A 57,671-nucleotide genomic window follows, 5' to 3' on the forward strand; every position below is an offset into this window, starting at 1 on the left:
AATGGTGATAATCCCTGAATTGGCAAATAGTTATGAGTAGTCTACATAATTCTTTTGCCAAAACAACACGAAAATAAGAGATAAGAATCTAAGAATACCGGTCACCACTACTGAAATTTATGCACTTTCCTCAAACAGAGACATCATTTTTTCTTTCACACCCATAGCCACTTTCATCCGGTCGTGATTATTTTTTAGTCGTTCGCCCAACACTTTTCCTGCGGCTGCTGCCGATGCCATGACATCGACTTGTTTTTTGACATTGGGAATCATTTCCGGCGTAAACTTTACCCCTTCGCCATGCAGCATGACAGGAATGCCTACCTGACAGGTTTCACCATGGCCGCAACTATAACAGGATGCTGCTCCCTGACCATCGACTTTGGCAACGGTTTCTATAAAATTGTACATGAAGAATTTTTCTATATCATCTGCAGGTGCCTGCCCTGCTGTTCCACCCACACCCACAGCCACTGCCAGTTTCCCCCAGAGCAGATCTGCTGTCTGGTGTCTGAATTGATAGAACCGTTCCATGAATGCATGGGTAAGGGCATTCATGCCCGAATAATAATTGGGTGCACCGAAAACATAGGCATCTGCCTCAAGAATATCCTGACGTAATGGCGCAAGATCATCATCAACTTTACAAATATTGTCCTTTACACATCCCAGACAAGCAATGCATCCGTTTACGGTTTTGCCTCTCAAGGACACCATTTTGTATTCAATGCCTGTATTTTCTAATACGGTTGTAACCAATGCATGGGTTCCTGATTTGTCTTCTTTTCTCGGGCTGCCTGAAATGCCTAAAATTTTCATTGCTCAATTCTCCTCTGGTTTTGGTTTTGCGGTTTTTAAAATCGCTTACTTAAGATGGTTCGGCGTCTGCTCTGACAACCTGGGCTGTTTGGGTGCGAAGGCCACCCTCGGCTTTGAGCCGAGGGTCGTGACCGATGAACTGGTGGATTACCTCGTCAACATCGAGCGCTACCACCCATCTCGGACACAGTTCGAAAGTTACTGCGAGCATACCCCGGTGATTTCCGCTTCGGGAAAGTACATCGTGTTCAAACGATGATGCGATAATCGATATTTTTGTAGGTAACTATAATACTGGACGCGTCCTCTTGGGGACGCCACTTTGAAAATTTTAGAGCAGCTTTGGCTGCTCTTTTTTTTGCCTGGTCGATTCCTCTCTTTTAGTATATCTCAAATTTTATTTTAAAATCAATCAGAATGACAAACTTAAATCTGTTCATTCTCTACCCAATATTTTCTAAAAGAGATTTTGTTATTTTCTGGGAATTTCTTCAAGAAAATGTTAACTGCTTTGCAGAAAAATAGGCTGGTGCTGTTTAATAAATCCAAACAACTCGATTCGTACGGGTGAACAAAACGCCACTCGGACAGGTTTGAAATTTGCAGTTTAATTAACAGACCGGGTAAGAATGTTCTTTTGGTATATGCTTTCTTGAGGCTTGGTCATAACGTCGGCTATTGTGTGATAATATTTTATATATGGTGAATATTCTACCATGACAATTAGATGTCTGTTTCTGGTGGTTCTGTTTGTGAATCTGGCTGTACCGATCGCGGCTCCGGCTGCTTCAACAACCATCCGGGTGGGGGTATATCAAAGTCCACCTAAACTTTTTGTGGACAAAAACGGTAAAGCCGGTGGTATCTGGGTTGGCATTTTTGATCATATTGCCCGTAAGGAGAATTGGAAGGTCGTTTATGTTCCCGGGGTGTGGCAGCAGTGTCTGGATTGGTTGGATAGTGGTGAAATTGATGTGATGATGGACGTTGCCTGGTCCTCGGACCGGGTGACTCATTTGGATTTTAATCAGGTATCTGTGCTTTCCAACTGGGTAGTGGTCTATGTCCACGAACACCAGGCTGTCACAGAGATTACAGATCTTGCAAACAAATCCATTGCAGCCATGCAGGGCGGCGTTGCCATGGAGGTTTTTAAACAGTTTGATATTCCCTGCACCATTGTGCCGGTGGATAGCTATAAAGATGCCTTTGACGCAGTGGATCAGGGCCGGGCAAGTGCCGCTCTAATCAGTCAGTTTTATGGCATGGCACACGAGAAAAAGCATAAGGTAAAAAGAACTTCCATTGTGTTCAGTCCTCTCAATTTTCATTTTGCTGTCCTAAAGGGCATGCAGCCAGACCTGCTTGCCGCCATCGATACCCACCTGAGTGCCCTTAAAGCTGATAAAGCCTCTATCTATTACCGGCATTTAAAAAAATTATTATGGTCCGGTCATGATCCCGAGATCCCGGCATGGGTTTTTTGCAGCCTGGTGTTGGGTGGTTTTCTTTTGGTGGTGGCTTTTGTTTTCATGGCTGTCTTGAAACACCAGGTGGCGCGGCGGACCCGGGATTTGAAGGCCAGTGAAGAGCGATATCGCATTCATTTTGAGAATGTTTCCGATATTCTTTATTGTCTGGATCGGGAGTTTCGAATCACCTATATCTCACCATCGGTTGAACGTCTTTTGGGCTACCGCGCGGATGTGCTTGTGGGCAGATCCTTTCTTGATCTTAATTTGCTGGTTTGGGAAGATGTTGAGCGGGCTGTTGCAGATGCTCAGGTCTGTTTCTCAGGAAAGGTGGTTCCACCCACAGTCTATTCTGTTATAGCAAAAAACGGACAGCGTATAGCCCTTGAGATCAGCAGTAATTTTTTTTTAAAAAACGGTGGAGTTGACTCCATTATTTCTGTTGCCAGGGATGTTACTTTCCGGGAAAATATGGTGGCCTTGACCCGCATTGAACGGGATCTTGCCCTTCGTCTGAGTACAGCATCCATACTGGATGACGGACTTAGGGCCTGTGTGAGTGCTGTTCTTGATGTATCAGGAATTAATGTTGCCGGAATCTATCTTCTGGATAAAGCCGGGATTGGATTTGATTTGGCTTGCCACGGGGGAGATACCGTGGCATGTGGAGATCTTTTATCCCGGTGGGAAAAAGGTACAAAGCTAAGCCGGATGATCATGGCAGGAGAGGCTGTGTATATGCCCTACAGGGATGTGCCGTCCAGCTTTAACCAAGATGAATGCTCGGAAAATCAAAGGTTTATGGAGGTGGCCATTTTACCCATTCATGATCATGGAAGGGTGATAGGATGTCTTTATGCCGGGGCATTTGTCCAGAATCCAATTGTTGAGTTTCGCCGAACCTGCCTTGAAGCCATTGTCCGCTTCATGGGTAATGCCATTGTCCGTTTTCAGATGGAGGAGGATGCCCATGCTCTGGGCAGACGATTGACCGAAACCATGGATTCCATGATGGAAGGGTGTCGTATCATTGACAGGGACTGGCGTTATCTCTATGTGAACCCTGAGGCTGAAAAGCAGCTTGGTAAGTCCAGGGAAAAGCTCATGGGCATGACATTGGAAACAGCCTGGCCCGATCTTCGGGGAACAACGCTTTTTGCAGCAATGAAGTGTTGCATGGAAGACCGGACCCCACGGCGAATAGAGGCACAATCTGATTATCTTGACGGTAAAATCAACTGGTTTGAGTTTTTTATTCAACCCATTTCCGAAGGACTTTTTGTGCTGTCCCAGGATATCACCCGTCGCAGGAAAGCAGAGGAAGAATTGCGCTTGAGCAATGCCAACCTGGAACGACGGGTGGAAGAACGTACCCGGGATCTGGAGTCCGCAAGACATCGAGCAGAAACCGCAGATCGGGCAAAAAGCGTATTCCTGGCCAATATGAGTCATGAGATTCGCACCCCCATGAATGCCATTCTGGGATTTGCCCAGCTACTGGAGCATGATTCCCAGCTCACCCCTGATCAGGCAGAACATATCCGAAGCATTCGTTGCAGTGGCGAACATCTGCTGAAACTTATTAATGATATCTTGGATATATCTAAAATTGAGGCAGGTAAGAGCGTTTTGTCTCCGGTTTCCTTTTGCCTGCACGATTTTCTGGAGGATTTAACCACAATGTTTCGTTCCCGGGCCCATGCCAAGGGATTGCAGCTCTATGTGGAGCGGGAGGAAAGCGTACCCCAATACGTGTCAGCAGATGAAAACAAGCTGCGTCAGATAATAATCAACCTCATGGGCAACGCCGTGAAATTTACAAAAGCAGGTGGGGTGGCCTTACGGGTGACGGCTGGGGCCGTTAAGGGAAAACATGCAGGAGAGGATGAGGATAGGAAACTTTGCCTGAAGATGGAAGTGGAAGATTCCGGGCCGGGCATCCCCGAGGAAGATCTGGGTAACATATTTGATCCCTTTCACCAGGCGGAAACCGGTAATATTGAGGGCGGTACGGGCCTTGGTCTACCCATCAGTCGTCGGTTCATTGAGATGATGGGCGGTACAATCACTGTGACAAGTCGGGTATCCAAGGGCAGTTGTTTTAGATTTGATGTGCCGGTTTCTTTGGTCAATGCACCTGAAATTCCCAGGGAACTGGCCCGTCGTCAGATTGTGGCTATTAAGCCGGATATGGCCCCGTGTCGCATCCTGGTTGTGGATGACATGGCGGATAACCGTACGCTTTTGCGTGGGCTGCTCCAGCCGGTGGGGTTTGAAATTGCAGAAGCAGTCAACGGGGCAGAGGCATTGAAGCATGTGGCAAAGTGGTCTCCCCATGCTGTTCTCATGGATATGCGTATGCCGGTTATGGATGGATACGAAGCCACCCGGCGGATCAAAGCGAAAGCCAACACCCGTCACATTCCTATAATTGCCGTTACTGCCAGTGCCTTTGAAGATTCCAGAAAACAGGTGATGAACAGTGGCGTTGATTTTTATCTTCGCAAACCTTTTCGCTCTGAAGAATTGTTTGGGGCTCTTGAGACAACCCTGGGGCTGGGATATATTTATGCAGATGAGATAACTGCTGTACCCGGTACCTTAAAATCGCATTCCCTGGACATGGGCTCCCTGGCAGCATTGCCCACAGAGATGATAAGGGAGATGGACGGGGCCGTGGCAGACGGCGATATCGCCAGCCTGACCGAGTTGATTGTCAAGGCGGAAGCCATTGACAGCATTGCGGCATCTGAGCTGCGGGTACTGGCCGCTGATTTTAACTATGAAAAACTTCGTATTTGGTTGAAGCGCGAAGGAGATAATAATGGATGAGACGTCTAATACAACAACTATCATGGTGGTGGATGATACCCCTGCCAATTTGAGACTGTTGCAAAATATGCTCCAGACCAAGGGCTATCGGGTGGTGGCATTTCCCAGCGGCAGGATGGCCTTGAAAGCCGCCGGTAGAAAGCCACCGGATCTAATCATGCTGGATATCATGATGCCGGATATGGATGGCTTTGAAGTGTGCCGGAATTTAAAGGCCGACAGGGTGCTGAAAGAAATTCCTGTACTTTTCATCAGTGCTTTGTCCGATTCAGCAGATAAGGTCAGGGCATTTTCCTCAGGCGGCGTTGACTATGTTACCAAGCCGTTTCAGCTTGAAGAGGTCCTCGCCCGTGTTGAAACCCATTTGCATCTTCGACGGCTACAGCTGGAATTAAAGCACCAAAACCTTTATCTGGAAAACCTGGTGCAGGAAAAAATTCAGGAAATTTCAATATCTCATCTTGCAACCATTCGTTCTTTGTCAAAATTGGTGGAATCCCGGGATGATGATACGGGGCATCACATAGAACGTACAATGGCTTTTAACAGAGTTCTGGCGAAAAAATTGAAGGAAATGCCCCTTTATAAAGACCGCATCACCGATGTCTATATTTATAATCTCTACCATGCATCCCCTTTGCACGACATCGGCAAGGTGGGCATACCGGATCATATCCTTTTAAAACCGGGCAGGTTGACCCTGGAGGAGTGTGAGGTGATGAAAACGCATACCGTCATAGGCGCTGAGACACTGGAGGCGGCACGCAGCAGATATCCAAATAATGATTTTGTTAATCTGGGAATTGATATTGCCCGTTCACATCATGAAAAATGGGATGGCAGCGGTTATCCGGATGGATTGGCCGGGGAAGATATTCCACTTTGTGCCCGGATCATGGCCATTTCAGATGTCTATGACGCTTTAAGATCCATACGCCCATATAAGCCGGGTTTTGATCATGGGAAAGCGTGCGGGATAATCCTGGAAGGCAGGGGGCAACACTTTGATCCTGATTTGGTCAAGGCATTCATGGAGGTCCATGAACAATTTTATATGATACATGATCGCATGGGCAATGATGGAGATTGATTCCAGAAGTTTAGCTTTTTCCCGGAGCGGCATCCATGGAATACAGCAAGCTAAGTTAATACTTTTTTTTCACCTTTGTGACTTAAAACGTAAGGTTTGGCAGTACCCTGGGGAAAAGTCAGATTAAAAACTCGCCAGATTTGTTTAACCACAGAATCTGTAGTTTTTAAAATGGAAATGTTATTTCGTGCTCATTCCTAAATTAATTATTGGACAAAAAACTCAAAGGATTTTATAGTCGATTTGATTATATTTGTGATTAAAAATGATACTGTAAATTCTAAGTAGAAAACAAAAAAGGGGTTTTGTCGTCATGATAACGGAGTTTAAAAATCAGAATACACCTGTGGATTTCGGTCTGGTCAAAGAAAAAATCAAAAATTCAGGCGTTCCTTCCATTGGCAATGGAACCATCCGGGAAATTGTTAAGATTGCCAATGAAATCCAGCAGGCATCCGGTGAAAAATTTGTTCGCATGGAGATGGGTGTTCCAGGGCTTGCCCCCCCTGAAGTCGGTATTCACGGTGAAATTGAGGCCCTGAAAAATGGGGTTGCAGCCAAATACCCCATGCTTGAAGGAATTTTACCCCTTAAAAAAGAAGCCTCCAGATTTATAAAAATGTTCATGGATGTGGATGTGCCCCGGGAATGTTGTATACCGACTGTGGGTTCCATGCAGGGGGGGTATGCAAGTTTTATGATCCTTGGCAACATGGACACGGTAAAGAACACCATTTTGTTTATGGACCCTGGATTTCCGGTTCAAAAACAGCAGCTCAATGTTTTAGGCCGGAAATATGAAGCTTTTGACGTTTACAATCACAGGGGAGACAAGCTTGAACAAAAGCTTGAATCCTATCTTTCCAAGGGAAATATCTCTGCCATTGTCTACTCCAACCCCAACAATCCGTCATGGATCTGCCTGAACGAAGATGAACTTCAAACAATTGCAAAGCTGGCAGATAAATATGATGTGATTGTGATTGAAGATCTGGCCTATTTTGCCATGGATTTCAGAAAGGATCTTTCCATGCCGGGCAGGCCACCTTTTCAACCCACTGTTGCAAAATATACCAATAATTATATTCTTCTTATCTCAAGTTCCAAAGCCTTTAGTTATGCCGGGCAGCGGGTGGGACTGCTTGTTATTTCCCCGGATCTTTATCACCGCCAAAATTTCCATTTAAAAGAACGCTTTGGCTCAGATAAATTTGGCTATACCTTGATTTATAAAATACTTTACTCTTTTTCATCCGGCACATCCCATTCTGCCCAGTATGGTCTTGCTGCCATGTTAAAGGCAGCCAATGACGGTGATTTTAATTTTGTGGAAAGTGTCAGGGTGTATGGAGAAAGGGCCGTTGCCATAAAAACCTTGTTTAAAAAAGCAGGATTTGACATTGTATACAGCATGGACCTGGAAGAGGTGCTGGGGGACGGGTTTTATTTTACCGTTTCTTTTCCCGGCATGACCGGGGCAGAACTTGTGGAAAGGCTGTTATATTACGGTATCAGTGCCATTGCCCTTTCCGGTACGGGAAGTGATCATGAAGGCATGCGGGTGTGTATGTCACAGATTGGTGAAGATGAGCTTGGAATCCTGGCTGAGAGGCTTGAACAATTTGGCAGGGATTATCAATGATTTTGATTGATGTGACCAATGATTAATACCTTCGCCAATTTTATGTTAGCTGGGAATTTAAAATATAGATTGTGATTCAGACACAAGTTTCAATACAATTGATAGTATTATGATTGCCAAATTTCACATCAATTTTCAGTTTGGTGAAGGTATTGATGATGAGTGCGCTTTTTCTTGATTTTTTCATTATTCGCTGTGCCTGCCGGGACATGACCGTTCCATAAGAAAACTCGTGTGAGGCACGGGTTTGTATGTTTTGTTGTGGGCAGAGCAAAATCAAAACAAAATTTGTCCGCGGCAATTATATCTGACAGGGAGGAAGTCGGCTTATCAAGTGAATGGAGCTATGGGCAGCATATGAATGAAAAAAAAATATTTACCTGCATTGGGCAGATTATCAGGGAAAAGAAGTGGCTTGACAGGGTTGATGATATTTCATTTCTGGCAGCAGGAGAGTACAATGAAAATTATCTTGTTACCGCCCATGGGCAAAAATATGTTTTTCGCATTAACCGCGGCACCCAGTTAAACCGGTCCGATCAGATACGGTATGAATATGATGTACTAAGGGCTGTTCAAGCTTCCTTTGTCACCCCAACCCCCCGGTATGTGGCCTCCCATTCGGCCCTGGGAGGGGTATTGCTCATGGATTTTATCCCCGGCCGCAGTTTTTTGTTTGATAAAGATCTTAACAAGGTTCCCCCCGTTTTTGCCGCCATTCATCAATTGCCCATATCCGATAAAATGGTATGCCAGAAAGATCCCATGGGGGACATTGCCCGGGAGAGTTATCAACTTTTGCATAGATTTTCTGATCATCCCCTGGTCAAAGAAAAAAACATGCTTCTTGCCTACCATGAGAAAATTTTAAAACTCAGACAAGATCACCGGAGCCTGTTTGCCCGGGAGCCCCTTTGCATTGTTAATACCGAGGTCAATTCCGGTAATTTTATCATCCAGGATAACAAAGGGTTTCTGGTGGACTGGGAAAAGGCGGTGGTCTCCTGCCGCTATCAGGATCTGGCCCATTTCATTATTCCCACCACCACTTTGTGGAAGAGCGATTTTAAATTCACTTCACAAGGACGCATTGAATTTTTGCAGCAGTACCACCGTTTAATTGCTCCGGAATTTTCATTTGATGAACTGGCATTTAAAACCGCCATACTGGAAAAAACCATTCTTTTAAGGGCCTTGAGCTGGTGTTTCATGGCCTATGCAGAGTATACCGGTGAAGAAAGGGTGTTAAAGGACAAGACCACCTTTAATAAAATTAACACCTACCTGGGGAATATGGAATGTTTTTTAAAGTAACTCAATTGAATAAATCCTTTGGGGATAAAAAATTACTTAAAAATATCAGTTTCACCGCCGACAGGGGGGATATAATTTCCTTTGTGGGGCCTTCCGGGGTGGGTAAAACCACCCTTCTTAAAATCATTGCAGGATTGGAACAACCCGATTCCGGTGATATCTCATTTGCAAGCGGGCACAATGATAAAAATCCGGCTGTCATGGTATTCCAAAATTTCATGTTGTTCCCCAATATGACGGTTTATGATAACATTGCCTTTGGGTTAAGGGCGGCTAAAACCGGTAAAAAACTCATTGACGAAAAGGTCTGTGAAATGCTGGACTGTTTCCAGATCCGGGACAAGAAAGAACAATACCCCAGGGCTCTGAGTGCGGGCCAGCAGCAACGGGTGGCCATTGCCAGGGCCATGGTTATTGCGCCTTCTGTTTTACTTTTGGATGAACCCTTTGCCAACCTTGATAAAAATCTTAAAGCGGAAACCGCTTCCTTTATTCATAATACCCAGAAAAAATTTGGTACCACCACCATTGCTGTCATGCATGACCAGGAGGAAGCCTTTCGCATGTCCGACAAAATCGGGGTGATGCTGGATGGAAAACTGGTTCAGTTTGATACCGTGGACCGGATTTACCACGCGCCCATATCCATTAAAGCTGCCTCGTTTCTGGGGCAGGTGAATATGCTTTGTCCCAAGGCTGTGGATAAAATTTTCATAAAAGAACCCCTTGACTTTACCACCCACCAATATTATTTCCGGGCCGAAGCCGCCACCATCTCCTGCAATCCCCGGGGAGAATGGAAAATTATGGAAATTATTTTCTTTGGTGCCAATATCAGCTATTATATAAAAAATGACAATTTAGGCTTTTACGTGAACAGTCTTGACAGTCATTTTAAAAAAGGCGATGTGGTGGATCTTGCCATCAATAAAATATTGAAAGAATCTTTACACTAATCGGATTTGGTCACAACATGGGCCATCCCAAAGATCATTAAGGAGAGGTATATGAAAAAAGTCGGTTTTGTTCTGCTTGCGGTTTTTTTACTTTTATCCTGTCAACAAAAGGCCCCGGAACAGCAGTCTTTATCCTATGATCAAGCCTTGGAAAAATCCCGGGGCACCACGGTGAATTTTTACATGTGGGGCGGTTCTGCCACCATAAATAAATGGATAAACAGTTATGTGACCAATCGTTTGAAAGAGGTGTATGATCTTACATTGAACATGGTTCCCATGGATGCCTCGGTGTTTGTAAATAAACTTCTTACGGAAAAACAGGCAGGGAAAAAAAACGGTACCGTTGATGTGATGTGGATCAATGGGGAGAATTTTAAAAATGCCCGGGAAGCAGGTTTGTTGTACGGGCCCGTTGCAGATAAGTTACCAAATTTTAACAAATATGTTGATCCTGCCACTGTGGCCTTTGATTTTGGCTTTCCTGTGGAAAATTATGAAATGCCCTATGGCCGGGCCCAGTTTGTTTTTATCCATGACAGCGCCAAAATCATTTCCCCCCCTGAAAGCTTTGCTGCGCTTAAGCAATGGATCATCAATCATCCGGGAAAATTTACCTATCCTCAACCGCCGGATTTCACAGGATCGGCTTTTATCCGCCAGCTTTTCTATGCCACCACAGGGGGGCATGAACAATATATGAAGGGATTTGATGAAAAACTTTATTTAGAAAAATCTCCACAGTTATGGGCCTATCTCACCGAAATAAAACCATATCTCTGGCAAAAAGGAGAAGTCTATCCCAAGGATATTGCGGCATTGGGGCTTTTATTTGAACGGGGTGAGGTGGATATGAACATGTCTTACCACCAGGCTTATGCCTCCGGTAAGATAATAGAAGGAAAATATCCCCACTCTGTGCGAACCTTTGTGATGAAAGAAGGGGCCATTTATAATACGCATTTCACGGCCATTGCCCACAATGCGCCCAACCTGGCCGGGGCCATGGTGCTTGCTGATTTCCTCATGTCCCCCGAGGCCCAACTTTCCAAAAATGCCCCTGAAAACTGGGGGGATTTTACGGTGCTGGACATGGAAAAACTGGAAGGGTCCATCCAGCAGGCCTTTGGGGCGCTTGATCTGGGCAAAGCCACCTTGCCCCTTGATGTGTTAAACCGGCACGGTGTGCCTGAAATTCCCGCAGCCTACCTCACACGGCTGGAAAATGACTGGGCTCGATTTGTACTGGAAAAAAAATAAATTACATCAGAACCCCTGGCAGGGCCGGGCTTGTTTGATGGAGGACTTTTCCATGGTTCACCGGCTTGCATGGCCCGGCCGTTATCATGTCAATAAGCCGGGCCTGGATTCATTTTTCTGGAAAAACAGTTCATGAAATCCTGTCTCAAATTACTTCCGGCACTGATTCCCTTTGTGCTGTTTTTTGTGGGCGGTATTGTTTTGACAATGATCCAATCCCTGGGAATGATGAATCCCCTGGTCCATTACGATTCCATATGGACGGCCTACAAAATCGTTTTCACCCATGGTCATTTTATGAAATCCATCTGGTTTTCATTTTATGTGGCCTTTGTGTCCGCCGGGCTCTCCATTTTTTGTGGCACCTTGTTATCCTATGGAATCTGGCATCTGCCCATAATCTTGCAGAATAAAACCGTGGTGTACAAGATCCCCATTGTGCTTCCCCACATTGCTGTGGCTTTTATCACCATGATTTTTCTCAGTCGTTCCGGCATCATTGCATCGCTGTGCTATCATCTGGGTCTTATTTCACACATGGAACAGTTTCCAAACTTGATTTTCAGCCGCTATGGAGTGGGGGAGATTGTTGCATATATGTTAAAAGAAACCTCCTTTGTCACCTTAATGGTTATGTCCGTGTTGATGAAATTTGATAAACGTTATGTTCAAACGGCCCGGCAGCTGGGGGCAGGGGAGATCCGAATTTTTTTAAGTGTGGTACTGCCCCATTTAAAAGAGATCCTCACCACCACTTTTTTGATTTTGTTCATTTATAGTTTCGGGGCCTTTGAAATTCCCTATATCCTGGGAAGCAGCACCCCGGGAATGCTAAGCCTTCAGGTGTATGACTACTATTTTCGGCACGATCTTTCCCAACGGCCTGTTGCCATGGCCCTGCTGGTGATTTTATTTTTGATTTCCTCTTTGTTTACTTATTTGTATTTTCAAATTTATAATAAACTGGGGCGTGGGGCTGGGTCTGATACGATTAATGGAGCGGATTCAGAATAAGGTCCGTCCGTGGTAGTTTTATATATAATGCTCCAGGTTTACCTTAGCAGAGCCGCCCCCTCGATGGGCAATAGGAACCGGACAATTGAGCTGTCTACAGTTCCGGTCCGGGCCCATTGCCCATCGGGGGGGCGGCGGTATTATACCATTTGGCTCCACGTCTACGACCCTATATTTGTTGTGTCCGTGAAGACATGAACGTTTTATATGAAACACTCCGCAAACCGGGGGTGTATTTCAAATTTTGTTGTGGGCAGACCGAGGCCAGGATACGCTCTGCCCGTGGCAGTTATAAGGAAATTATGTGAAAAACCATAAACTAAAGGTGATATTACTGTGGATGATATTTTTATTTCCTTTGTTGGTGCTGGTGCTGTACAGCTTTTCAGGGCAATGGGCCTTTCCCTCACTGCTTCCGGATACCATTAATTTCCGAACTTTTATCTATTTTAAAGAAAATGCAAGCCAGATTTTTATTCACATCAGCTCGTCTTTTCTCTATTCCATTGTTGCGGTGATCCTTTCTGTTGTCTATTCTTTATTACCCGCAGAATTTTTAAGCAGGCGTGAATTTGCAGGAAAAAAAATCATTGAAAGCCTGTTGCTGGCTCCGGCCGTACTTCCGGTGATGACCTTTTCCATTGGGGTTCATTTGATGTTTATCCGTCTGGGGCTTGCTGACAGCCATTTGGGTGTGGCCTTGATCCTTTCTGTTTACAGTTATCCTTACATGTTACGGGCCTTGATTTCCGGTTATAAAACCATTCACCCCGATGCCGTTGTGTGTGCCAGGAATCTGGGGGCAGGACCTTTACAGATTCTCTGGGAAATTGAAATTCCCATGCTGCTGCCGGCACTGACCGCCGGGTCTTCCATTGTTTTTCTGGTGGCATTTTCAGATTATTTTTTGGTGTTTCTCATTGGTGGCGGTTCTGTGCCCTCCTATTCCGGATATCTGTTTCCCTTTTTAAATTCAACGGACTGGTCCCTTGCATCTGGGTTGACACTTTTATTTATTATTGTCCCTGTTTTACTTTTTGCGGTTCTGGATGTCACTTTGATCCGGTTTTACCGTAAATGGCTTTAATAAAAAGGAAAGAACCATGTTCATATCCGTTATTATTCCAGTGCTGCATGAAACAAAAATTAATTGTTTTTTGTCCGACCTTTTGGAAAAAAAAGGAAAAGAGAACTTGGAAATCATTGTGGTGGATGGTGATCCCACGGGCTCCACCCTTAATTTAATATCAGATAAACGTGTGATAAAACTCACCTCACCCAAAGGCCGTGCCATCCAGCAGAACAAGGGGGCGGAAAAGGCCGTGGGTGACATCCTGCTGTTTCTCCATGCCGATACCTTGCTTCCCCATGGTTTTGTTCAGCTGATTGGACAAGCCGTTTTTTCCGGCAATTCAGGCGGTGCCTTTGATTTGTGCATTGACTCTTCCCACCCCTTTTTAAAATTTGTTTCCCGGGTGGCTTCCATCCGTTCCCGGGTGACCCGGATTCCCTATGGTGACCAGGCCATTTTTATCAACCGGGACCTGTTTTTACAGATCAATGGGTTTCCCGAAATTCCCCTTATGGAGGACATTGCATTGATGCGGAAGGTAAAAAAGACCCGGGTCGGTTTTAAAATTTTGCCTGTAAAGGTTGTGACCTCTGCCAGAAAATGGATAAAAGACGGGATGATCTATACCGGTCTTCGCAATCCGATTTTGGCCATGTTCTATTATTTGGGCGTTTCTCCCCGCACCCTGGTTAAATTTTATTATTGAGAATGGATGTGATGTGTAAAAAATTATTAATTCTTTTTCTTAAATATCCCGAAGCCGGAAAGGTAAAGACTCGGTTGGGTCAACAGATGGGGTATGCCCGGGCAGCCCGCATATATGAAGAAATGGTGACACATCAGATGGCAGATTTGACATCTGACTCATATGACCTGGCCCTTTATGTGGATGACCGCCATGATATTGCATCATATAAAGAAAAATTTGGTGAAAATAGACGTTATTTTTATCAAAGGGGAAGGAACCTGGGGGAACGAATGGCCCGGGCCATGGAACATGCCTTTTTGCTGGGATATGGCCGGGTGATGCTCATGGGAAGTGATGTGCCTTTGCTTGATGTTGTGGCGGTTAATTCTTTTTTTGAGCATTTGTTGACGGCAGACATGGTGATCGGTCCTGCAATGGACGGGGGATATTATATGATCGGTTTTCAAAATGGCATTGACATTTCGCCTGTGTTTAAAAACATCGCCTGGAGTACCGCCAACGTGTTTGAATCCACCATGGCCAGATCCGGGCATTTGAATGTTCGTGTGGAAAAAATATGGTTTGATGTTGATACACTTGGGGATTTTAAGATATATCAACAGCAGTTAAAAACCGGAAATACCTTTTCCACGATTGACCTCCCAGGTAAATGGGACAGAGGAAAAAATGATAAAAAACAGGAATGAAAAATGAATTTTATAAAAGGCATTGTATATAATTTCAGAGGACTTCTGATGGGCATGAGAACCCCCGGGCTTTTAATGCTGGGATTGTTGAGATTTGTCATGGTTATTATCATTTCCATGGCCCTGGCAGGCTCAATTATGGTGTGGCACCGGGAAATTCTCAACATGATCTGGACCATGCCGGAATCGGGGTGGCTGATCTATATCTGGACGGCTCTTTCCTGGCTTTTGTCCATTTTTCTGGTAATGCTCTCCAGCCTTATTGCCTATCTCATTGCCCAGGTGTTTTTCTGTGTGTTTATCATGGATCTCATGTCACGCATCACAGAAAAAATAATTAAGGGAGAGACCCATGGACCTGTTGAAAAGATGTCCCTGCTGAGAACTGTATTTCATCTGATTTGCCAGGAAATCCCCCGGGCTGTGATTCCCATGGTTTTAATGCTGGTTTTGATGGTGGTGGGATTGTTGACCCCGCTGGGGCCCGGGGTGGCAGTGGTGTCTGCCCTTGTTGCCGGGGCTTTTCTTGCCTGGGATAACACCGATCTGGTGCCTGCCCGGCGCATGAATACTTTTGCTGTTAGATTTCGGTATTTTAAAAAGAATATTCTCTTTCATCTGGGGTTTGGGATCTGTTTTCTTATCCCATGGCTGAATATACTTTTTCTTTCCTTTGCCCCTGTGGGTGCCACACTTTTTTTCATTGAAAATGAAGATGAGTAGCCCATGGTCAAAGCTGAAGTTTAGAATTTTATATCTTCAAGGATTGTGCTGTGGTTTTGTCCAGAAATAAACACGTTGAAGTTGAGAGAGAGTTATAAACCGCCATGGGCGGACCGTATTCTGACCCGGTTCTGCCCACAACAAAGTTTGAAATACCCCCCTGATTTGCGGAGTATTTCATATAACCGCCACGGGCGGACCGTATTCTGATTCGGTTCCGCCACAACAAAGTTAGAAATACTCCCCGGGGTTGCGGAGTATTTCATATAAAAAATAGATGACATTGAAATAGAGTCTTTGTTGTTGTGACTAATAAATATCTAAATCTGGATATAACGCTTTGGCACATTCAGGGCAGATACTGTGGCTAAAGGATGCTTCTGATTTTTTTTCAATGTATATTTCAAGCCGCTTCCAGTCTCCTTTATGATTTCTGATTTTTTTGCATTCTGAACATATTGGTAGTATTCCTTTTAATGTTTTAATTTCAGAAAAAGCCTGTTTAAGTTTTGCCGTTCGTTCCATCACCCGCTGTTCAAGTTCAGCATTAAGGATACGCACAGATTCTTCAGCTTTTTTGCGATCAATCAGTTCTTTTTGCAGTTTGTCATTGAGGCGTGCATTTCCAAGGGCAACAGATGCCAGCTCTGCAAAACGAGCCATCTGTTTAAGATCCTCAGGGCCAAAGGGCTTTGCCGGATCAAAGGAACCGAGTCCAACAACTCCGATGGGTCTGGTATTTGATTTTAAAGGAATACCAAGGGCAGAATGCAGATTTTCATACAGAGGATGTTTAATTCGTTTGGGCCAGGTCTTATAATCATCAACAAGGATGGACTCACCGGTGGTGTATACTTTTCCTGCCAATCCCTGATCCGGTTTTATACGGGCACCAACCAGGTCGACATATATTCCCTGCCCCAGTTTAACAACCAATTCATCTGCATGGGCATCATATAAATAGAGGAAGGTGTCAGGTGTGTCAGCAAGCAGGCCTGCCTTGGTAAGAATTTTTTCCAATAATGTATTTACGCCAAGTTGCTGGATCAGTCCCATGGTTGTTTCGTGGACGCTATCCATGTAATGCTGTTGCCGGGACAGCTTTTTGCGTAAATCATTTATTTCCCGGTGCAAGGCGACAGGTGCTGGAGGGTGATTATCAGAAATCATGATGTCACATTATCATAATTGCGTCTTTGTGCGCAACACGAAATAGATCATGGGAAATAATCATTTAAAGCATTTTTAAAAAAACAAAAAAGCCCCAACCGTTTACCGGTGGGGCTTTCGTAATTTCTGGTAGCGACGCAGGGATTTGAACCCCGGACTCTGCGGATATGAGCCGCATGCTCTAACCAACTGAGCTACGTCGCCAAAACTCGGCCTTTATACAATTGCCTGGAGATCTTGTCAAGCTTTAAATTGTCCCAGGTCGTTTTTTTTTATTTTTTGTCAAATTTACCCACTGTCACTGTGAAATTTTCAAGGTTATCCGGGAGTTTTGAAAAGATGATCATAAATGGACTGTATTTGCCCGGAGCCAGTGACGTGGAGGTCTGTGGGTCTGTTTTTTTTAAAATTTTATCCATGGCAGCCAGATTTAATGTGGTGAGTTGTCCATCCGGGATGGTGGTACCACAGATCACGGTTTTGGATTTTATTTTAGCCTTTTCAGTGTTTATCAAAGAGGCTGTCACCTTAATATTGGTGCATGTAACCTGGGAGGTATTATGGATTTTTCCGGTAATAACAAACAACTTGCCTTCCTTTTGATTGATTTCAAATCGTCCGCTGATGCTTTTTTTGTCCGGTACCAGTCGTATTGGCGGCGGTGGTGGCGGTTTTGGGGTGACCAATTCCGTAAGAAAGGGGATTTGAAGATCAGAGACAAATGGAATGGTGATACCGGTCATCAAGGATGCCGCATGGGCCCCCAGCAGAAGTATCAAAAGCACAATAAAAATGATAAATAATTTTACAATGGACGAGGACTTCTTTTCTATGTCAGGGGAGGGCTCCCGGGACAATGATTGATCCGATGTAGTGGGTGAAATGGGAATGTCATCCCCAGGATCCCGGGGGGTATCTTTTTCTTTTACATCTGCCTTGATTACTGGATCTTCCTGTTCCTGGACAAGATCAGCTGCCTCCTTTTTTTCCACTGATGTTGCCGGTGTATCATCATCATCTTCATCCAGGTCCAGCTCCAGATCAAACTCTTCTTTCATGTCATGGGGTGAGATGGTTTGATGGGAAGGGGAGAGCTCATTCTCAACATGGGGTTTCTCCAACTCAGATTCATCCAGATCCAGATCCAGTTCCAGATCAAAATCCTCTTCAAAATCCTTTTCCGTGTCATTGGAGGGAATGGGGGTTGGCGTTTCCATGGAGAGGTCCCTTTCCGTATCAGGAAGGTCCAGATCTGCTTCATCCATGTCCAGATCCAGCTCCAGGTCAAAGTCATCTTCGGTGTCACTGGATGGTATGGGTGTGGGCATTTCCATGGAGAGGTCTTCTTCCGTATCAGAAAGGTCCACATCGGGTCCGTCCAAGTCCAGATCCAGCTCCAGGTCAAAATCTTCTTCAATGTCGTTGGAGGGGATGGGTGTGGGCATTTCCATGGAAAGGTCGTCTTCCGTATCAGAAAGGTCCACATCCGGTTCATCCAAGTCCAGATCCAACTCCAGGTCAAAGTCATCTTCGGTTTCACTGGAAGGAATGGGAGTGGGCATTTCCATGGAGAGGTCCTCTTCTGTGTCAGGAAAGTCCAGATCTGCTTCATCCATGTCCAGATCCAGTTCCAGATCAAAGTCATCTTCTGTGTCACTGGATGGTATGGGTGTGGTCATTTCCATGGAGAGGTCTTCTTCCGTATCAGAAAGATCCACATTTGGTTCATCCATGTCCAGATCCAGCTCCAGGTCAAAGTCATCTTCGGTGTCACTGGATGGTATGGGTGTGGGCATTTCCATGGAGAGGTCTTCTTCCGTATCAGAAAGGTCCACATCGGGTCCGTCCAAGTCCAGATCCAGCTCCAGGTCAAAATCTTCTTCAATGTCGTTGGAGGGGATGGGTGTGGGCATTTCCATGGAAAGGTCGTCTGCCGTATCAGAAAGGTCCACACCTGGTTCATCCATGTCCAGTTCCAGGTCCAGGCAGTCTGGGTCACCCAGAGTGGGGTCCTTGAGATCCAGTCCGGTTTCATCAAAGTCAAAATCTGTTTCGGAAAAATCCAACTCCATATCCAGATCTATGTCCAGATCCGCACCAAAATCAATATCGTCTGTTTCCAGGGGATCTTTTGTATGTAAAGATGGGGAGTATGATTCCGTTGTGGATATGCCTGAATCTCCTTGGGAAGCCAATTCACCTACAGGGGGAGAGGCAACAATTTTATCAGACAGGGGTGTTTTTTCCGGTGCAGGGGGTTGATCCTCCACTGCCGGAGGAATAATTTTTTCTGGAGCAGATTTTTTGGGAAAGGCAATGAACAGGTGGGAGCATTGACTGCATCGAACTCTGGAGCCGTTGGGGTTTAAAAGGGATTCATCAAGTTTGAATTTAGCGGTACAATTTTCACAGATGATAATCATGCGTTACCGTCCTAAAAATAAGATAATTAAAAATTATCTATTTTTTTCTTCCTGCTTCCCCGGGGCAGTTTCACTGAAGAAATCAGTGCGTGCCGCATCCTCCACAGGTATAAAATCAGGTGAGACTCAACGCATAAATAATCATTGGCTGTGGAGAACAGTGCAGTCAAGAAAAAAGTAGTTATAATTTCAAGTCAAATATGGCTGGAAGATTTCTGTATTTTTGATCATAATCAAGGCCATATCCCACAATGAATCCTTTATTTAGATGAAAACAGGCATAATCCACATCCACCGGGGTCTCCCGCCTTTCACTTTTATCAATAAGGGTGCACACCTTCATGGATCCGGGTTCATAAGTTTTAAAAAAATTTAAAAGGGCAGACAGGGTGCGGCCGGTGTCCACAATGTCTTCAACAATGAGAATGTCTTTACCCTTAAGCTCAAGGTCCGGTTCTTTGGTAAACTTAATGATTCCCGTTGTGCTGGTTCCTGAATAGCTGGAAACCCCCACAAGATCCACCTGGTGATCAAGGGTGATGACCCGGGTCAAATCTGCCAGAAAAACGAAAGAGCCTTTAAGGATGCCGATGAGGATCAATTCTTTGTTTTCATAGTCCAGGGATATTTGTCGGCCTATCTCTTTTACCTTTTGTGTGATTTCTTTTTGGGAAATCATGGGAATAAGTGTTGTCATAGTTATTACTTATAGTCCGGTTTTTGCTAATTTTTCAATAAGTTTTTTCTGTTCAGCCGTCAATTTGTCCGGCATTGTAACGTCAATGATAACAAAAAAATTACCGGAGTCACTGGAATTCATCAGGGGAATTCCCTTTTTGGCAAGTCGCATTTTGGCTTTATGGCGGGTCCCCGGCGGTACTGTGATGGCGATATTTTTACCCACAGGTGTTGAAATATCCACCTTGGTGCCCATTAATGATTCGGTTAATTTGATAGTTTTTATAATGGAAACGTCATTTCCATCAATTTGAAATTGAGCATGGGCCAAGGGACGGGATTTTATCAGCAGATTTCCCCGGGGCCCGCCGTAGGGACTGGGTTCTCCCTTGCCGGGAACCCTTATTTTTTTTCCCTGGGTCATGCCTTTGGGAATTTTTACAGTGATGGTTTCATTGTTGCCGGCGTGATTGAGTGTCACTGTTTTTTTTGTGCCGTTGTACAACTCTTCCAGTGTCAGGCCAATTTCATATTCAAGATCTTGTCCCGCAGTGGAGCGCTGGTGCCCGCCGCTGTGACATCCACCGCCGTGGCATCCCCCGCCGCCGAAAAAAGGATTGCCGCCCATGGAGGAAAAGCCCCCTCCGCCAAAGCTTTGTCTGCCACCACCCCTTGGACCGCCGCCAAAACCAAATTCTTTTAAAATGTCTCCAATATCAAAATTTCTGAAAATATCTTCCTGGGAGTAACGTTGCTGGAAGCCTGCTGACCCAAAGGTGTCGTACTGCTCTCTTTTTTCCTTATCGCTCAACACTGCATAGGCTTCGCTGATCTCTTTGAATTTTGTTTCCGCTGCTTTATCGTCCTTGTTTTTATCCGGGTGATACTTCAGTGCCAGTTTATGGTATGCTTTTTTGATATCAGAGGCGGTTGCCTGTTTATTGACCCCCAGAATTTTATAGTAATCTGTTTCAGCCATTTTAAATTCCTTATATAAGTTGATATTTTATAATTTTTCGTAAATGTTCTGTTGGTAACATATCTTTATTTGTTTTGGCCTGCTCAAATAGCAATCGCAGTTCAGATAGAAAACAAGCCAATATAGGGCACTGGCCAGACATTTACATTGATGGATCAAACATCTGCATTCTTTTGAAAACAGTATCACTTTATCTGATTGATGTGACACATGAAAAATACGCAAAAAAGCCAGGGAAACATGTTCTAAAAGTCTCCCCGGTGATGGTTGAAAAATAAACTTAATTTTTAATGTGTCAAGAATGTGATGATCTTCTAAGGGCAGAGATTCCCACCATAATTACAGAAAGGGCAGCCGGGGTCATTCCGTCAATGCGGGATGCCTGGCCCAGGGATTCCGGCATGATTTTAAGCAGTTTTTCCCTCATTTCATTGGAAAGACCGTGGACCTCTTTATAATCAAGATCAGAAGGTATTTTGATCTTTTCCATATCTTTGAATTTTTTGATTTCTCTGACCTGGCGTGCAATGTAACCTTCATACTTGAGTTCCACCTCCACTTGACGCTTTACCCTTGGCGTGACAGGGATTTCCGGGGCTGCGATGTGATCCACTGTGGAATAGTTTAACTGTGCCCTTTTCAGAAGCTGGTCCAGCTTTGCGCCGGTGGTAAGGGGAGTGCTGCCGGCAGATTCAAGCCATTGATTCACGGCTGCGGTGGGTTTGACAATGGTTTGTCTGATGCGGGAAATTTCCCGGTGGGTGGCGCATTGAATTTCCCGGGTGCGTTCCAGGGAGTTTTTATCCACCAGGCCCAGATCAAATCCTTTTTCAGCCAGTCGAAGATCTGCATTGTCTTCCCGGAGTAACAGGCGATATTCTGCCCTGGAGGTGAACATCCGGTAGGGTTCCCGGGTACCCCGGGTGACCAGATCATCCACCATGACCCCCATGTAAGCCTGGGATCGGTCCAGTATAAAAGCAGGGCGTTGCTGGACTTTGCATCCGGCATTGATTCCGGCCCACATTCCCTGGGCTGCGGCTTCTTCGTAGCCTGAGGTACCGTTGATCTGCCCTGCCATGAAAAGTCCTTGAACTTCTTTACTTTCCAGGGTGGGATACAGCTGCTGGGGGTTAACATAGCCATACTCAATGGCATAGGCCGGGCGCATGATCTCGGCGGACTCCAGCCCCTTTACCGAACGAACAATGTCAATCTGGACCTCCAGGGGCAGACTGTTGCCAAGTCCCGATGCATATATCTCATTGGTCTCCAGGCCTTCGTGCTCAAGAATAACCTGGTGGCTTTCCCTGTCCGGGAATTTGACAATTTTATCTTCAAAGGAGGGGCAGTACCGCGCAGACTGACCTTTAATAAACCCACCGTACAGGGCTGAATATTTGAGGTTTTGTCTCACAAGGTCATGGGTGGTCATGTTTGTATTGCCCATGTAACTGCACAGCATGGGACGGGTTACCCGGGGTGTGGCATAGGAAAACGGTGTGGGGTTTTCATCGGATTCCTGGCGATTGAATTCAGAAAAATCAATGGATCTTTTGTGTATTCGAGGGGGGGTGCCGGTTTTCATGCGGCCCAGTGTAAATCCATGGTCACCCAGGGATCGGGCAAGGCCCATGGCGGCAAATTCTCCGGCCCGCCCTGCATCAAAAGAACGGGAACCGATGTGAACACGTCCTTGCAAAAAGGTGCCTGTGGCCAGGATAACAATGGGGGCGGAAAAGCCAAAGCCGGTTTTATCCACCACGCCTTGGACCGCTTTATTTTCAATGACAAGTTCCTCCACCATTGCCTGTTTAAGATCAATACGCTCATCCTTTTCCAGGGTGGATTTCATGATCTGCTGGTAACGGTTTTTGTCATTCTGGGTCCGGGTGGATTGCACTGCGGGCCCTTTTCTTGTGTTTAAGGTGTGGTACTGGATGGCAGATGCATCGGAAATTTTTGCCATGACACCGCCCAGAGCATCAATCTCTTTGACCAGCTGACCCTTGGCCATGCCGCCGATGGAGGGGCTGCACGGCATGGCGGCAACTTTATCCAGATCAATGGTGAGCAATAGCACCTCACATCCCATGCGCGATGCGGCAAAGGCTGCTTCGCACCCGGCATGGCCTGCCCCTATCACAATGATATCGTATTTTTTTTTATAGAATTTCATGGGCAGTTAATATATATCTGCTCTGGTACAAGGTCAAGTAGAGATGGATGTGCTTCATTTTTTTTGTGGTGGAATATTTTCAGATCAGATCAAAACAGGGAAGGGAGAGAGATCTCACGTGGGAAGACGATATAATGATTACAATGCCTACCTAAAGGGGTTGTTTGGGGAACGGGTGCAAAAAATCATCGTGGATACAGGGCTGGGGTGCCCCAACAGGGACGGCACCATTGGCCGGGGGGGATGCATTTATTGCAATAGCAAAGGCTCCGGCTCCGGGCTCTGGCAGCGGGGATTTTCCATCACCGAACAGATAGAGGTGGGCCGCAAGGCTATGATAAGGCGCTATAAAGCAAAAAAATTCCAAGCCTATTTTCAATCTTATACCAACACCTACACATCCTGTGAACACATGAAAACCATGTATGACGAGGCCCTGGCAGCCCAGGGCATGGTGGGGATTGCCGTGGGAACACGGCCGGACTGTGTGGACCCGGACAAGATAGCGGTGCTGGCCTCCTATGTGAAAAATTATCTGGTGTGGGTGGAATACGGCCTTCAGTCAGTGCACGATCAAACCCTGGCACGCATCAACAGGGGGCATGACTTTGCCTGCTTTGCCAGGGCAACACAGATGACAAGAGAGGCAGGTATCAATGTGTGTGCCCATATTATTCTGGGGCTCCCCGGTGAAGATAAGGCCATGATGCTTGAAACCGCCCGGAAAATCGGTGATCTTGGCATTGACGGTGTGAAAATTCATTTGCTTTATGTGGTCAAGGGAACCCCCCTGGAAACCATGTGGAAGGCCGGGCAATACCAATGCCTTGGTCAACAGGAGTATGTGGATATTGTGTGTGATTTTCTGGCCCTGCTACCCGGCAATGTGATTGTTCAGAGAATCACAGGAGATCCCCACCCTGATGAGCTTGCAGATCCCCGGTGGGCACTGGATCGAACTGCAACCTTTAAGATGATACATGAAACTTTGGAAAAAAGAGATCTCTGGCAGGGCAAAGCCCTGGGGAAACCCACCAAAGGATGGTCATTTACAGGTGTCGAAAAATGATCATTTCTTTTGGACGGGAAAACCGGTGGAGTATCGGTCGCTGAAGGTGCCGTCGTTTTCCTGGACAATAATAAGACATTCCGTGTTTGCCATGCGGTTGACCAGGGCAATGGCTTTTTTAGGCCCCATGACCATCAATGCCGTTGCCAGTCCGTCGGCAAGGGTGCATGTGGCTGCCAGTACCGATGCCGACACCACACCGTTTTTCACAGGATATCCCGTTGAAGGATCGATGATGTGGGAGTAGGCCTGTTTGTCCAGCATGATAAAATTTCGATAATCACCGCTGGTGGCCAGAGCCCGGTTTTTAAGGGCAATTGCCTGGTACACCGTTTGTTTGTCAAGTCGCTTGTCCGGGGTGGTAATTCCCACATTCCAAGGCTTTCCCGGTTTTTTTTCCCCGGAACCCACCACTTCTCCTCCAATTTCCACCAGGGTGTTTTTAAAGTGATTTTCCCTTAACAGTTCAGAAATTTGATCCACGCCGTATCCCTTTGCAATGGAGCCCATGTCCAGGGTTATGCCGGATTTTTTTTTGGCAAGGGTTTTTTCAACAAGAATGATTTTATCAAAACCTGTGTTTGCAAGGGCATTCTCAATGGTGGACTTGGTGGGCATTTTGCCCCCGGCTTGGGTGGTACCAAATCCCCATATGTCCACCAATGGTTTTATGGTGCCGTCCCAGGCCCCTCCTGTTAGATCATAAAGTGCCCGGGCCTCTTTCAGTACAAGGAAGAATCCGTCACTGATCTCCATGGGGGTATTTTCAGGGGAACGGTTGAAACGGGAAATTTCACTGGTTTTTTGATACATGGACATGCTGTTATTCACTGCCTGGAGCCGGGCATCTATTTTGTTCTTTAAAAGAACGCGATCAATTTTACCCGGGTGGGCAATCTTCACATGATAAAAGGTTCCCATGGTTTTACCGCTGATTTCATGTATCTGCATATCATGGATGCCGGCAGCTGCATCCACGGCTGTTGCCAGAAAGATCCAAGCAGTGACAATCATGAAAAAATGCGCCGCGTCCGGGCATTGTCCCCCGGAGTTGGAAGATCTGCACCGGTAAAATATATTAAACGTCGGGGAGGTAACGGCAGAAATAAATCTGTGGAGAAAATGCAGGTTCAGGAACATCATGCACCTCTAATTTGAACATTTAAAACCAGAACAGCAAACTGCCTTACGGTCAAAGACCGGAGCAATTTGCTGTTCATGGGTTTATTAATAAATAACAACATCTGAAAAGAAGTAATCTTTTCTGTGGTTTATGCTATTTTTATATCTGGATTATAGCAGGTTCTACAGCATTTCAGGCAGCGGCCAGCCTCTCTAAGGGCCTCTTCCTCCGGCAGAACCAGATCCACTTCAACCATGGAATCAATGCGGGCCTCCACGGGAAGCTCCGGCATCTCAGCACGCTTGATGGGTTTCACACCGGGTACCTTGGTGAAAATAGATTCCTCAATGCGGGCATCCTGCAATGAGTCCGGAACCGGTGTAACTTCTTCACCCCTGAGGTAAAGATCAATGGATCTTGCGGCCCGACGACCGCCGCCAATGGCAGTGACCACCAGAGAAGGTCCAGTGGCCGAATCCCCGGCTGTAAAGATATACGGAACCGTTGACTGAAGGGTTTCAGGGTTGTTATCAATGGTGGACCAGCGGGTGAGCTCAAGCTCATCCATTCGTTTGGGGCCCCCCTCCTTAAATGCCGGATCAGGTGACTGGCCAATGGCGGTGACAATGGTGTCAAGCTCCAGGCGGGTCTCAGATCCTTCAATGGGTACCGGACGACGTCGACCACTGGCATCGGGCTCACCCAATTCCATTTTAAGGTATTCAAGATGGGTTACTTTGCCCTCATCATCCCCCACCACCTTAACAGGTGCGGCAAGGAAAACAAATTCAATGCCTTCGTGTTCAGAGGCCACAATTTCAACCTCATTGGCCGGCATCTCCTTGCGGGTACGACGATAGACCATATACACTTTTTCAACGCCCAGTCTCAACATGGTTCTGGCACAGTCAACAGCCGTGTTACCGCCGCCGATGACAGCCGCTTTAGAACCAAGCTCAAAGGTTTCTCCCCCGGAAGATCTGGAAAGAAAGTCAATGCCTGTGTAACATCCCTTAAGGTCTTCACCCGGGATACCAAGGGCATAATCCTTCCATGCTCCAATGCCCATGAAGATGGCATCATAGCCGGATGTTACAAGGGAATCAATGCTGAAATCAAGTCCCAGACGGGTGTTGGTGTAGGCTTTAATGCCAAGGTTCAAAATACCTTCAATTTCCCAGGCAAGCACTTTTTTGGGTAATCTGTATTCGGGAATACCATATCGAATGATACCGCCAAGTTCGGGCATGGCTTCAAAAATAGTAACTGCATGGCCCACCCGGCGCAGAAAATAAGCTGCACTTAAGCCTGCAGGCCCACCACCGATGACGGCCACTTTTTTACCGGTGTCCGGGGCACATTTAATGGGTACACGGGAACCTGAGTTCATCTCATAGTCCGCAGCAAAGCGTTTGAGCTGATTGATGGAGACAGGTTCATCGGCAAGCCCTCTTCTACACTCATCTTCACAGGGATGGGGGCATACCCGTCCACAGGAAAGAAGAAGGGGGTTTCTCATGCGAATGGTCTGAACAGCAGCCAGATAGTCCCCGTTTTTAATCTGGGAAATATACTGGGGAATATTGATCTCTGCAGGGCAGGTCTGGGCACAGGGTGCCAGGGGATCATTTTGCTGATTGAACTTCAACAGTTTTTCTGACATGGACTTAACTTCAATAATGTCCTTAGGGCATGCTTTCTGGCAGGCGCCACAGCCGACACACTTGCTTTCGTCCACCACGGGAAAACCGTCTTTTCCCATGAATACGGCATTAAAATTACATGCTTTAATACAGTCGCCAAGGCCAAGACATCCCACCTGGCATTGTCTTTGTCCGCCATAAACAAGGGCCATGGCCTTGCAGGAATTGACCCCCATATAATGGTATTGGTTGGGGGCACGGTTGCCACCGTCACACATGGAGTAGGAAAGCTGGGCTTCAGCCGTGCCCGGGTCCATGCCCATGATGGCAGCCACCTGGGCGATGCCTTCGGTGCTGGAAATTACACATACATTGGGGGGAGCCTGTCCGGTGACAACCGCTTCGGCCGCCGCACTGCATCCGGCATATCCGCATCCGCCGCAGTTGGCCCCGGCCAGGTTGTTTTCAACCATGGCAATTCTGGGATCTTCGTACACGTAGAATATTTTGGATGCAAAGCTGAGAACCAGACCGCACACAGCACCGATGCCCAGCATAAATAAGAGAGCTTCAGTCATAATAACCTCATAACCTCATTATTTTATTTTCAATGAGTGGTTCAAATAAAAAACACCCGCCGGGGATGAACATCCGTCGGCGGGAGATATTTAAACCATTCCTTTGAATGCAAAAAAAGAAAGGGCAATAATTCCGGCGGTGACAAGACCGATGGAGGTATCCTGCAGAGGTTGGGGAACCCTTGCAACGTTAACTCTTTCTCTGATTCCTGCAAACAGTATCAGGGCCAGGCCAAATCCAATGGCATAGGCCAGGGAAGCCACAATGGCCTGTACAAATGTGTATTCTTCATTGATGTTAATGAGGCAGACACCCATTACCGCACAGTTGGTGGTAATGAGGGGAAGAAAGATGCCCAGACCCGCGTACAGGGCCGGCATACTTTTTTTCAGGAACATTTCAACAAACTGCACCAGGGAAGCAATAACAAGGATAAAGGATACGGTTCTCAAAAACTCAATATTCAGGGGCTTTAGCAGGTAATTGTCTGTTATCCAGGTAATCATGCCTGCCATAACCAGAACAAATACAACTGCCATGGCCATGCCCGTTGCTGTTTCCATTTTTTTGGAAGTGCCCAGAAAGGGACAGTTGCCCAGAAACTGCGCAAGGAGAATGTTGTTTACAAAAATACAGCTTATGGCAAGAACGATGTAATCGCCCATGGGTATTCTCCTTTCTTATTTTTTACCGATAAGGTTCATTAAACACAACATCAATCCCAGGCAGACAAATGCACCGGGGGCTTCCACCATAAAGGTAAACGGTTGAAAGCCGGGGCCAAACACTGCATTTCCAAGGATTGTTCCACTACCCAGACACTCCCGTACTGCACCCAGTGCACCCAGGGAGAGGGTAAAGCCGATTCCCATGCCAAGGCCGTCGGCAATGGCCAGGTGGGGGGCATTTTTAAAGGCAAACGCCTCGGCCCGGCCAAGCACAATACAGTTCACAACGATCAAGGGAATGAATATACCGAGCTTTAGAAAGAGTGGATAAGTATAGGCCTGCATCATGAGCTCCACAACAGTAACGAATGTGGCGATAATAACGATGAAACAAGCGATTCTGACCTTGGTGGGTATGATGTTTCTCAGAAGTGAAACCAGAAAATTGGAGCACACCAGTACAAATGTGGTGGCAATACCCATTCCAATTCCATTTTCAACGGATTTTGTTACCGCAAGGACGGGACAGAGACCCAGAACAAGTCGAAACGGGGGAATTTCTGCCCACAGGCCCTTGGTAAACTCTTTTACCATGGATTGTGCCATAACTATATCTCCTAATTGGCCATCTGTTGGGTCTGTTTTTGGATTTCAGGTTTCAGACGAAGGTAAAGCTCCTGCACCTGTTTTGCGGCCATACATACAGCCTTGGAGGTAATGGTGGCGCCGGACATGGCATCAATCTCACCGCCGTCGTTTTTAACTGCAAAAACCTTATCCAGCCCCAGGCCTGAAAACTGAGATACAAAGTCTGGATTATCCTTGGCCCGGGAACCAAGGCCGGGGGTTTCTGAATGGGTGGTGACCCATACACCGATGACAGCATCGGTTTCAATGTCGATACCCACCATGAGTCCCACATCTCCGCCGTATCCCTTACCTTTTCCTTCAAGGACAACCGCCTGGGGTTTGTTATCAACTTTTCCCACAAAAAAGGTGATCTCTTGATCATTGTCCGTTAGTTTAAAACGATCCTGAAGAGGATCATTGGAAACATTGCTGAGGATCTTTTTAATGGCAGGTGCTTTCTGAAATTTGAGAACCTGGTTTTCAATTTTATCCTGGGTTCCTGTCCTCACAGCCGCCAGCATACCTCCGGAAAAGGCACTGAGTACTGTCAGAACAACAACCATGCTTATCATTTCACGCATTGTTCACTCCCTTTCCCAAAGCTTTCGGTCTTATCATATCAATGACCGGATTAATAAGATTGATGATCAGAATGGCATACAAAGTACCGTCTGCATAGGCCCCGATATTTCTGATGAGGATTGTCATAACCCCCCCCATGATGCCGTAAATCAGCATGGGAATGAGATTAACCGGTGAAGATGAAGATTCCGGTGCCAGGAAGAATACTGCCAGCAGGGTATATCCTGTGAACAGGTGAAACATGGGACCGGCATAGGCTTCAGGATTGGACATCTGGAAAAGCGCTGCGGTGATAATGATACCGGCAATGTATGCAACGGATATTTCCCAGCGGATGTACCCCCGGAGGATAAGGTAAAGACCCCCGATGATCAGACCCAGTCCAAAAACAGATCCAATGGCCCCCACCTGGTTGCCCATGAGAAGGCTTTGGGTGGAAAAAAGTTCAGTGGCTGCAACACCCTGGTGATCCAGTGCACCCAAGGGTGCAAGGGCCGTGAAATCAAATTCATAGCTCAGCAGGGCCGCATCAAAGTCAAAATAGGTGCCCCAGGATACGGAAAGAACCGCAATGCCGATAACCGCCGGGTTAAAGGGATTGGCACCGATACCGCCAAAAACCTGTTGTCCCAGAACCACTGACACCAATGTGCCGACGATGACCACCCACCAGGGTACTGTGGCTGGCAGCATCATGCCGGTGAGCATGCCGATGACAGCGGCATTGTAATCCCCTATTTGAATGGATCTTTTTGAAATAAATTGAAAAAGTGCTTCCCAGGCCATGGCACTGGAAATGGCAAGACAGATGACACCCAGGGCTGCCATTCCAAATTGGAAAACCCCAAACACGATGGCCGGTAATGCCGCCACCATGATATTTTTGTTGGTCTCCCCGATGCTGTCGCCATCATGCCAGAACGGTGCGTGGGATACGGTGAATTTATTCTGCTTATGCATTTTCAGCCTCCGTTTCCATTTCAGCTTCCAGCATCAGCTGCTCATGTTTTCCCAGCCTGATGTATTGAAAAATCGGTATTCTTGCCGTGCATACATAACTGCACAATCCACAGTCGATGCAGGCATCAAGATCAAAGCTGTCCACGGCTTCCTGGTAGAGATTGGCCTCCAGGTAGCGCACCAGCAGGTTCACAGGAACGCCGGCCGGGCAGATACGAACACATTTACCGCAGTTGATGCAGGGATAGTCAGACACACCGGGAATATCTTCACAGTCCTGGAGGATGATGGTATCCATGTCAGGCTGTACCGGATGATACAGGGTGTAGGCACTGAAGCCCTCTAACGGGCCCCCAATGATGATCCTGTCCATTTCCCGGGTCTCAAGGCCCAGCTGGGTAAGAATGCGATGGATGGGAGTACCGATGACAGCACTGACCCTTTTAATTCCGCCGTCTTTTCCAATAACGGTAATGATTTTGTCAAACACAGGTGCTTTTTCTTTGTAAGCACGTGTCAGGGAAAGTACCGCCTCAATGGACATGAAACAGACGCCTAAGTCTTCACAACTTGTGCCGGCCGCCGGGGCAATGCCCATGTGGTTTTTCATGATCATCTGGGGCAGGGTACCGATGTAGTCCTGGGTGAGCTTGATGGTATTCATTCCCTGGAATGCAGAAAGCTGGGACATTTTTTCAGGAATGGCCATGAAAACATCAGTGATGCCGGTCATGTTTTTAATGCGTTCGATGCCATCCTTGATATCATCCATGCATTTTGATGCCAGATATTGCCGGGTGGTGGACATTAAATCGCTGTCCATGCCGGAAATAACAATCTTATTGATTTTGGAATCAGGAGCAGCCAGCAGTTCCAGTGGGGGAGCGCCGGGAAGGGTTCTTAACGCTCCGTCTGCTGCGGCAAGATCCGGCACATCTGCAAAATCGGAGATACCGTCCGCCGGTTCATCTTTGCCGTCTTTTTCAAGAACAAGATAGGTGGCGTTTTCTCCAAAGTCACCGGTGAAAGGAGCAATTGAAGTAATGGTGCCGGAGGTGGGGGCCGTGACATAGCAGGTACTCTCTTTATACAAAAAGAGTTTTTCTCCCTTTTTCGCAATGTCGCCCTTTCTGATACATGTTTCCTTGGTGCTGTCCAGTGCTTCGTCCAGCAGAAGTATCAGGCGGGGGGGCATGGGAATCATCTCCGGTTCCCTTGGACTTGGTTCAACCAAGTCACACTTGAGACGTGGTGCAGTCAATCCGATAAATGATCTCTTAATCATAACAAACCTTTATCTGGTGTAAATGGGTCCATGTTGTTTAACCCTGTTGGGGTAAATCCTTAATTTAAATAAATGTAAGGGGTTCCATCATCGGGTTAAAGGGCATGGCATGAATTACATTCCACGGGGCCGGCTCCCAGGTCTTGATGACAGCCTGTACATTGGGCGTGAAATGCGTCCGTTCTTCCCGGCATACTTTCGTCGCCGGTGGCTTCGTGACATTCACTGCAATTGTAGATCTCATCATCTTCGATGTTATGATGACAGTCCAGACATGATACATCATAGTCCTGATGGCCAGCATGGGTGAACAACACTTTGCCTGCGGCATTTTGAAACATCAGCCTCACCGGTTCATCCGGGGAAGGCGGGGGAAATGCAGCGTAGCAGGTGATGCCTGTAATGAAAAGAACAATTGCCAGAATTGAAGCGAATTTTAACTCTTTTTTCGAGGTCATGGTTCTTGCCTCATCCTTAATCGGTAAAGCGGTTAACAGTGCAAATGACAATACGCTAAACTTTAAGCTTACTATCCCAGAAAGGGACAATATTCAAGGGAAAAATATTTTTGGTTTTAATTTTTTATGAAGAAAGGGTTGACTTTTGCAGAAAATGAAATAGCGACCGGAGGGGGGAAGGCCTGGAAAAACTTTGTCCTGGAAGATGGGTGGCATAAAGCCACACCACCTTTTGGGGGTATCAGATCTTGCTGCACGCTTCCGGTTCTGTTTTTCTGGCAAATCGAACCAAAAACGGCTTGAACTCTTTTTTGTTTGCAAATCGGTGGTTGAACAGGCGTACCACCACAAAGGAGAGGGCAAAACCTGCCAGACCTGCCAATATGGATGCCGCTGATTCATCCATGTTCATGGCAGGTGCCCAGTTTTGTCCAATGACAGCACCTGCTATAAGAAAAATTACAGGAAAAATATAAAGGACAAATGAAAGTTGCAGCATGGGTGCTGTGCCAAATCCGATGACCACCCGATCCCCGGCTTTGGCGTTGAGGGAATTTTCCACCTGTACCACCATTTCCCTTGCTTTTCCGCCCTCTGCGCAGGAATCTTGGGAGTCACAGGACTCGCAAGACTTTGATCTGACGGTTTTGACCCATGCCATGGCCTGGTTTGTTCCTGTGATGATGCCTTCTTCTGTGATCATATAATAAGTCCTTGTTTTGATAGGGTTTATGTTTTGTTTTCAGGATCTGAATCCGCCCTGAAAGATGTCTGAAATATAGACTTTCAAGAAAAAAAGTCAATTGGTTAATTTTTTTTCTTGACACCATGGGGTCATCGGGGTATAAGCATCGAGTCTTTGACGGAGTGGCCCTGCGGGGTTGGCCTTAAAGATCTCTGTTCCCCAGTAGCTCAGTCGGCAGAGCGTGTGGCTGTTAACCACATTGTCCGCGGTTCAAATCCGTGCTGGGGAGCCACAAGAAAGTATGCATCAAATATGATGCACAAAATATAAAAGGCCCTGGAATTAAATTGATCCGGGGCCTTTTTTTTTCTTGACACCATGGGGTCTTTGGGGTATAAGCATCAAGTCTTTGACGGAACGGCCCTGCGGGGCTGGTCTGAAAGTCCTTTGTTCCCCAGTAGCTCAGTCGGCAGAGCGTGTGGCTGTTAACCACATTGTCCGCGGTTCAAATCCGTGCTGGGGAGCCACAAGAAAGCATGCATCAATATGGATGCACAAAATATAAAAGGCCCTGGATCAAAATAATCCAGGGCCTTTTTTTGTTTAAATACTTGATTCCTTATTTATTCTGTCGCATCATGGTGCCATGACATTTCAAATCTACAATCCAACCCGATGGTACCTGCACCCTGTATTTATTTTTGCGTGCTCCATTATATCCCTTGCCACGGCCCTGATTTTAACCATTTACTGGTATATGGATATCACGGCAGCCCTGGAAGTGATTATTAAAAAATTTCACATTGATCCAGGTCAGATTTTTCCCTCCAGAACCGGAATGACCATACTGGTTCTAACTCTTTTGATCACGGTGGTGCTGGCCGGAATTTTTCTGGCATTTATTTACTATCAACGTACAGTGAGGCTTTTCAGGCTCCAGCATAATTTTATCTATAATTTTACCCATGAACTGAAAACCCCTGTGACGTCCCTGAAAATTTATCTGGAATCTTTTTTAAGGCATTCGCTGTCCGTGGAAGAGATCAGAAAATACAGCCGGTTCATGCTGGATGATGTGACGCGGTTGACAGAGAATATAAACAGTATTTTAAATCTTGCCCGCATTGAAAGTCGAACCTTTGGGGCTGAATCCACCCGGGAAAATCTGGTTGATCTTGTGCAGGGTTTCTGTGACAGGAATCGATCTTTATTTCATAACAGCAAAATAACGGTGGAAAGTCCTTCCCCAGTTTTTATTTATTCCGTTAATATACTCTTGTTTGAAATGTTGCTCATGAATCTTGTTTCAAATGCCGTGAAATATAACAGCAGTGATATCCCCGCCGTCCGTATTGTGTTCAGGCCCAGAAAACAGCGTCTCATGATTGATTTTGTGGACAATGGTATTGGTATAGAGCAAGCGGAAATTAAAAAAATCTTTCGGAAATTTTACCAGGCATCGGACAGTGAGTCCAAGGGAGTCAAGGGGAGTGGGCTTGGGCTGTATCTTGTGTTCAGCATTGCACGCATCCATGGATGGAAGGTGGCTGCCCGTTCCCGGGGAAAGGGCTTTGGTGCTGTTTTTACACTCTATTTGCCGGGGCAGGGTGCAGATAACCTCAAAGGAAGAAATTTATGGAAAATGATCAAAAAAAGCGTATCCTGGTAATTGAAGATGAAACCCATATTGCCGAGGGCATTCGCCTGAATCTCTCCATGAAGGGGTATGATGTCACCCTTGCATCCGACGGCATTGAAGGTATTGATGCCTGGCGTTCCCGGAATCCCCATCTTATTGTGCTGGATATCATGCTGCCCATGATGGACGGACTGTCTGTGCTTCGTACCATCAGAAGGGAAGATCCTCGCCTGCCCGTGTTGATTCTTTCTGCCAAGAGCAGTGCGGAGGACAAAGTAAAGGGCCTTCGCTGCGGAGTGGATGACTATCTTGCAAAGCCCTTTGATCTGGATGAATTTTTATTAAGAATAGAGCGTCTTCTTGAAAGACAGTCCTGGGCATTGTCGGAAAAGGAAGTGCCTGATTCGGAACAGACAGATGTTTTTAGTGGGGATACCTATTGCTTTGGTGATAATGTGGTGGATTTTGTCACGGCAAAGGCCCGTTGCGTTGATGGTGAGATTGTGCTGACCGAACAGGAGATCATGTTGCTGCGGGTGCTTATTGCCAACAGGGGCAGACCCGTCCCCCGGGAAAAATTGTTAAAGGCAGGCTGGGGGTACTCCAGCACCACCACCACCCGCACCGTGGATAATTTTATGGTTCGTTTGCGAAAATATTTTGAAAAAAATCCCAAAAAACCGGTGTTTTTTAAAAGCAGGCGCTCTGTGGGGTATATTTTTGAGGGGTAGTGCAGGTGAAAAGAACAAAGCCGAAAAACCGGGGAAAAATAGTGATGTGGTAAAAGTGGTTCGAAAAATTGTCTTACGGTTCAAGGGTATGGGGTGATTTTTCCGTTACCTGAAATGACGTGTCGCCACCCTTTATTTAAATCATATTTCGGGGTAAAATTTAACTCCCTTTGGCATTTTTCTCCAGAAACCGCAAGGCTTTCCATCTGTTTCTCTGCAGCATTCAAAAATAGATTTAATGTTCTGGATCGGATATGTTGCTGTTTTAACTCTATGAGTTTGTGCATGAAAGATGCCGGAATCTTGATAAAGGAGGATGGCCTGTCCAGTGCCCGGCACATTGCGTGGACAATATCCTGGAATGTGTGAACGGCTCCATCTGTGATGTTGTATATCTTGCCGGTGGCATCTGGATGTTCAAGGGCCATCAGGGAAGCCGTTGCCAGGTCCTTGTCAAAAATCAGGGTTCTGCGGTTCTCGCCGCTTCCTAAGAGCACAAATCCCCCTTTTTTCAAATAACGGATCAAAAGATTGTAGTTTCCCTTCATCCTTTCTCCATAAACCGCAGCCACCCGCAGAATAACAACGGAAAATCGGGGGGTGTGCTGCCCGGCATCAAGGACAATTTTTTCTGCCGCCAGCTTTGATCGGGAATATATTCCATTGGGCGATGTCGGGGAGGATTCGTCAAAACAGTGATTCCGGTTTGACGTGCCATAGACATTGATGGTGCTGAAAAAAATAAATCGTTTCACCCCGGCCGCACGGGCCGCATTGACAAGCAGTCGCGTGGCTGTTGTATTTGTCTGCCAATAGGTCTCTTCCCGGGTAAGATGCTTTGTGTCATGGAGCTTTGCTGCAAGATGAAAGACGGCGTCTATATTTTTCATGGCCAGGGTTATGGCTGTGGGATCAAGGATATTTCCCTGGAAACGGTCTACTTGCTTTGGCATTTCATTATGCTTCAGGCAATGTCTGGAAAAGATTTTGACATGGTATCCTCTTTTAATTAGTTTTTCCACAATGGCAGGACCGGCAACCCCTGTGGCACCAGTTATGAGGATTCGTGAGAATTTATTTTTATGCATATGTTTTTGACATGGAGCTTTTTGGGAGTGCTCTTAATTAAAAAATTCATTTACTTAATGGGGGCTTTGTTGAGTGCAGCTCTTGCCTAAAAATTATTCTCCAAGTGAGAATCTTGATAAAAGCTCCCATCCAAAGGCCTGAATTTGTAAAAGTTTCAATTTTCGTTGTGGTTGGTGTTCTCAGCCATATGGGTTATTGAAAACAATTGCAGTCTGGGATTTGAATTGTCCAATTGGTAACTCGGCTTTCGGGCTTCATTTCAAAGCTGGCATTTTTAAATGTACCGATGGGCTCAGTGTGCCGACGGGGTCAGGCTTTTGTTATTGATGTTATCGACCAAGGCCTTTGCCAACGAAAAAAGCCTCGATAATGTCAATAACGAAAGCCTGGCCCCACCACGAAATGCGAACACCGAAAGTTGAGTTAATAAAGTATTACGCTTAACAGTAAGAGATAATTGTTGCGTTATTTTTCAAAATAAAAAGGCTTTCAGTGGATAATACTGAAAGCCTTATGTGCTCGTTGGCTGGGTGATAAGGATTCGAACCTTAATTGACGGAGTCAGAGTCCGTAGTCCTGCCATTGGACGATCACCCAACGAATTATGGAGCTCTTTATACATCATGCCTTTGGGCGAGTCAACACTATAATTAATAAAATTTGTTTTTTTTTACTCTGCTCTGTGATATTACTTATATTAAATGATATTTAGTCTTTAAAGACAGTCTGAATAGATACAGGTTCATTCCCTTCGTTTCTTTAATATTCTTTTTTTATATGAAATACTCCGCAATCCCGGGGAGTATTTCTAACTTTGTTGTGGGCGGAACCGAATCAGAATACGGTCCGCCCGTGGCGGTTATATGAAAAACTCGTTTAAACCATAAGTTTTTCCAGCTTTGTTGTGGACAATTCTGGAGCAAAGGATTTCTACCCGCGGCGGTTATCAAAAGGAGGCGATTATGACCATTAAAGTTCTTATCAAAAGAAATATTCCCAAGACGGCTTCCAATGAATTAAATCTTATTTTCATGGAAATGCGTTCAGCTGCCATGAAACAACCCGGATACATTGGAGGGGAGACTCTAAGGCGGGTTGATGTTCCTGAAAAATCACTGATCATCAGCAGGTGGCAGACCCTTGATGACTGGACAAGATGGCTTGTCAGTGATGAGCGTAAGCAATGCCAGGATAGAATAGATGCCTTGGTGGATATTGAAACAAAATATGAAGTGTACGAGAATTAGAAAAAATGGCAGCAGGCCGGATGACCGGACTCTGCTGCCAAAGATAAGAAAATTGTTTTAATCAAGATCCAGCTGTTTGATTCTTAAAGTATATCTGGACTCAGTGAGTCAGAATTTATTAAATTGCCGTTATAAACTTTGGGTGATTTTTTTATAAAAGCCTGGCAAACACCCCCGAATTTTTTTTAGTTCAGGGGGTGTTGATATATTGCCGTGATAAGCGGTGAATTTAAAATCACTGAGCTCATTAATGAGTTTTAATTGTGTGAAGATTCACCATGGGGCGTTTTTTCATGAACTTTTGGGGCTTCTGTTTCTTTATCATGGGATGATGGTGCTGGCGCTTCAATTTCTGGGGATGCCTCACTTGCTTCCTGTGTGGCAGAATGAGTTGCTTCATTTTCCGTGTGACTTACCGCTTCTGTGTCATGCCCTGTATCTAATTCCGGTTTAAGGGATACTTGAAAAAAAAGCGTTCGATATTCACTGAGTGTCTCTGCGTCTTTGGTGTCTGTGGCGTATTTGGAAGCATTGTCAATATAGGTTCGAGCGCGTTTAAAATCAATATCTCCATCTGCATTTAAAAGAGCGTCTGCTGCATTGATATAATGAAAAAAGGCCACAGGAAGAACTTCTTTGGCCGTATAGCAGTTCTTTTCTTCTCCTGGATAAACAACCCCCTCAAGAAAGGCAATTTTGTGTTTGCTCACAGGGGCAAAATCTCCCTTCCAGATTTCCATACCCTGAAATGTATTTTTGATGAAATATCTGTTGGAGTTGTTAAAGCTTGAGATGATAATCATGGCGATGATAAGAATAAAACAGGCCGCAGCTATCATCATCGGTTTTCCAAAGGAATTTTCAGGGGGCGTTGCCGGTGGCGGTGGAGGCGGTGTGTTTGAGCTTTCTGATTCCATGGCTTCTTTTGCAGCAATTTCTTTAATTTTTTGATGAATTTCGGCTGCTCTTTTTTTTGCAGCCGCTTCTTCCGCCAGGCGTTTTTCTTCAGCAATTCTGGCTTCTTCCGCCAGTCTTTCTTCTTCTGCTTTTTTTGCAGCCGCTTCCTCCGCCAGGCGTTTTTCTTCAGCAATTCTGGCTTCTTCCGCCAGTCTTTCTTCTTCTGCTTTTTTTGCAGCCGCTTCCTCCGCCAGGCGTTTTTCTTCAGCAATTCTGGCTTCTTCCGCCAGTCTTTCTTCTTCTGCTTTTTTTGCAGCCGCTTCCTCCGCCAGGCGTTTTTCTTCGGCTATTTTGGTATCCTCAGCCAATTTTTTCTTTTGGGAGTTTTTAGCCGCTGCCTCGGTTGCCACAGTTTCTTTTGCAGTTGTTTTTTTGCTTTTCGCAGGCGCTTTTTTCACAGCTTTTTTGGTTGTGGTCTTTTTGGCCGTTGCGGTTTTTTTGGCAGTGGTGCTTTTTTTAGCCGTAGTTTTTTTAGCCGCAGTTTTCTTAGCTGTGGCTTTTTCATCTTTTTTTTTCGCTACTTTTTTCTTTTTTGTTGCAGCCATGTCTCCCCTTTAATCGTATTAACCATAGTTCAAAATTATAATGACTTTAACGGATAACCCCTTTAAAATAAATACCAAAACATATACAATAATTTTGATTTTGTAAATAGTTTGTTGGGACAAAAGCAGGACGTGTATTTCTTTGTGTTAATTTAATTAATTAGCACTGGATGTACTTAAAATCGGTTTGGATATAACCGCCGTGGGCGGGTCCCATTAGAACCTTGCTCCACCCAAAACAAAGCTTGAAATACATCCTAAGGTTTGCGGAGTATTTCATATAACCGCCACGGGCGGACCGTATTCTGATCCGGTTCTACCCACAACAAAGCTTGAAATACGCCCCTCATTTGCGGAGTATTTCATATAAAAAACAACATTCCCAGTGCCATTAATCGTTTTTTAACATTTTTAACATGAGGATAACCGTGCGTAAAAAAATTGAAGAATTAAAAACATTGTTAAAAATAAAAACGCCCCTTGCCATTGCCTTTTCAGGCGGTGTTGACAGCGTATTTCTTGCTGCCATGGCAAAAAAAAATATGGGGAGTAAGATATTGCTTTTAACCTTGGTGTCAGAGTTTCAGGCAAAGCAGGACACAGATAATGCCATACGCATGGCTGAAAAGTTGGGTCTACCCCATGAAATCATTCATTTTAATCCATGGGAAGACCAGAGCCTTATCCAAAACAATGAAAACCGCTGCTATCTATGTAAAAAGCTGGGATTTTCCCTCCTGCGCATGGCCGCTGAAAACAGAGGCTTTACGGCATTGGCCCATGGGGTGAATCAGGACGATCTCAGTGATTATCGACCGGGGTTGACGGCCACCGGTGAACTTGGGATTCTTTCCCCACTGGTGGATGCAGGCCTTACAAAGGCCGAAATCCGAACGGTTTCCAGAGAAATGGGGCTTGAAACCTGGAATATGCCTTCCCAATCCTGCCTTGCCACCCGCATACCCTATGGTGAACAGCTGACAAGAAAAAAAATACAACAGATCAGCGATGCCGAGGCCGAGCTGCAACAACTCGGTTTTGAAAAAATCCGGGTTCGTTGCCATGGTGATATGGCCAGAATTGAGTGTGATTCCAAAGATATTGAAACCTTATCCTCTTCTTTATACAGGAAAAAAATCACAAAGGCTTTTTACGCCCTTGGATTTAAATTTGTTTCATTGGATCTTGACGGGTATGCCAGTGGAAACATGAACCGGGGACTCCGCAAAGCCTGATGGCATTTAAATCAATAAAATTCTAATTGCTTACAAGGATTGAAGCCTATAATTGTCATACCCCATGGTGTTTAAAACTTCAGCACCGTTTTCTGTTACAAGAATCATATTCTCAAGGCGGATGCCTCCCCATTGGGGCAGGTATATCCCAGGCTCCACAGTGACCACCATTCCTGATTTTAGTTCAGAATCATCCAGAGAAGAGAGCCGAGGTGCCTCGTGGATGGCAAGTCCCACACCATGGCCAAGGCTGTGGCCAAAAGAGCCTTTAAAGCGGGAGCTGTCAATGTGATTTCTGGCAATTTTATCTATATCACTGCATTTTATGCCGGGAGCAATGGCATCCACTGCCATCTGTTGGGCTGTATTGAGTATTTCATAGGCTTCTTTAAATGTATCATCCGGAGATCCAATCACAAGGGTTCTTGTGGTGTCGCTGCAATAGCCATCCAGGCGGACGCCAAAATCAAAAAGAAGAGGCTCGCCGGTGTTGAAAGCACGATCCCCGGGTATGGCGTGGGGCAGGGCGCTGTTTTTTCCTGATGCGGCTATGACAGGGAAAGACAGTGCATCTGCCCCGTTTTGACGCATGAATTTTTCAAGGAGCCAAGCTGCTTTTTTTTCTGTCATGCCCGGGTGGATCATTTCCCTGAGCTCAAGAAAAGAAGTCTCGGCAATGGCCAGGGCCTTTTTTATGGCTTTTATTTCAGAGTCATCTTTTTGAACCCTTATGTTTTTCAGCAGAGTGTCTTCCGGTTGGAAACGACATTGAAGCCCTGCGTTTTTTGCTTCTTTTTCAATTTTAGTGTAAAGGGCGTGGGTCAGTCGGTCAGACTCCAGCCCGATATTTTTGGATTGAAGTTTCTTTAAAATATGGGGTAATTCAACGGCCATGCTTTTTTTATAGCAATGAATTTCATACCCCTCCGCTTCCCGGGCCGCCTGGGTCTCGAACCGTGAGTCTGTTGCAAGAATCAGGTGTTCCCGGGTGATAATCAATATGCCTGCGGACTCATCATAACTTCCATCTTCCCCGGTGAATCCACTGAAGTATCGTCTGTTTTCATCTGAAAAGAGAATAAGCGTATCTGTTTCAGTGACTGCCATCTTGTTTTTCAATCGGTTAATTCTTTTTTCAATGCCGGTTTTCAAATGAATGCCTCCTTTTTTTGAACTCCTTATACCATTGATCTGAATTCATCCACAATTATTTCTTTTTTCATGGTGACAAACTATTTTATTTATTATACTCGATGATCAAGATTTTCAGGTTGATTTAAGGTTTCATTTTTAAAATATTTTTTGGGGGATTGGAGAAATTGGTGAGCAATTTTGCACAGGATCTTGTACCGGAAGATGATTTGCTGGAGGATATTCATCAATCGGTGGATTGGCCGTTTGTGGTGGGCAAATTAAAGAAAAAATATAAAATTGCTGTCCAGGATGATGTGGCCTATGTTGACGGCGGCCTTGTTGTGCACCAAAAAAAAATTGCCTATCAGCTTGATATTGATGTAAAAGTACGTCTTTCTGTGATTTGTGATAAGTCAGGAAATTGTCTTAAACTGAGCACTGTGCGCCATAAACCAAAGCGTGTGGCCGATTCTCCCGGAAAAGAAATAGGGCTTCAAAGCAGATCCAACAATTCAAGGCGGCAGGAAATGGCCCGCATGGCCACAGGTCTTGCAGATATGATTGCCGATATTAATCAGTGATGTGACCTTAACAATAAAGAAGGTATGATGTGAACCGCTTATTTCGTGATGATGCATTAAAAAAAATTTATGATAAGGTGAAAAAAGGCATTCGGTTGTCCAGGGAGGATGGCCTGGTGCTTTATAAAACCCGGGATTTGAACGGGGTGGGACGCATGGCCGACCATGTGCGACGTCAACGGCATGGCAATGATGCGTTTTATGTGTATAACCAGCATTTAAATTACACCAATATTTGCAAAAATCGTTGTCTTTTTTGTGCCTATGCTGTGGATGAAGGAGACGATGGGGCCTATCTGTGGCACATGGATGAGATTGAAAAACGCCTCATGGCCCGCATTGAGGAGCCTGTTAATGAACTGCATATTGTGGGGGGGCTCCATCCTTCCCTGGACTTTGATTATTTCACCGGTTTGCTCCAAACGGTGAAACGGGTCAGGCCCAATGCAAAAATAAAGGCATTTACCTCTGTTGAGATTGATTATCTGTCCAAATTGTCCGGGCTCAGTGTTAAAGAAACCATTCTGGTGCTTAAGGAGGCTGGCCTGGATATGATGCCGGGTGGCGGGGCAGAGGTGATGAGTGAACGGGTAAGAAAAAAACTATTTCCCAAAAAGGTGAACGCCCAACGATGGCTGGAGATCATGGAGGCTGTTCACCGGGCAGGCATTCCCACCAATGCCACCATGCTCTATGGACACATAGAAACTTTGGAAGAGCGGGTGGATCATTTGATTTCCCTGAGGGAACTCCAGGATAAAACCGGGGGATTTTCTGCGTTTATCCCTCTGGCATTTCATTCTCAAAACACAGCCCTGTCCCATCTTCCTGCCACCAACGCCATGGATGACCTTAAAAATATTGCCATTGCAAGACTTATGTTGGACAATTTTGATCACATAAAAGCCTACTGGGTGATGATCACTGAAAAGCTTGCCCAGGTGGCCCTTGCCTATGGGGCCGATGATCTGGATGGAACCATCATAGAAGAACGCATTACCCACGAAGCCGGGGCCACCTCTGCCAAGGGGTTGACCCGGGATGACATGGAACGGATGATCCGGGATTCGGGCTTTGTTCCCGTGGAGCGGGATACCTTTTACAATGAGCTCCGCAGGGACGGTGTGCTGACGACTGATTATAAGGATAAGGGCCATGGAGCGTAAAATGAAAGATTTGGATATAATTGTTGATAAAGTTTACCGGGGAGAGCGCATTACCATTGAAGAGGGGCTTGTCCTTTTTGAAGATGCCGATCTGTTAACCCTTGCAGGTATGGCAGAGCATAAGCGCTTTGAACTGCATCCCGATAAAAATATTACCTTTGTTGTGGACAGAAATATCAATTACACCAATATCTGCATGTCCGGGTGTCGGTTCTGTGCCTTTTATAAAACACCGGAAAGCGGTGAGGGGTATGTGATTTCCCGGGAGAGTCTCCATGAAAAAATCCAGGAAACCATTGATCTGGGAGGAACCCAGATTTTACTCCAGGGCGGCATGAATCCCAATTTATCTTTGGACTATTATATTGATCTTTTAAAAGATATCAAAGCCAATTTTAAAATTCATATCCATGGATTTTCCCCACCGGAAATTACTTATATTGCTGAAAAATCATCGTTGTCCATTGAAACGGTGGTGTCCCGGTTCCAACAGGCAGGGCTTGACTCCATACCCGGCGGCGGAGCTGAAATTCTTTGTGATGATGTGCGTCAAAGGGTTTCCCCCAATAAATGCATGTCCGGTCCCTGGCTTGAAGTGATGGAGATTGCTCATAATCTGGGTATGAAATCCAGTGCCACCATGATGTTTGGTCATGTGGAAATCCCCCGGCATATTTTTGAGCACATGGATAAAATCCGTAATCTCCAGGATCGCACCGGTGGGTTCACCGCCTTTATCCCCTGGACATTCCAGCCGGGCAATACCCGCATTCATCGCATGGGAACCCCTGCGGTTGTCTATTTGCGTGTGTTGGCCCTGTCCCGTATTTACCTTGATAATATTGATAATATCCAGGCTTCCTGGGTGACCCAGGGAGAAAAAATTGCCCAGACGGCCCTTTTTTACGGAGCCAATGACATGGGAAGCACCATGATTGAGGAAAATGTGGTGGCATCGGCCGGGGTGGACTTCATGCTGCCGGAAAAGGAGTTGCGCCGTCTCATTGAAACCGCCGGATTTATCCCCCGGCAGCGGGATTGTTATTATAATATGATCAGTCGTGCTGTTGCTTCATAACCCGGGCTGACAGATGAACGCTTCCCAATGGATCAGATTTGATTGATTTGCCGTTGATAAATACTGTTTACATGATTTGTTGCGGGCGGATGAAAATTTAAATAGGGTCTGTCTGCGGCAGCTGTATTTGAGGATCAGGATTTTTAACAAAAAGGAGTTGGCATTTATCCCCCATTGTCTTTTATCATTTATAAGGGGGCCTTTGCCGCATTTAAATGAAAGAATCAACCCTTCTTATGGGTAAAATAGACTATATCAACGCTTCTCCGGTTTATTATGGCCTGGACAATGGATTGCTGCCCGACTGGATCAAAATGGTGCCAAGTCCCCCTGCTGTTTTAAATGGAATGATCCGGGATGGCAAGATTGCCATGAGTCCTGTTTCATCGGCTTTTTATGGCATGAATCACAAAGAGCTTCTTATCCTGCCGGATCTTTCCATTTCTTCCCATGGGGATGTGATGAGTGTTGTTTTAATGAGTAATTATCCCCTGGACGACCTCCATGGCCGAAATATTATGCTCACCCGGGAGTCGGCCACCTCTGTTTGTCTGGTGAAATTGATAATGGCACAAAAACAGATGGTTCCGGAGTATCGCACGGGGAAATTAAAATGCATTGAAGATGTTCCCGAAGATGTTGATGCAGCCATGATCATCGGGGATGCAGCCATGACACAGCCCTGGGAGTCCCGGTTTAAATATCGATTTGATCTTGGCCAAGTATGGCATAAAGCCACCGGACTTCCCTTTGTTTATGCCCTGTGGGTGGTGCAAAAAAAATATGCACAACAGCACCCCCATGCGGTGGCGGCGGCCCTTGATCTTTTTTATCAGTCAAGGCGCATGGGGTATGACCATATCCGGCAGGTGATAAAAAAAGGTGCCCAAAAACTCAACCTTGAAGAATCCTATGTGGACAGGTATTTCAAAGGGCTGATTTGTGACCTTGATGCCCCCAAAATAAAAGGGTTAACCTATTTTTTTGATTCACTTTACCGCCATGGTATTTTTTCTGAAAAGGTGGATGTGCAATTTTTTGCCCCTTACTTAAAATAGCTACGTCATAAACCATGAATCCGGCCCCGGGGGAAGAATCCCTGTTTTTTGAGCTTTTTTAAAAAATATCACAATGGCCTTTTCGCCCTCTGGGCCAAGATCCATGGAAAAATCATTTACATAGAGCTTTATATGTTCCTGTATGACGGTGTCCGCCAATTCCTGGGCATGGTGTCGGATATAGGCAACCCCCTTTTCAGGGAACGTTTTTGCATGGGAAATACTTTGTCGGATAATGGATTCCACCTGTGTGGCTGTTTTTCTTTCCATTTCTTTTTTCACGGCAATGCATCCCAATGGAATGGGCAGCCCGGTGTTTTGTTCCCACCATTGCCCTAAATCCCGGATCAATTCAAATCCCATGTGCTCATAGACAAATCGACCTTCGTGGATGATGACCCCCAGGGTGGCTTTTCCTGTTTTCACCGCCGGCATGACCTGTTCAAAGGGCAGGGGGATCAGTTCTGTGGTCAGGCCCGGATATTGATCCTCAAGATAAAATCGGAACAAAAGGCAGGCCGTGGTGCCAAGGCCGGGAACCGCGACCGTTACTTTTTTTTGAGGGATTTTCCATTGACCGGGCATTGCGATAACAAGTGGGCCACATCCCCGTCCCAGGGCTGCGCCGCTTCTCAATATTCTGTATTTATCACCCAGGTTTCCCATGGCGGCAAAGGAGAGTTTGGTGATGTCGTAGGTGGTTTTTGCTGCTTTCTGGTTCAAAGTCTCCACGTCGGCAATGCTGGTATTAAAAGAGATGTCTGCCGTGTTGATGAGGCCGTGCACCATGGCATGAAAAATATAAGTGTCATTGGGGCAGCTGGAATAGGCAAGGCTTAACTGGCTCAATTTTATCTCCATATTGTGGGCGGTTTGCCCGAAAAATTGATTCTTATTCGATGATGAAACGTTTTGAGCCGATTGTACCTTTAACCCATTGGAGGGTCAAGTGGGGTATCTTACAAATATTGAAAATTTGACAATTTTGGAGGGGTTTTTTATATGAAATACTCCGTAAATAAGAGGCGTATTTCATGCTGTGTTGTGGGCAGATCGGGGACATCAAAATGTGGGCCGTCCCCGGTGATGATAAAGAAAGAGATATTTATATTTAATATTTTGCTGGGAATGTATCTGTTATTTTTATCCCCCTTTTTATCTCTGGCAGCAAGCCATGATCTGGCCATGGATTTCCATGACGGGGAGTATGTTCAAAATGAATGGAAGATTGATGAACATGAAGTGTCAGCCCGTTATATTCCCCATGGGAGAAGCCCCTTTACCTATGTATTTAAAAAAGGCGATTATACCACAATTACCGGGGCGGGCATGGATATGCAGCTGTGCACCACCACCGGTGCTGCCAGGGCCAACGTGTACGTGGCATGTGGAGGGATTCGTCATGGATTTCAAATGCATACCTATCCCCATGATCAATTATGGAAAAATGTACGCCACTGGGAAATGCCCAACCACTGCTTGGAAATATTAAATAAGACGGGGGAAATCAAACTGGTGATTACGGTGAATTGGGATGGTCATGGGACGTTTCATCTTTTAAATTTAAAGATGAGCGCTGAGTGAACTAAAAAGGCCCGAAAGTCAAATTGACTCCCGGGCCTTTTATTTTATTTTTCTATTTGGGTGGTCGGGATGAGAAGATTCGAACTTCCGACCCCAGCGTCCCGAACGCTGTGCTCTACCAGACTGAGCCACATCCCGACATCCAAACGACGCATATTAATAGTTTATTTTTTAAACCTTGTCAAGGGAATCTTATCCATCTCAATGCAGATTTAAAGATGGAAAAAAATGGTGAAATTTTAAAAAAATGAATCCAGAATAATGGTGGCTTCCCGGCCCGGTCCCACAGATAAAATTTTAATCTTCACCCCGGACAACTCCTCAATCCTGGCAAGGTATTTTTTTGCATTTTCCGGAAACTGATCAAGGCTTTTAAGTTTTGAAGTGTCACTCTGCCAGCCGGGATGGGTTTCATAGACCGGTGTGCAGTTTTCAAGGGCCTTGATACTGGCAGGAAAATCTTCCATGATTTCACCATTGTATTCATATCCGGTGCAGATTTTAAGCTCTTTAAGCTCATCTAAAACATCCAGTTTGGTGATCACAAGGCCGGTGAGGCTGTTGAGGCGGGCTGCATTTTTAAGGATTACCATGTCCAGCCAGCCGCATCGTCGTCGTCTGCCGGTGGTGGCACCGAATTCTGCCCCTTTTTTCTGGATCGCTTCTCCAGTGTCATCAAAGAGCTCTGTGGGAAAGGGGCCTGCCCCCACCCGGGTGGTGTATGCTTTGACAATGCCTATTATTTCCTCCAGTCGGCAAGGCCCCACACCTGAACCGCAGGCCGCATTGCCGGAAACCGTGCTGGAAGAGGTGACAAACGGGTATGTTCCGTGCTCAATGTCCAGGTGGGTACCCTGGGCACCTTCAAAAAGTACTTTTTTGCCTTCATCCATTCCTTTATTTAAAATCACAGACACATCTGCAATGTAAGGCAGGAGACGATCCCTTAAAGCCATGTACTCCTTGATCACCTCTTTGGGATCCAGAGGCTCTGTATCAAAGAATTTTTCAAGATAGAAGTTTTTTTCTTCCATGATGGTTGTGACTTTATCAGCAAAAAAATCAGGATCAAGAAGATCTGCAAAGCGGATCCCCCGACGGGTGGCTCGATCTTCATAGCATGGACCGATACCGCGACCGGTGGTGCCGATTTTATCCGCTCCCTTTTTAATTTCCCGGGCGTTGTCAATGGCTCTGTGGTAGGGCATGATCATGTGGGCTCTGTTGCTTATTTTCAGCATATCTGGAGAAACATCCACTTGATTGTCTTTGAGATAGTCTATCTCTTCGAGCAATACCATGGGATCCACCACTACGCCGTTGCCGATGAAGCACTTTTTTTTCTGGAGGATACCAGACGGAACCAGATGGCTGATAATTTCCTTGCCATCCACCACCATGGTGTGTCCCGCGTTGTTTCCTCCCTGGAATCTTACCACGTAGTCGGAAGATCCACTTAAAATATCAACAATTTTTCCTTTGCCTTCATCACCCCATTGGGTGCCGACAACTACGATGTTTGACACTTTTTTCTCCTTTTATTTCTGAAAAAGCTTCTGATAATAGCGCGTGTTTCGTCTTCACAAATGCCGGATACAACCTCAAGATTGTGATTCAATCGGGCATCAGAAGCAAAATTGTATAATGCACCGGCGGCTCCCCATCTGGGGTCGGGGGCGCCAAAAACAACCCGGGAGAGCCTGGCATGGATCACCGCACCCATACACATGATGCAGGGCTCAATGGTGGTATAAAGGGTGGCTCCGCCCAGTCGGTAATTACCCGTTTTTTTGGCAGCGCTTCGCAGGGCCAGCATCTCTGCATGGGCCGACGGGTCCGTTTGGGTGATGGTTTGATTATGTCCTTGTCCGATGACATCTCCTTTGCTGTCAACCACCACAGCCCCCACAGGTACTTCATCCAGCTGCCGGGCTTTAAGGGCCTGCTCCAGGGCAAGCTTCATGTAATCCCTTTCATTCATGGCCTATCTATATCCATTTTTTTGGGTGGAGGTCAATTTAATTCTAAATCAATGTGAAAATAATTTAAAAAATAGATTGACAAACAGTGCTCATAAATATATCTAAGAGGGGTTTGCGCGCCCGTGGCTCAGCTGGATAGAGCACCTGACTACGAATCAGGGGGTCGGGAGTTCGAATCTCTCCGGGCGCGCCACTATAAAATCAAGGGGTTACAGTCAGTTGGCTGTGGCCCTTTTTTGTTTGGTCTTTTTCTTTGTGCCCACATAGTCCCCACTTTTTTTTATGGGGGCAGAATGGGGGCTGCTAAAAGCGGTATTTTTATACCGCTCCCGGTACCGTCTACCACAATTCCGAATAGATGGCTTCCAAGTATTTTTTCTGGTTTGGCCTGTGTAGGAAACTTTTCCTTAACTGCTCTGGTAGAATCATTGTTCTGAGTTGCCAATCTTCTTGCAGCAGCCTCCCACCCGGCAATCTTCTTCAAAATCTCAAACTTCACGCTTCCCTTCTCCCCGGTAGGTCCACCCGGCAGTCTGTGTGAATCTTTGAGCAGGATTGCCCGTGGAAAATAATTTTATGCAAGGAGACTGCTCAAAATTGGGTGGGTTCCCCATGGGCAGCTTGAGGCTTTGGTTGAATGGGCTTACCTGTCTTTTTATCAAACCGTCACAAGATTTCGGATCCATTTTTGTGAGAAGAAACGTGGAATTCCCACACCCAGCTTGAATAATTCTTCCACGGCGACAAGGGCCATAACCCAATAAACCGGCAGTCCCAGATAGAAGGCGGTAAAGAAAGCCATGGGAACACCGATGCACCAGACACCGGTGAGGTCCAGCAAAAAACCGAACTGCGTATCTCCTCCGCTTCGAAGAACCGAAACAATGGTTGTAAAATTAGTGGTCTTTGCCCAGAAAATCAGCCCTGACACCAGCATCAGATAATATGCATTTTCGTATGTGGCCGGGGAAATGTTGTAAAAAGAGAGAACAAACTCCCGAGAGGAAATCATGAGGAAGCCTGCACCGACAGCTATGATCAACTGGGTGATCAAAATGAATTGTCCGTATGCCTGAGCGGTTTTTTTCTGGCCTGCACCGATGCTGTTCCCAATCATGATGGCCCCCCCATGGAAAATGCCGAAAAAAGGAATGAACATAAATTCTTCGATGGTGGTCACAATGTTTACGGCGGCAATGGATTCCGTTCCGATCCGGGCATAGACCAGTTTGTAAAGGCTTATTCCCGTTACCCAGAATAGCTCATTGAGGAATACCGGCCAGCAGGTGGTAAACACTCTGCCCAAAAAAGGTCTGCCAAAGCTGAACATCTCCTTGAAGTTTGCGGCCAGGGGATAATTTTTTCCATAAATAATACCGGCCATGAAAAGCCCTTCAACAATTTTAGAGGTACAGGTGGCAATGCCTGCTCCGGTGACTCCGAGGGCAGGGAATCCCCATTTTCCAAAAATAAGGATGTAATTGAGAACGATGTTAAAGGTGACGGCCACCATAGAACAGACCATGGGTACCTTAACAAAACCCATACTTCTCAGGTTGCACATGAATGAAAAGATTACGGCGGAAAAGGCAAAGGAACCCCCCACTATTCTAATATAATCGGCCCCAAGGCGAACTACTGCCTCATCCTTTGAGAAAAAGGAGATGAGGTTGTCCGGTAGAATCAGGGCCACATAACTGAACAGAGCTGCCACGGTAAGTCCAGCCAGAATACCCATACCGGACAGATGTTTGATCCGGCTCATCTCTTTTTTGCCCCAGTATTGGGCTGTGAAAATAGACACTCCAGAGTGGATGCCGTACTGAATAACAATAAACATGAAGACAAATTGATTGGCAATGCCCACAGCCGCAATGGCTGTTTCATTGAGCTGGCCCACCATGAGGATATCAATGACACTCATGGAACAGGTCAAAAGATTTTGCAATGCAATGGGTATCGCCAGGGTGAGCAGTAATCCTAAAAAACGTTTCTGTGATTTGCTGAATTTAAACATATATTGTTTCTCCAAACAAAAAAAGCCCGCTTTCTTACGAAGCGGGCTTTTGGTAATTTTTATTTAAAACTGATCAGTTACAAAAAGGCGCTCCTGTGGCCATGCACATTTCTTCTGCCGTGCCGTGCCTGAAGAAGGCCGACGATTGATATATGGATTGCGGTACTTTTTGTCATGGAGCTTTATCCTGAAACAATTTAATAAATAGTTAAACTACTCAACTTTCGGGCTTCATTTCAAAGCTGGCATTTTAAAATGTACCGATGGGCTCAGTGTGCGACGGGGTCAGGCTTTTGTTATTGATGTTATCGACCAAGGCCTTTGTCAACGAAAAAAGCCTCTATAATGTCAATAACAAAAGCCTGACCCCACCACGAAATGCGAACACCGAAAGTTGAGTAAACTATAAAAATTCTGTATACCAGCCACTATTTTTAAGGTCAAGGGAATTTATCCATCCCTTTTTTATTGTTTGTACGGCAACAATTCTTTTTCCCATTTTCATCAAAGATAAATTTTATTTGTTTTCGTTATTGTCGTAAGTTATAAGTATTCTTTAAATAGAGGTTATTTCGTGCTTTGTGTAAGAATTTAAATAACACGTGGATGATGGTAAATAAAGACTTGTGACCTATGGGTTTATCTGTACGTAAATCAGGAATGGAACGATGATTAAAAAAGTGTATGTCTCCAATGATAAAAAAGCGACCTTTAAGTGCCCGGAATGCGGGCTTATAAAAGAGAAGGACGTTTCAAAATTTATGGGTTTAGAGTCAGCTGTTAAAATTAAGTGTAAATGCAGCTGTGGGCATTCCTATCCGGTCATATTTGAGCGTAGACAACATATTCGAAAAGATGTTAATTTTTCTGGAACCTATGTCTGGGGGAAGGAGCATGGAACTCTTTTGGTAAAAAATATTTCTCACAGCGGAATGTGTCTCAAAATGACCTTTAAAACGGCTCTGAAGGTGGGAGATCGGTTTGTTGTCAAATTTATTTTGGGTGAAAATTCCAATTCAGAGGTGGAAAAAGAGGTTATTGTAAGAGGTTTAAAACATCCCATGATGGGGGTGGAATTTGCTTCAAAGGATCATTACGGTAAATTTGGAGCTTATTTGTTGTATGATTTTTAAAGGAGTGCTCCTTTCCTGTATCCTGTGTGTAGGGACATTATTATTTATTCCTTGGCTGGTGTGCAGAATTCCCGAGTCCTATTTTATTCATCGCTCATTAAGATCATCAAACCACCGCACCCCTTTGGCCAAAGGGATACGGAGAGTGATCAAAAACTGTGCGGGTGTTCTTCTGGTTTTGGCTGGAATTGTCATGCTTTTTGTTCCCGGGCAGGGGCTTTTGACCATATTGATTGGGGTAATGCTCATTGATTTTCCAGGAAAGCGACTGGTGGAAAAAAAAATGGTCAGTATCAAGTCCATCCAGATCATGTTAAACTGGATAAGAAAAAAAAATAATGTCAAGGAGTTGAAGTTTCCCTGATCCCGAATTGAGTCTGTTTTTGTGATCATGTCGATAATTTGATGACTGAGTCAGAAGGAAAGCATCTATGTCCTGGTGGAACTCCCTGTTTATTTTTATCCTCTATATTTATATTTCCATAACTATTTTTTATCTTTTACTGGATAATCGGGAGACGGCAACCACGCTTTCCTGGCTTCTGGTTTTTATTTTTTTCCCTTTTGGCGGCATTCTTGTTTATTTCATGGTGGGCAGGGGGATGCGCAAAAAGGTTGGGCAGACCCTTGTGCGTCAAAATCTTGAAAAGCGGATGCAGGAAATTCATCAGACAATCATTGATCAGCAAAAATCTGATATGGGATGGCTTGCTGAAAAGTATTCATTGTTTGAACATAAAAAACTCATGGAGCTTTTGTATCGAAATTCTGATTCAATCCTCACACGAAACACAGATATTAAGATTTTTTTTGAAGGGGCCGACAAATTCAATGTGCTTCTGGATGATTTATTTTCGGCCCGTAATTATATTCATATGGAATATTTCATATGGAAGTCTGATCCTCTTTCCCATCAAGTGGTTGAGGTGTTAAAACAGAAAGTTCAACAAGGTGTGGATGTCCGTATTTTATATGATTCCATCGGCAACTATCTTTCCAAACGATACCTTAAAAAATTACGGGGAATGGGTATTAAGATATATCCCTATTATAATTTCCAGTCCCCTTTGAAAATTCATACACTTAATTACCGTAATCATCGAAAAATTGTTGTTATCGATGGTGGGATTGGCTACATTGGTGGCATGAATATGGGAAAGGAGTATATTGACGGAGGGGAGCAATTCCCCGCCTGGCGGGATACTCACATGCGTATCAAAGGTGAGGCTGTTACTGTTTTACAGGAAATTTTTTCAGTGTCATGGCTGAATACCACCAACGAATACATTGATATTTGTCCGGTGCCCATTTCCAATCATACCGGGGAGTCTCTATTGCCGGTGCAGGTGACCACATCCGGGCCTGATTCCAAATGGGAATCCATTAAGCAATTGTATTTTTTGCTTATTTCCTCTGCGCAAAAGACAATTTTTATTAATACCCCCTATTTCATCCCCGATGCCAGTATTGTGATGGCATTAAAAACGGCAGCCCTGAGCGGCATTGATGTGCGCATCATGCTCACCGGATTTTTGGATAAACGTCTTCCTTACTGGGCGGCTTTAACCTATGTGGGGGAGCTGCTAAATGCCGGGGTAAAAATATACTATTACCAAAGGGGATTCATGCATGCCAAAACCATTGTGGTGGATGGCAGCTCCTGTTCCATTGGCACGGCAAACATGGACATGAGAAGTTTTGAACTCAACTATGAGATTAATGCTTTGATTTATGATGAGTCCCTTGCCGGGGATATGGAATCCCGGTTTCATGATGACATGGAAAATGCCCGGGAGTTTACCCGGGAGGATTATGCCGTCATCGGTCGTGCAAAACAGCTTCGAAATTCTCTGGCGCGTCTTTTTGCGCCGTTATTGTAATATGTAATCAGGAAAACTGCCATGGATGATCAATTCAACAATATGTCTTTTTTCATTGAACTTGGTAAACCCCTTGCCAAGGCAAGAACTGTGAAAGAAACCTTGAACATCGTCATGTACCAGGTGGGAAAAATATTTCAACCGGTGAACTGGTCTTTGTTGTTAAAAGATACAAAGCACAATGAAATGATATTTTCCGTGGTGGTGGGCGAGCAGAAAAAAAAGCTCCAGGGAATGCGAATTCCCATGGGAAAAGGCATTGTCGGCCGCATCATGGAAACCGGTCAATCTATTATTGTGGCGGATGTGGCCAAGGACGATTATTTTTTTCCTGCTATTGATGAAAACACCGGATTTCAAACCCGCTCAATTATCGGCGTTCCGTTAAAAACAGATGATAAAATTTTTGGTGTCATTGAATTGGTAAATAAGGTTTCCGGTGAAAATTTTACCAATATGGAGCTTACCGTGCTTGAAGCCATTGCTGAGTATGCCGCCATTGCCATAGAGCGTTGCTATTATCAACATACCCTTAAAAGCCTGGCATTGATGGACCCTGTCACCGGCTTGAAAAATAAAATCAGTTTTGAAAATGCCGTAAAAAAAATGCCGTCAGCATTCAAACGTTATGGGGTTCGTTTTGGAGTGCTATTGTTGAATGTGGTTAATTTTAGTCAAATCAATGCACAAAAAGGATTTTCAGCAGGCGATGATGTGTTGAAAAGTGTGGCAAGGATGCTGAAACAAGTATTCAAAGACGGAGACGATATTTTTCGCTATGGAGGTGATAAATTTATTATAACCCTTCCACATTCTGGAAGAGAAGCCACGGAAAAGATGCGTCAGGCAGTATTGACAACTTTCTCCAATGCAGTTTCTCTGGAGGATAAAATTCCTTTTCAAGTGGATGTTTTTGTTCATTGTCAAGAAACGGATGTTTTGGAAAACTTGGTGGCTTTTGTGAAAAAACGTTTTTCAAAGCAACCCTCCCGTGAAAATACCATGGATGATGGCATGGAGATGCATCTCCACTCATGCATCAGCAAGGACTCCATGGAATTGGACGCAGAGCAGGAATTGAAGGTGGGGTTTCGTAAAAAAGTCTCTTTGAATGGTGATTTTAAGCATTCTAATAAAAGAATGTTTGGGCGTATTTCAGTACATGATATTTCCATGCAGGGGATAGGGTTTACCATTTTAAAAACCCAGGGATTTGAAGTGGGAGATCTTCTGGATGTCAGTGTAACTCTGGATGACGGCAAAAAAACCCGGATTAAAAGGCGGGTGAGTATCAGGATTATTGACGGGAAAAATATTATCGCTGACTTTTATAACCCTCCGCCTTTTGATAAACATCTGGGATTTTATCTTATGGGGTAGTTTTATAGTGTTTATTTGAAGTTAAGTCGACGGGTTAGAGTCTCTTTGAAGTCGCATAGAAATAAATGAGCTTTCTTATCGTTTTGAAGTTGTTGAATTTTAAGGAAATATAAATAAAAAGTCATACCTTTTATTGTTGCGAGACTCCTTTGTTCCCATTTGTTTTTTTTACTCGTCAGTCATAAGTCCTCCAGTTTGACGCCACATAATGTGTTTCTTTAACATTAAACATATCCCATGTGGTATGAGAAATGAGACCTTCGGACTCATGAGTTTTTTTAGTAAACCCCCCAGGTGCCCTGGTGATAATATCTGTAAAGCACAGGAAACTGGCTGGTATTAATTTTTATTTTTTCGTTGGTTACGTCAAATACCCCTTTCCCAAAATGAATCATGGACACCATGGCACCCTGACTTAAAAAACGGGTTTCCACGTTGTCAAAGGTGAGTTGGGATGCTACTTCTTTAAGGGCTTTTGCGGAAATCAGCTTCTTGTCCACGGCCAGTATCCATCCCCACTGCCCCAGGGTGGGGATGGCATTGTGCATGGGAAGGGTGGAAAAACCTGCTGCCTGGATGGTTTTATTAATGCACAAAAAAGCCTTGCGGGCAAAAAAAGGGCTGCTGGCCTGGGTTATCATGACACCTCCCCGGCTCAGATGGGCCTTTACCGTATGGTAAAAATGGTGGGAATAAAGATGCATGAGATCCATGGAGTCCGGGTCTGGCAGATCAATGATGATGACATTGTAAAGCTGTGGGCTTTTTTCCAGAAACAGTGCCCCGTCTCCGTTTACAATGGTTGTTTTTTCATGGGAGAAGGCTTTATTGTTGATTTTGCTTAATATGGGATGATGGGTGGCAAGCTCGGTCATCACCGGGTCCAGATCCACCAAAGTAAGGGATTCCACATCGGCGTATTTCAATACCTCCCGGGCCGCAAGACCATCTCCGCCCCCCAGGATAAGAACCTTTTTACGGCTGGGGGCCATGGCCATGGCCGGATGAACTATGGGTTCGTGGTATTTTTCTTCATCAAAGGTGGAAAATTGCTCCTGGCCATTGATGAACAGCCAGTAATCCTTTTTCCACCGGGTGATGACGATTTTCTGAAATTTTGTTTGAACAGCATAGATGATGGTATCTTTATATTTTTTCTGCTCACTGAATGCAACTATATCACCGGCAAACCACAAAGATGTTCCCATGAGAAGCAAAACCGTTATAAATGAACCGACAAGGGTTTTTTTGTATGTTGTCAGGTCAAAAAAACGCCACAAAAGCCAGCTTGCCACCAGAAAATTGATGCCGCCGAGCAGCACCGGGGTGTAGATGAATCCCAGCACCGGTAGAAACACAAAAGCAAATAAAATGCCGCCAATGAGTGAACCAAAATAGTCCATTTCAAGGACTTTGGAAATGTTGGTGCGAAGGGCTTCATATTGGCTGTTCAGTCGGGTGACAATGGGGATTTCAAGCCCGATGAGAAACCCGATGCCAAAGGCCAGGGGATAGATCACAAGCTCCCGGGATTCCAGGAGGGGGGACAGCCCAAAGCAGAGCATTGCCGAAACACTGCAAAGGGAAGAAAGGGTGAACTCCACAAAAACAAATGTATCCAGCAGCCGGGTTTTAAAGTGACGGCTGTAGGCGCTTCCCACCCCCATGGCAAAGAGCATGATGGACATGATCATGGTCCATTGAAAGGTGGCATTGCCCATGAGGTAAGTGGCAAGGGTGGATAAAACAAATTCCGCAACAATGCCTGAACAACCCGTGGCAAAAAGGGCTATTTGAAGGGTCCTGCTTCTGGATGGCTGGAACAAAGTCACCTGGGATCAGATACACCAGAAAATAATGAATGCCCCGGCAATGTAGGAGAATGCTTCAATGTAAGCTGCTCCAATGTTGGGACCCCGGGTTTCAATGGATTTGTCTTTGCGAAATCCTGTAATTTCATCGGAAAGTTTTACCCCGGGCATGAGAAGGGCATCTGTGAGCATACGGATAAGGGGCAGGGAAACAAGCCCTGTGATTGCATAGGTCACAAACGTGGTGATATTTTCTGTCCAGGAGATGAAATCACCTTCTGCGGCAAGGCCCACCACGGTCCCCATGGCAATGAGTGCGCCACAGAATGAAACACCCGCAGCCACATTGTCCTTTTCAATCTCTGCATGCAGGTCAAAGGGCAGAATAAAATTATACACCTTGGAAGCCGCCAGCAAAAGTATCTGGCCCATGGCCCAGAAGACCACAGCCGTGTCCATGCCGCCTCCGACACCTGATACGGCCCCATGGATAACAAACCCCGATGCCACAGAGGTACCCAGTAAGACAGCTCCGGTTCCCTGATTTCTGTCCCGTAGTAACTCGTCTTTAATTTTAAATTGGTACAGGATTATCCAATCACATATAAAGGTGGATAAGTTTAATAAAATGATACTGAGCAGGCCGTAACGGGTCAGATCCATGAGATCATTGAGAAGTCCATGGGAAGGGCCCACCAAAGCACCCCCCAGAGCGATGATAAGA

General features: G+C 45.4%; 52 protein-coding genes and 6 tRNA genes (1 of these 58 running past the window's edge). 29 read left to right on the forward strand and 29 right to left on the reverse strand.

The genetic code is table 11. From position 1 onward, the window contains the following. Positions 1-117: 117 nt before the first annotated feature. Positions 118-819: a flavodoxin family protein gene (locus B9A32_RS07765; protein WP_084068234.1), complete on the reverse strand. Its 702-nt coding sequence runs from the start codon at positions 817-819 to the stop codon at positions 118-120. Here B9A32_RS07765 and B9A32_RS21070 point away from each other — a divergent pair. From B9A32_RS21070 to B9A32_RS07820, 12 genes are all read left to right on the forward strand, one after another. After that, positions 803-1,078 carry a DUF169 domain-containing protein gene (locus B9A32_RS21070; protein ID WP_170923756.1) on the forward strand — a complete coding sequence of 92 codons (276 nt, stop codon included), beginning with the start codon at positions 803-805 and terminating at the stop codon, positions 1,076-1,078. The two genes, B9A32_RS07765 and B9A32_RS21070, sit on opposite strands and share 17 nt — an antisense overlap. Before the next feature lie 457 nt (positions 1,079-1,535). Beyond that, positions 1,536-5,123, forward strand: coding sequence for a PAS domain S-box protein (locus B9A32_RS07770; RefSeq protein WP_084068235.1), 3,588 nt, complete (start codon positions 1,536-1,538; stop codon positions 5,121-5,123). Further along, positions 5,116-6,213: a response regulator gene (locus B9A32_RS07775; protein WP_084068236.1), complete on the forward strand. Its 1,098-nt coding sequence runs from the start codon at positions 5,116-5,118 to the stop codon at positions 6,211-6,213. The genes B9A32_RS07770 and B9A32_RS07775 overlap by 8 nt, the downstream gene beginning before the upstream one ends. Positions 6,214-6,526: 313 nt before the next feature. Then, positions 6,527-7,855: a pyridoxal phosphate-dependent aminotransferase gene (locus B9A32_RS07780; protein ID WP_084068237.1), complete on the forward strand. Its 1,329-nt coding sequence runs from the start codon at positions 6,527-6,529 to the stop codon at positions 7,853-7,855. Between the two features lie 357 nt (positions 7,856-8,212). Continuing rightward, positions 8,213-9,169 (forward strand): phosphotransferase, encoded by a 957-nt coding sequence (locus B9A32_RS07785; protein WP_084068238.1) that lies wholly within the window; start codon positions 8,213-8,215, stop codon positions 9,167-9,169. Continuing rightward, positions 9,154-10,125, forward strand: a complete 972-nt coding sequence (locus B9A32_RS07790) for an ABC transporter ATP-binding protein (RefSeq protein ID WP_084068239.1) — start codon at positions 9,154-9,156, stop codon at positions 10,123-10,125. Before B9A32_RS07785 ends, B9A32_RS07790 begins: the two co-directional genes overlap by 16 nt. Positions 10,126-10,176: 51 nt before the next feature. Beyond that, complete coding sequence (locus tag B9A32_RS07795; protein ID WP_084068240.1) at positions 10,177-11,385, forward strand: ABC transporter substrate-binding protein; 1,209 nt, start codon at positions 10,177-10,179, stop codon at positions 11,383-11,385. Positions 11,386-11,517: 132 nt separating this feature from the next. Then, positions 11,518-12,399: an ABC transporter permease gene (locus B9A32_RS07800; protein WP_084068241.1), complete on the forward strand. Its 882-nt coding sequence runs from the start codon at positions 11,518-11,520 to the stop codon at positions 12,397-12,399. Positions 12,400-12,703: 304 nt separating this feature from the next. Then, on the forward strand, positions 12,704-13,486 hold the full coding sequence (locus tag B9A32_RS07805; protein ID WP_139795756.1) for an ABC transporter permease: 783 nt from the start codon (positions 12,704-12,706) through the stop codon (positions 13,484-13,486). A 16-nt stretch (positions 13,487-13,502) separates the two neighbouring features. Further along, positions 13,503-14,177, forward strand: a complete 675-nt coding sequence (locus B9A32_RS07810) for a TIGR04283 family arsenosugar biosynthesis glycosyltransferase (RefSeq protein ID WP_084068242.1) — start codon at positions 13,503-13,505, stop codon at positions 14,175-14,177. 11 nt (positions 14,178-14,188) lie between these two features. Then, entirely contained in the window at positions 14,189-14,866 is a 678-nt protein-coding gene (locus tag B9A32_RS07815) for a TIGR04282 family arsenosugar biosynthesis glycosyltransferase (RefSeq protein WP_170923757.1), read from the forward strand. A gap of 3 nt (positions 14,867-14,869) precedes the next feature. Further along, entirely contained in the window at positions 14,870-15,589 is a 720-nt protein-coding gene (locus B9A32_RS07820; RefSeq protein WP_084068244.1) for an EI24 domain-containing protein, read from the forward strand. Between the two features lie 28 nt (positions 15,590-15,617). Here B9A32_RS07820 and B9A32_RS21630 read toward each other — a convergent pair whose 3' ends face one another. The 7 genes from B9A32_RS21630 to mnmG all read right to left on the reverse strand — a co-directional run bounded on the left by B9A32_RS21630 (position 15,618) and on the right by mnmG (position 23,018). Then, the gene (locus B9A32_RS21630; RefSeq protein ID WP_212637859.1) at positions 15,618-15,770 is read right to left on the reverse strand and encodes a hypothetical protein; all 153 of its coding nucleotides are present in this window, start codon (positions 15,768-15,770) and stop codon (positions 15,618-15,620) included. Between the two features lie 128 nt (positions 15,771-15,898). Next, positions 15,899-16,759 (reverse strand): GAF domain-containing protein, encoded by an 861-nt coding sequence (locus B9A32_RS07825; RefSeq protein ID WP_084068245.1) that lies wholly within the window; start codon positions 16,757-16,759, stop codon positions 15,899-15,901. Positions 16,760-16,886: 127 nt separating this feature from the next. After that, positions 16,887-16,963: transfer RNA gene (locus B9A32_RS07830), tRNA-Met, on the reverse strand. A 68-nt stretch (positions 16,964-17,031) separates the two neighbouring features. Then, the gene (locus B9A32_RS07835; RefSeq protein WP_084068246.1) at positions 17,032-19,182 is read right to left on the reverse strand and encodes a zinc-ribbon domain-containing protein; all 2,151 of its coding nucleotides are present in this window, start codon (positions 19,180-19,182) and stop codon (positions 17,032-17,034) included. A gap of 181 nt (positions 19,183-19,363) precedes the next feature. Continuing rightward, complete coding sequence (gene hpt / locus B9A32_RS07840) at positions 19,364-19,879, reverse strand: hypoxanthine phosphoribosyltransferase (protein WP_084068247.1); 516 nt, start codon at positions 19,877-19,879, stop codon at positions 19,364-19,366. Between the two features lie 9 nt (positions 19,880-19,888). Beyond that, the gene (locus B9A32_RS07845) at positions 19,889-20,839 is read right to left on the reverse strand and encodes a DnaJ C-terminal domain-containing protein (protein WP_084068248.1); all 951 of its coding nucleotides are present in this window, start codon (positions 20,837-20,839) and stop codon (positions 19,889-19,891) included. Between the two features lie 295 nt (positions 20,840-21,134). Then, entirely contained in the window at positions 21,135-23,018 is a 1,884-nt protein-coding gene (mnmG, locus tag B9A32_RS07850) for a tRNA uridine-5-carboxymethylaminomethyl(34) synthesis enzyme MnmG (RefSeq protein WP_084068249.1), read from the reverse strand. Between the two features lie 118 nt (positions 23,019-23,136). On the opposite strand from mnmG, the gene B9A32_RS07855 reads away from it, so the two are divergent. Continuing rightward, positions 23,137-24,087 (forward strand): tRNA modification radical SAM protein MnmL/YtqA, encoded by a 951-nt coding sequence (locus tag B9A32_RS07855; RefSeq protein ID WP_232367080.1) that lies wholly within the window; start codon positions 23,137-23,139, stop codon positions 24,085-24,087. On the opposite strand, the gene B9A32_RS07860 is transcribed toward B9A32_RS07855, so the two are convergent. The 9 genes from B9A32_RS07860 to B9A32_RS07900 form a co-directional block, all read right to left on the reverse strand. Further along, positions 24,088-25,101 (reverse strand): FAD:protein FMN transferase, encoded by a 1,014-nt coding sequence (locus B9A32_RS07860; RefSeq protein ID WP_170923758.1) that lies wholly within the window; start codon positions 25,099-25,101, stop codon positions 24,088-24,090. Positions 25,102-25,358: 257 nt separating this feature from the next. Then, complete coding sequence (locus B9A32_RS07865) at positions 25,359-27,431, reverse strand: RnfABCDGE type electron transport complex subunit B (RefSeq protein WP_084068252.1); 2,073 nt, start codon at positions 27,429-27,431, stop codon at positions 25,359-25,361. 90 nt (positions 27,432-27,521) lie between these two features. After that, entirely contained in the window at positions 27,522-28,097 is a 576-nt protein-coding gene (gene rsxA / locus B9A32_RS07870) for an electron transport complex subunit RsxA (protein WP_084068253.1), read from the reverse strand. 15 nt (positions 28,098-28,112) lie between these two features. Beyond that, positions 28,113-28,706 carry an electron transport complex subunit RsxE gene (gene rsxE / locus B9A32_RS07875; RefSeq protein WP_084068254.1) on the reverse strand — a complete coding sequence of 198 codons (594 nt, stop codon included), beginning with the start codon at positions 28,704-28,706 and terminating at the stop codon, positions 28,113-28,115. A gap of 11 nt (positions 28,707-28,717) precedes the next feature. Continuing rightward, positions 28,718-29,311 carry an RnfABCDGE type electron transport complex subunit G gene (gene rnfG / locus B9A32_RS07880; protein WP_084068255.1) on the reverse strand — a complete coding sequence of 198 codons (594 nt, stop codon included), beginning with the start codon at positions 29,309-29,311 and terminating at the stop codon, positions 28,718-28,720. Continuing rightward, on the reverse strand, positions 29,304-30,272 hold the full coding sequence (locus B9A32_RS07885; protein ID WP_084068256.1) for an RnfABCDGE type electron transport complex subunit D: 969 nt from the start codon (positions 30,270-30,272) through the stop codon (positions 29,304-29,306). The genes rnfG and B9A32_RS07885 overlap by 8 nt, the downstream gene beginning before the upstream one ends. Continuing rightward, positions 30,265-31,557: a 4Fe-4S dicluster domain-containing protein gene (locus B9A32_RS07890; RefSeq protein WP_084068257.1), complete on the reverse strand. Its 1,293-nt coding sequence runs from the start codon at positions 31,555-31,557 to the stop codon at positions 30,265-30,267. Before B9A32_RS07890 ends, B9A32_RS07885 begins: the two co-directional genes overlap by 8 nt. A gap of 95 nt (positions 31,558-31,652) precedes the next feature. Continuing rightward, positions 31,653-32,015: a cytochrome c3 family protein gene (locus B9A32_RS07895; RefSeq protein WP_084068258.1), complete on the reverse strand. Its 363-nt coding sequence runs from the start codon at positions 32,013-32,015 to the stop codon at positions 31,653-31,655. A gap of 241 nt (positions 32,016-32,256) precedes the next feature. Then, entirely contained in the window at positions 32,257-32,718 is a 462-nt protein-coding gene (locus tag B9A32_RS07900; protein ID WP_084068259.1) for a SoxR reducing system RseC family protein, read from the reverse strand. A 198-nt stretch (positions 32,719-32,916) separates the two neighbouring features. On the opposite strand from B9A32_RS07900, the gene B9A32_RS07905 reads away from it, so the two are divergent. From B9A32_RS07905 to B9A32_RS07920, 4 genes are all read left to right on the forward strand, one after another. After that, positions 32,917-32,992: transfer RNA gene (locus B9A32_RS07905), tRNA-Asn, on the forward strand. A gap of 159 nt (positions 32,993-33,151) precedes the next feature. Then, positions 33,152-33,227 (forward strand) — tRNA-Asn (locus B9A32_RS07910). Between the two features lie 119 nt (positions 33,228-33,346). Further along, on the forward strand, positions 33,347-34,369 hold the full coding sequence (locus B9A32_RS07915; protein WP_084068395.1) for a sensor histidine kinase: 1,023 nt from the start codon (positions 33,347-33,349) through the stop codon (positions 34,367-34,369). After that, a complete protein-coding gene (locus B9A32_RS07920) occupies positions 34,336-35,070 on the forward strand; it encodes a response regulator transcription factor (protein ID WP_084068260.1) in 735 nt (244 codons plus the stop codon). Before B9A32_RS07915 ends, B9A32_RS07920 begins: the two co-directional genes overlap by 34 nt. An 80-nt stretch (positions 35,071-35,150) precedes the next feature. On the opposite strand, the gene B9A32_RS07925 is transcribed toward B9A32_RS07920, so the two are convergent. Continuing rightward, positions 35,151-36,158 (reverse strand): NAD-dependent epimerase/dehydratase family protein, encoded by a 1,008-nt coding sequence (locus tag B9A32_RS07925; protein WP_084068261.1) that lies wholly within the window; start codon positions 36,156-36,158, stop codon positions 35,151-35,153. 524 nt (positions 36,159-36,682) lie between these two features. Continuing rightward, positions 36,683-36,756, reverse strand: a tRNA-Gln gene (locus B9A32_RS07930). A 365-nt stretch (positions 36,757-37,121) separates the two neighbouring features. On the opposite strand from B9A32_RS07930, the gene B9A32_RS07935 reads away from it, so the two are divergent. Then, positions 37,122-37,406: an antibiotic biosynthesis monooxygenase family protein gene (locus B9A32_RS07935; protein ID WP_084068262.1), complete on the forward strand. Its 285-nt coding sequence runs from the start codon at positions 37,122-37,124 to the stop codon at positions 37,404-37,406. A 257-nt stretch (positions 37,407-37,663) separates the two neighbouring features. Here the strand turns inward: B9A32_RS07935 and B9A32_RS07940 are convergent, their stop codons facing one another. Continuing rightward, positions 37,664-38,908, reverse strand: a complete 1,245-nt coding sequence (locus B9A32_RS07940) for a hypothetical protein (protein ID WP_084068263.1) — start codon at positions 38,906-38,908, stop codon at positions 37,664-37,666. Between the two features lie 428 nt (positions 38,909-39,336). On the opposite strand from B9A32_RS07940, the gene larE reads away from it, so the two are divergent. Continuing rightward, entirely contained in the window at positions 39,337-40,143 is an 807-nt protein-coding gene (gene larE, locus B9A32_RS07945) for an ATP-dependent sacrificial sulfur transferase LarE (protein ID WP_170923759.1), read from the forward strand. 30 nt (positions 40,144-40,173) lie between these two features. Here larE and B9A32_RS07950 read toward each other — a convergent pair whose 3' ends face one another. Then, positions 40,174-41,295 (reverse strand): aminopeptidase P family protein, encoded by a 1,122-nt coding sequence (locus tag B9A32_RS07950; protein WP_084068265.1) that lies wholly within the window; start codon positions 41,293-41,295, stop codon positions 40,174-40,176. A 170-nt stretch (positions 41,296-41,465) separates the two neighbouring features. Here B9A32_RS07950 and B9A32_RS07955 point away from each other — a divergent pair, with 170 nt between their 5' ends. From B9A32_RS07955 to B9A32_RS07970, 4 genes are all read left to right on the forward strand, one after another. After that, positions 41,466-41,858 carry a hypothetical protein gene (locus B9A32_RS07955; RefSeq protein ID WP_084068266.1) on the forward strand — a complete coding sequence of 131 codons (393 nt, stop codon included), beginning with the start codon at positions 41,466-41,468 and terminating at the stop codon, positions 41,856-41,858. A gap of 77 nt (positions 41,859-41,935) precedes the next feature. Further along, entirely contained in the window at positions 41,936-43,024 is a 1,089-nt protein-coding gene (mqnE, locus tag B9A32_RS07960; protein WP_232367081.1) for an aminofutalosine synthase MqnE, read from the forward strand. Continuing rightward, the gene (mqnC, locus tag B9A32_RS07965; RefSeq protein ID WP_232367082.1) at positions 43,014-44,102 is read left to right on the forward strand and encodes a cyclic dehypoxanthinyl futalosine synthase; all 1,089 of its coding nucleotides are present in this window, start codon (positions 43,014-43,016) and stop codon (positions 44,100-44,102) included. The genes mqnE and mqnC overlap by 11 nt, the downstream gene beginning before the upstream one ends. Before the next feature lie 236 nt (positions 44,103-44,338). Then, the gene (locus B9A32_RS07970; RefSeq protein WP_232367083.1) at positions 44,339-45,160 is read left to right on the forward strand and encodes a menaquinone biosynthetic enzyme MqnA/MqnD family protein; all 822 of its coding nucleotides are present in this window, start codon (positions 44,339-44,341) and stop codon (positions 45,158-45,160) included. Here the strand turns inward: B9A32_RS07970 and B9A32_RS07975 are convergent, their stop codons facing one another. Beyond that, positions 45,161-46,009, reverse strand: a complete 849-nt coding sequence (locus tag B9A32_RS07975) for a 1,4-dihydroxy-6-naphtoate synthase (RefSeq protein ID WP_232367084.1) — start codon at positions 46,007-46,009, stop codon at positions 45,161-45,163. Positions 46,010-46,162: 153 nt separating this feature from the next. On the opposite strand from B9A32_RS07975, the gene B9A32_RS07980 reads away from it, so the two are divergent. Beyond that, the gene (locus B9A32_RS07980; RefSeq protein ID WP_084068271.1) at positions 46,163-46,744 is read left to right on the forward strand and encodes a hypothetical protein; all 582 of its coding nucleotides are present in this window, start codon (positions 46,163-46,165) and stop codon (positions 46,742-46,744) included. Between the two features lie 61 nt (positions 46,745-46,805). On the opposite strand, the gene B9A32_RS07985 is transcribed toward B9A32_RS07980, so the two are convergent. From B9A32_RS07985 to tadA, 3 genes are all read right to left on the reverse strand, one after another. Continuing rightward, positions 46,806-46,882 (reverse strand) — tRNA-Pro (locus tag B9A32_RS07985). Between the two features lie 101 nt (positions 46,883-46,983). Further along, positions 46,984-48,270: an adenylosuccinate synthase gene (locus tag B9A32_RS07990; protein WP_084068272.1), complete on the reverse strand. Its 1,287-nt coding sequence runs from the start codon at positions 48,268-48,270 to the stop codon at positions 46,984-46,986. Next, positions 48,255-48,725: a tRNA adenosine(34) deaminase TadA gene (tadA, locus tag B9A32_RS07995; RefSeq protein WP_084068273.1), complete on the reverse strand. Its 471-nt coding sequence runs from the start codon at positions 48,723-48,725 to the stop codon at positions 48,255-48,257. The genes B9A32_RS07990 and tadA overlap by 16 nt, the downstream gene beginning before the upstream one ends. Positions 48,726-48,842: 117 nt before the next feature. Here tadA and B9A32_RS08000 point away from each other — a divergent pair. Continuing rightward, positions 48,843-48,919 (forward strand) — tRNA-Arg (locus tag B9A32_RS08000). 87 nt (positions 48,920-49,006) lie between these two features. Here B9A32_RS08000 and B9A32_RS08005 read toward each other — a convergent pair. Together B9A32_RS08005 and B9A32_RS08010 are read right to left on the reverse strand one after the other, a co-directional pair. Beyond that, positions 49,007-49,225: a hypothetical protein gene (locus B9A32_RS08005; RefSeq protein ID WP_084068274.1), complete on the reverse strand. Its 219-nt coding sequence runs from the start codon at positions 49,223-49,225 to the stop codon at positions 49,007-49,009. Positions 49,226-49,384: 159 nt separating this feature from the next. Then, complete coding sequence (locus B9A32_RS08010; protein ID WP_084068275.1) at positions 49,385-50,743, reverse strand: MATE family efflux transporter; 1,359 nt, start codon at positions 50,741-50,743, stop codon at positions 49,385-49,387. A 668-nt stretch (positions 50,744-51,411) separates the two neighbouring features. On the opposite strand from B9A32_RS08010, the gene B9A32_RS08015 reads away from it, so the two are divergent. From B9A32_RS08015 to B9A32_RS08030, 4 genes are all read left to right on the forward strand, one after another. Then, complete coding sequence (locus tag B9A32_RS08015; RefSeq protein ID WP_084068276.1) at positions 51,412-51,876, forward strand: PilZ domain-containing protein; 465 nt, start codon at positions 51,412-51,414, stop codon at positions 51,874-51,876. Beyond that, positions 51,866-52,240: a PGPGW domain-containing protein gene (locus B9A32_RS08020; RefSeq protein ID WP_084068277.1), complete on the forward strand. Its 375-nt coding sequence runs from the start codon at positions 51,866-51,868 to the stop codon at positions 52,238-52,240. The genes B9A32_RS08015 and B9A32_RS08020 overlap by 11 nt, the downstream gene beginning before the upstream one ends. Before the next feature lie 67 nt (positions 52,241-52,307). Further along, positions 52,308-53,756, forward strand: coding sequence for a cardiolipin synthase (gene cls, locus B9A32_RS08025; RefSeq protein WP_084068278.1), 1,449 nt, complete (start codon positions 52,308-52,310; stop codon positions 53,754-53,756). Positions 53,757-53,777: 21 nt separating this feature from the next. Further along, complete coding sequence (locus B9A32_RS08030; protein ID WP_084068279.1) at positions 53,778-55,136, forward strand: sensor domain-containing diguanylate cyclase; 1,359 nt, start codon at positions 53,778-53,780, stop codon at positions 55,134-55,136. 278 nt (positions 55,137-55,414) lie between these two features. Here B9A32_RS08030 and B9A32_RS08035 read toward each other — a convergent pair whose 3' ends face one another. Together B9A32_RS08035 and B9A32_RS08040 are read right to left on the reverse strand one after the other, a co-directional pair. Continuing rightward, positions 55,415-56,962, reverse strand: coding sequence for a polyamine aminopropyltransferase (locus B9A32_RS08035; protein WP_212637860.1), 1,548 nt, complete (start codon positions 56,960-56,962; stop codon positions 55,415-55,417). 12 nt (positions 56,963-56,974) lie between these two features. Next, positions 56,975-57,671: the 3' portion of a DUF350 domain-containing protein gene (locus B9A32_RS08040; RefSeq protein WP_084068281.1), read on the reverse strand. It continues 173 nt past the right edge of the window; only the last 697 of its 870 coding nucleotides appear in the window; its start codon lies beyond the right edge, outside the window; the stop codon is at positions 56,975-56,977.

It is taken from the genome of Desulfocicer vacuolatum DSM 3385, from assembly GCF_900176365.1.
GTDB lineage: Bacteria > Desulfobacterota > Desulfobacteria > Desulfobacterales > Desulfobacteraceae > Desulfocicer > Desulfocicer vacuolatum.

Bases quoted from the DNA above. Each gene is read 5' to 3' on its own strand.
- B9A32_RS07890 (WP_084068257.1), bottom strand. From the start codon at position 31,557: ATGATTAAGAGATCATTTATCGGATTGACTGCACCACGTCTCAAGTGT.
- rsxE (WP_084068254.1), bottom strand. From the start codon at position 28,706: ATGGCACAATCCATGGTAAAAGAGTTTACCAAGGGCCTGTGGGCAGAA.
- B9A32_RS07825 (WP_084068245.1), bottom strand. From the start codon at position 16,759: ATGATTTCTGATAATCACCCTCCAGCACCTGTCGCCTTGCACCGGGAA.
- cls (WP_084068278.1), top strand. From the start codon at position 52,308: ATGTCCTGGTGGAACTCCCTGTTTATTTTTATCCTCTATATTTATATT.
- B9A32_RS07800 (WP_084068241.1), top strand. From the start codon at position 11,518: ATGAAATCCTGTCTCAAATTACTTCCGGCACTGATTCCCTTTGTGCTG.
- B9A32_RS07845 (WP_084068248.1), bottom strand. From the start codon at position 20,839: ATGGCTGAAACAGATTACTATAAAATTCTGGGGGTCAATAAACAGGCA.
- B9A32_RS07815 (WP_170923757.1), top strand. From the start codon at position 14,189: ATGTGTAAAAAATTATTAATTCTTTTTCTTAAATATCCCGAAGCCGGA.
- B9A32_RS07980 (WP_084068271.1), top strand. From the start codon at position 46,163: ATGAAATACTCCGTAAATAAGAGGCGTATTTCATGCTGTGTTGTGGGC.
- rnfG (WP_084068255.1), bottom strand. From the start codon at position 29,311: ATGCGTGAAATGATAAGCATGGTTGTTGTTCTGACAGTACTCAGTGCC.
- B9A32_RS08010 (WP_084068275.1), bottom strand. From the start codon at position 50,743: ATGTTTAAATTCAGCAAATCACAGAAACGTTTTTTAGGATTACTGCTC.
- B9A32_RS07915 (WP_084068395.1), top strand. From the start codon at position 33,347: ATGACATTTCAAATCTACAATCCAACCCGATGGTACCTGCACCCTGTA.
- tadA (WP_084068273.1), bottom strand. From the start codon at position 48,725: ATGAATGAAAGGGATTACATGAAGCTTGCCCTGGAGCAGGCCCTTAAA.
- B9A32_RS08015 (WP_084068276.1), top strand. From the start codon at position 51,412: ATGATTAAAAAAGTGTATGTCTCCAATGATAAAAAAGCGACCTTTAAG.
- B9A32_RS07920 (WP_084068260.1), top strand. From the start codon at position 34,336: ATGGAAAATGATCAAAAAAAGCGTATCCTGGTAATTGAAGATGAAACC.
- B9A32_RS07900 (WP_084068259.1), bottom strand. From the start codon at position 32,718: ATGATCACAGAAGAAGGCATCATCACAGGAACAAACCAGGCCATGGCA.
- B9A32_RS07780 (WP_084068237.1), top strand. From the start codon at position 6,527: ATGATAACGGAGTTTAAAAATCAGAATACACCTGTGGATTTCGGTCTG.
- B9A32_RS08030 (WP_084068279.1), top strand. From the start codon at position 53,778: ATGGATGATCAATTCAACAATATGTCTTTTTTCATTGAACTTGGTAAA.
- B9A32_RS07860 (WP_170923758.1), bottom strand. From the start codon at position 25,101: ATGATTGTCACTGCTTGGATCTTTCTGGCAACAGCCGTGGATGCAGCT.
- B9A32_RS21630 (WP_212637859.1), bottom strand. From the start codon at position 15,770: ATGAAATACTCCGCAAATCAGGGGGGTATTTCAAACTTTGTTGTGGGC.
- B9A32_RS07785 (WP_084068238.1), top strand. From the start codon at position 8,213: ATGAATGAAAAAAAAATATTTACCTGCATTGGGCAGATTATCAGGGAA.
- hpt (WP_084068247.1), bottom strand. From the start codon at position 19,879: ATGACAACACTTATTCCCATGATTTCCCAAAAAGAAATCACACAAAAG.
- B9A32_RS21070 (WP_170923756.1), top strand. From the start codon at position 803: ATGCCTAAAATTTTCATTGCTCAATTCTCCTCTGGTTTTGGTTTTGCG.
- B9A32_RS07820 (WP_084068244.1), top strand. From the start codon at position 14,870: ATGAATTTTATAAAAGGCATTGTATATAATTTCAGAGGACTTCTGATG.
- B9A32_RS07795 (WP_084068240.1), top strand. From the start codon at position 10,177: ATGAAAAAAGTCGGTTTTGTTCTGCTTGCGGTTTTTTTACTTTTATCC.
- rsxA (WP_084068253.1), bottom strand. From the start codon at position 28,097: ATGGGCGATTACATCGTTCTTGCCATAAGCTGTATTTTTGTAAACAAC.
- B9A32_RS07970 (WP_232367083.1), top strand. From the start codon at position 44,339: ATGGGTAAAATAGACTATATCAACGCTTCTCCGGTTTATTATGGCCTG.
- B9A32_RS07810 (WP_084068242.1), top strand. From the start codon at position 13,503: ATGTTCATATCCGTTATTATTCCAGTGCTGCATGAAACAAAAATTAAT.
- B9A32_RS07775 (WP_084068236.1), top strand. From the start codon at position 5,116: ATGGATGAGACGTCTAATACAACAACTATCATGGTGGTGGATGATACC.
- B9A32_RS07790 (WP_084068239.1), top strand. From the start codon at position 9,154: ATGTTTTTTAAAGTAACTCAATTGAATAAATCCTTTGGGGATAAAAAA.
- B9A32_RS07770 (WP_084068235.1), top strand. From the start codon at position 1,536: ATGACAATTAGATGTCTGTTTCTGGTGGTTCTGTTTGTGAATCTGGCT.
- B9A32_RS07865 (WP_084068252.1), bottom strand. From the start codon at position 27,431: ATGACTGAAGCTCTCTTATTTATGCTGGGCATCGGTGCTGTGTGCGGT.
- mnmG (WP_084068249.1), bottom strand. From the start codon at position 23,018: ATGAAATTCTATAAAAAAAAATACGATATCATTGTGATAGGGGCAGGC.
- B9A32_RS07940 (WP_084068263.1), bottom strand. From the start codon at position 38,908: ATGGCTGCAACAAAAAAGAAAAAAGTAGCGAAAAAAAAAGATGAAAAA.
- mqnC (WP_232367082.1), top strand. From the start codon at position 43,014: ATGGAGCGTAAAATGAAAGATTTGGATATAATTGTTGATAAAGTTTAC.
- B9A32_RS07835 (WP_084068246.1), bottom strand. From the start codon at position 19,182: ATGATTATCATCTGTGAAAATTGTACCGCTAAATTCAAACTTGATGAA.
- B9A32_RS07925 (WP_084068261.1), bottom strand. From the start codon at position 36,158: ATGCATAAAAATAAATTCTCACGAATCCTCATAACTGGTGCCACAGGG.
- B9A32_RS07895 (WP_084068258.1), bottom strand. From the start codon at position 32,015: ATGACCTCGAAAAAAGAGTTAAAATTCGCTTCAATTCTGGCAATTGTT.
- B9A32_RS07885 (WP_084068256.1), bottom strand. From the start codon at position 30,272: ATGCATAAGCAGAATAAATTCACCGTATCCCACGCACCGTTCTGGCAT.
- B9A32_RS08020 (WP_084068277.1), top strand. From the start codon at position 51,866: ATGATTTTTAAAGGAGTGCTCCTTTCCTGTATCCTGTGTGTAGGGACA.
- B9A32_RS07765 (WP_084068234.1), bottom strand. From the start codon at position 819: ATGAAAATTTTAGGCATTTCAGGCAGCCCGAGAAAAGAAGACAAATCA.
- B9A32_RS07935 (WP_084068262.1), top strand. From the start codon at position 37,122: ATGACCATTAAAGTTCTTATCAAAAGAAATATTCCCAAGACGGCTTCC.